The following is a 54503-nucleotide window of genomic DNA, read 5'->3' on the forward strand; positions in this document are numbered from 1 at the left end:
AGTTCTGCCGGGTCGACGGTGACCTCGGCCCCGCCGCGCAACACGGTCGCCTCAGCCGGGACAAGGTCCAGCAGGGCTCGCAGGCCACGACGGGTTTTCGCCAGTGAGTACTCCTCAAGGCCTTCGGAGATCGCGTAGAGGAAGGCCAGCATGGCCGCCTCCTCGAATTCCCCGAGGGCAACGGCACCGACGGCGGCGATCGTCATCAGCGTGCCTACCCCGATCTTGCCCTTAAACAGACGACGGAGAGTGGAAGGAACGAAAGTCCAAGCCGCTACCAGCAGCGCGATGACCTCCAGGGGAAGGGTCAGCCACTGCGGCCCTCCAAGCAGGGACGCGATCCACGCGGCGAGAAGCAGCACACCGGAGACCGCTGCCGCCCGGATCTCGGTGACCTGCCAGAAACCTACGGCTTCCTCCGCTTCTCCGGATTCGCCGGTCTCCGTCCTCTCGTCGCTGCAGCCGCAGGCGTCACTCATCGTTCGTTCTCTTTCGTCAGGGCGGCACCGGTGCTGCCAACACCGTAGTTCGGGCAGAGGCTGACCGCGTTGCCGGTGGCGGCAAGCAGGATCTCGGCCTGGGCGAGCATGTCCATCAGTTCCGGGCGGGACAGTGAGTAGTACACGCTGCGGCCCTGCACCCGGCCTTCCACCAGGCCGCAATCGCGCAGGCAGGCCACGTGGGCAGATACGGTGGACTGGGCCAGGCCCAGCTCTGCAGTGAGGTCACCTACGCGGACCTCGCCGCCGGCCACGCGCTTCACAATGCTTAGCCGAGTCGGATCACTCAGGGAATGAAACAGCGCCGCCGCGGGATCAAGCCGCGCACAACTATCAGCAGAAACCATCGAACCAATCGTCATATAACGATGATAGCGAAAGTTCGGATGATTCGCGTGCCGCAGGGGACCGGCCCTGTATAAGGACTTCCCCTGCCACCCACCGACGGCACGCGGTTGATCGGTTGCTGCCAACCTACTTATCCTCTTTTGCTTGACCTGGTTCCCTTATGGCTCGGATTCGCGGGGTTCCGAGGTCTACGGTTGTTCGGTCTTTTTGGCTTTGCATCTTGAACATTTGCGCCAGCTTTATTTCTGCGCTGCTCAGCGTGACCCGCAGGCCTTCAACGTCTCCGATCCAGCCGTGCTGTTTGGCTTCGGTGATGCGGTCACGAAGGTTGTCGATGATGTCCTGCAGTCGTTCTGTCTGGGCCGGGTCAGGACGCAGCAGGGCGCAGCGCAGACAGGCATGTTCGTGCTGGCAGCCTGTTCCATATGCGCGTCCGCAGCTTCCCAGGCTGAGTTTGCGTTGCACGAAGTGGGCCTCGAATTCGTCCCATTCGGCGGCTGTTGGTTCGCGGTATTCTTCGGTGGGCCGAATGACCCGTCGCTTTTCGATGAAGGTGCGGTGGTGTCGTATGACGTCCCTGGGATAAATCGCTGCGTATCCCTGGGTCGTCGCCAGACTGGCGTGCCCCATCAGCACCTGCACGATGTGTGGAGGCAACCCGCTGGCAAGTGCCTCGGTCGCGAAGATGCGACGGAAATCGTGCGGGGTGAACCGGACCTCGGCACCGCTGACCTTGATATGCGCGCGTGCCGCCAAGTCATTGAGCAGCGTGGAGACGGTGGCCGTCGTCATTACGTTCGGCGGTCCGGCGCCACGGCGGCGGACGAACAGGTGCGGAAGAGGTGAGCTCAGCACTTTCTCAGCTGAGTCCCATCGCTGTGTCAGCGGTGCACCACCAGCGTCCTTGGTGACACGCGACAGCACCCGGTAGAGCACGTGCACGAGTTCGGGGCCTGCCACCATCAGACGCTCAGTGTCGGTCTTGCTCGGAGCGAAGTGCAGCAGCGGTATGGTCTCCCCGGTCCCTGGAACCTTGTATGGCTGGATGCTCATGTGCACCAACTCAAGGACTTCTTCGATCCGTGCACCGGTGTGTCGTAGTGTCTCAACAAGCGCCCAGGTCCAGAAGGCGTTGTCCTCTTCAAAGGACAGGTCCCGGTCCTTTCCATTACGCCGAATCCGGACATGCGCATGTTGACTGCTCTGGAAGACTTCCCAAGCCTCACCGTCCATGTCGATAGTTTGGCCGGCGCCGGCCGTCTTGGCATTCGCCAGGGTTGCTTCTGCTGCGCGGAGGGCCTGTTCGGCAGCCTCCACCAGACGGGGCAACACGGGAGCCAGTTCACGGGTCCGCTGTTGCATCGTTGCGATGGTCGCGCGCCGGTGCTTCACGTAACCACGGGTCTCCGCGAAGGTTACGGGGCTTGGGGCGGCCCATTGCGCCCAGTAGGCATCTTCGAGTGCCCACTGGCTGATGTCGAGATAGAACGCCCGGACGGAGAAAAAGACGCTGTAAACTTCCCGGCGCGGCGAGCCATCGGCCTTAACTTTGACCCTGGCTTTCCAGCCAGCTGCCTGGTCCGGAGTCAGTGCGAAGCTGCGATGGCCTGGGTAGTGCCTGACGATGTCGGCGAAGAAGAGGCCTGCCAGATACCTACCCAAAGCACAGAGCGAGGAGTAGTCAAGGCCAGCCGACCGGACCTGCAGATAGCGAATGAATGGTTCCCGGCAGGGGCCAGTGATGCCATAGTAGTCGACCATCTCATCCACTGTTTTCGGTCCGACGCGGAGCCGTGTAGGCAGGGTCCCGGAATCGTGTCTGATCCATCCCCTCTCGTGCAGCACCGGCCATACGGCAGTCAGCCCGCTGCGGCTGACGTCGATCAGCTTCCCGGGAAGCTGGGCTGTCAGGTCGAGGATGTCTTCGGCTGTGAGCTGGCGGATCGATTTGCCCGTATGGGCCTGAACGCGACCCAGGGTGAGGATCCCGGCAGTGGCCTGGGCCGGTGAAGCCTTCGCGTGGACGAGGGCGTTCTCAAGTTCAGCTGTGTGGGCGGCATCCCGGAACCGGCTGAGTGCTTTCCAGAAGGCAAAGCGCTGACCCGCGAGCCACCGGTGGGACGGGCGCATGACATCCAGGGCCAGCAGCGGTCCGATTGCCGCGTTGAGTCCTTCGACCTCGTTACGATTCTTCGTGTTCTTGCTTGAGCCGCCGGCGATCCTGAGCCTCCACGTCAGAGCGTCATCCCCGACCTGGCCCTCGAACAGCGCCCAGCGGTCCTGCCAGGTTTCACCCGGCAACTGCCTCAAATGTGTGAGGAGGCGCCTAATGCGCGCCCCGTGATCACCCAGATGTGGCCAGTACGGACGGCAGTCCTTGAGGCTGTTGATGATGTCCTCAATGCTGGCGCTGGTCAGCGGTCCGTCAGGGATGGGTTGCAGTGCAGGCGGTTGTTGTTCCTGTGGTGGCGGTGTGTGGTCATTCCAGCTTCGTCGTGCGGTCTGGATCTTATTGCTGGGCGGAGTTGTCACTGGTTCCCCCAAAGCACGCGCAACTCATCTGGGTTATAGGGCTGACCGGCCGGCGAACTGTCAGCAGCAGGGGCATTCCTGCTGCTGAGATGGGCCCGGTAATGCGCGATAACTTCCTCCATATGCGGAACCGCGTAGACCGTGGTCGTAATCAGCGACTGGTGACCCAGTAACTCCTGGACTTCGTGAAGACCCATCCCGCCCTCGAGCGCTCTGATCGCGAACGTGTGCCGCAGATCGTGCAGCGTCCAGTTCGAACCGAGCAGGTCATTACAGCGTCTCAGTACGGCGCGCATGGCTTCGTAGGACAGAGGACGGGGCTCGCCCCGCAGCGTGAGCCAAACCGGCTCATCCGGGCCGGCGACGCTTCCTTCGAGCTGATAGAGCCGAAGCCATACGAAAGCATCAGGCGAAGCGGGCAACCATTGCAGCTGACCACCTTTGCGGTAAACGCCGATTAGCTGGTCACCCACGTTGACCCTGTCACCCGTGATCCCGAGCAGCTCGCTCGCCCGTGCACCACTGCTGACATAAAACGCCACCAACGCCCGGTCCCTGTTGGACCGCAAACGGCGAAACAGATCGTTGAACTTCCCATCCGGGATTGATCTTGGCACCCGGCGCGCCTCGCGCTGACGCAAGGGCTGGCGCCGCACCGGGGCAAACTCCCGCTGAGGATCATGATGCGCATGGGATCGCCCGCGGCGCAGCTCGAAAGGATTCACGATGGGCCCCTCACCCACCCGAAGCTGGAAAGCGTAAAACTCCTTACACACGGTCGTCGTGTGGTTGATCGTCGAGGGTGAGTAACGCACTCCGAGATGCCTCTTTCCCGTGACAAGGTTCCGGCTCCCCCGCCGCTGAGGGACGTTACGATTCCCGACGAACTTCTCGGCCTGGCGCGCCCACAACACGAAGTCGCGCGCTTCAAGGGACGTTGCCTGCTCCCAGTTGACCCCGATAGCCCACAAAAATCGAAGGAACCGAAGCAAGGACAAGGCATAGGTTCGTACCGTTTGAGGCGAACGGTCCGTCGCTGCCAGCTCAAGCAGATACTCCGTGGCGGGAGCGAACTCCTCTCCCATCGCGTCGAGGACCACGAAGCCAGGAACACCGGGGCGAGGAATCACCCGCCCGACGTTCGCGACAGTGAGTCCCTCCGCTCGATGCCGATCCCAACTGCGATCCGAGAGATCCATGACCAAAGCATGACGCTGACGGGCTCGCCTCATGCAGGCGACACGCGCCGTAAACCGTCAACTTAGTCCGGTAAACAGATCATCGGAGAAAGGACGTACTGCCCGGGCTTTCAGTTCCTCCCTGGAGGGCAGCTCCAGCCCGTCGTCACAACACTGTTCCAGCGGGCCATGGACCTGAAGGTGCCACACAACTACTTTACGATCTGGATGGCCACGCCCTCCCGGGCCTTGGCCGGGACCCGTCCCGTCGACCAGCTGGAGAAGGACCCCGCTCCCCTGGTCCGCGCTCTGGAAGCCCACCGCTGGGACTAGGGCCGGCCCTTGACGGGGCCGCCCGCGTGCGTAGCGTTGGCCCATGGGACTCATCTACGACAGCCCGGCCCTGGCGGCCTTGACGCTGACACGGCTCGCGGCAGAAGAATCGGAGGGCCCCGGCGCCCTGGAAGGGCGCATGCGGGGCTATCTGGGCGACCTGAAACAGCGCAACGGCGCTGAATACCTTGAGCTGGTTGCCATCGCCCTCGCCAGGGTCCACTTCAACGCCGTCGACGACCTAGCCCGTGCAACGGGCGCGACGGCGACAGTGCTTCTGGATGCCGCGGAAGTCGAAGCCTTTGAGGGTGCATAGAGGCTGTCCGGGACTAAGGTGGTCAGGTGGAAATCGCCGGCACCATCCAAGCTCCCGACGGCACCTACGACCACCTCAGCGTCCAAGGTGGGAGCTACGAGGAAGCCAAGGAAGCCCTGCACGCAAGGATCCCCGAGGGGTACAAGCTCGTCGTGATCCGCACCGACCAGTAGCCCTCCCCCGTCAATACTGTCAAAGACAGTATTGACGGCATTAGGGCTGGATTCGCCGGCCCGGGGCCAGGTTCTGCGTGCCTCCAGGGAAGTTCTCGCCCTCGTTATAGACCCGCTCGCGTCGGGCCACCTCCATGAGGACTGCGCGCGAGATGAAGTCGGACCAACTCCGGTCCATCTCCTGCCCGCTCGTCGCGGTATACGCCGCTTTGGCCCTCTTCAAATCGTCGGCGGCCATGTAGAACGTGATCTGCTTGGACGCCGAGGCCGGCTGAGCCTTCTGGGCCGGCGCCACCGCTTCAGCGGGTGCCGGATTCCTGTTTGCCTTGACCAAGTTCTGGACGGCGGGCGCAGCAGCGGCCCTGCGCGGAGGCGGGCCTATGGGGTTGCGGGTGGATTCGGTCATGATGCGTTCCTCTTCTCAGCTGCTTCCAGGCGGGCGACGAGTTCATGTGTGACTTGGTAGAGGTCTTCTGCGACGTTAGCGGCGGACCGTGGCTGACTCTGCCCCGCTTCCGCGGTGCCCTTGCGAACTTCCCACCACTTCGGTGCAGCCTTAACCTGTTCCTCGAGCTCGTGAATGAGCACTCCCCTGTCCCGGGCGGCCTGCGCTGGCGCTTCTGCGTGACGAACCATGCCCTTGAACAGCACTGAATCATCGCCGAACGTTTCCGTGATCGATTCCCGGGTTGTCCGGTGGACGTTCGTTGCCGTCGAGGAAGTGGCGGTGATGATGACGCCCAGGAGGTCGAGGTTGGGGTTCACATCCAGGACTGTATCCAAGCGCTTAGCCACTCCGAGAAGCCCTTCTCGGCCGGCCTTGTCCGTTTTTGTAGGCACCACAACGTAGGCCGCTGCGCCGAGGGCGGCGACCTGGAGCGGTTCATTGCCGGGCGGGCAGTCGATGAGGATGATGTCGTAGTCCGCGGCGATGGGGGCAAGAGACCGCGCCAGGGCCAGCTTCGACTTGCGTCCGTCACGGCTGGACTGGGAGATGAGGCCGGCGCCGGCCTCATCGAGTGAGCTTCCTCCGGGCACGACGTCGAGGTTTGGGCGAACGTCTTTCAATGGGGTCAACGGTTGGCCGAAGACGAGGCTTTGTGCGAGGCCCGTTCCGTCATCATCCTGGGACTCGTGCCGGTATCCGAGGTCGAGGCCAAGGTTGCCCTGTGGATCCATATCCACGAGGAGAACCTTCCAGCCAAAGCTCGCCAGCAGCGCACCAATGTTGGCCGTCAGGGTCGTCTTGAGGACGCCGCCCTTGCCGTTGACGAACCCGCAGATTCGCTCCATGCCTGTCCGGTCGAACTCTACTGGAGCTGCCATCTTGCCCGCCCTACTGTCGTTGCTGTCTTTACTGTTATTACTGTCTTTACGTGATTTGACTTTAATACAGTCAAAGCCGTTTTTACAGTCAACACTGTCTTTGCCGTCTTTGCAAGCATTACCCGCATTACTGTTATTAGGTGTATTGACAGTAATGCGGGTGGCTCATGCTGCCTTCCACACATATCCGGGGTAGGCGTCGTCGTCGTCATCCGGTGGCAGCCAGTGGGTTTCGGTTTCCGCGTCGTACAGCTCGGTCTCAGATAGCTCAGAGGAGAGGTGCCTGTCCAGCCATGCGTGCCACCGGGCGCGCTGCAGGCGGTGTCTTGTGATCTGTTCGGCAGCGTCATCGAGGGCGCCCAGACGGCGTGCCAGGTCGTTGAGACCGGTGGCAGCTACCAGGAACCAGCATCCGTCGGTGCGTTGGATCATGTTGTGGGCTGCCATCTCTGCCAGGGCCTTGTCTACGGCTGACCGGCTTAGGGCTGTCGAGCGGACAATGTCTGCCGTAGTGGGGGAGAAGCGGCCGCGTTCGATGGCTTCGTAGGACAAGGCCGCTACATCGCCCAGCACACGAAATACGGGACGGATGCCGTAGATCTTCCCCCGCCGCCAAGAGAGGTCCCGGGCCAGTTGCTCGTAGTGCTGTGGTAGTTGGACCAGGTAGGTGTCAGCGTTGCGGCCCCGGGCGTCGGATACTTTCGTCAAGATGCCGTCTGAGGCGCCTTCCAGGACGCGCAGGAGCCTGGCTACGGTGCCGTGGTGCTTGCCGAGTGCGCTGGCAAAGGTCCTGCAGCCAACATCGAGCAGCTCCGTTTCCATTGTTCGCATGTAGCCCAGGACTGCGCGAAGGAGTAGCCGCAGGCTTAGGCCCTCTCTGCCGTGTTCTTTGAGCCGGTGGTCAAGGGCTGCGTAGAGCACATTTTCAAGATCGTTTACGAGCTGGTGCACGCCAGCTTTGCTGGCTAGTTTGATTGCCCCCCCTGTGGGCTTTGGCTGGCTTGTGTCGTTAATAAGGGAACTAGTCTCTCCAGTTTTGGAGGTCGGCTTTTTCTGGACCCAGCCGCAGGCGTTCGCCCACTCCTTGTCCAGGAGGCGGTCGCGGTGGCTGGTGTCCTTGTAGAGGGCAGCGAGACCGGGGAACTGGCCGGTCATCTCCCGCTGGACCTGGTCCAGGGTCCACCCACACGCGGCGAAGTGGTTCAGGACCGCCATGCGGGCCTCTGAGGGGCTGGGGTAGCGGTTGGCGTCGTACAGGCCCGTGCGGGCGAGGACGCGCAAGGGGGATTGGCTGCCGCCAAAGGAGAGCGAGCTGGTGCCAGGGGCTGAGGCCACTGTGGCAAGTTTGGCCTCGCGGGCCTTCAGGTCACGGCGGCGGCGCAGCTCCGGGGCCAGTGCCCGGAGCAGGGCATTCCATGTGTCGGCCGCATTCCGTCGCCGCAGCGTGTCGTACGCGGTGGCCAGGGGAGTGGTGAGGATCTGGTGGCCGCCGGACTTATGAGCTGATCCCGGGACGCGAATACAGCCGTCCGTGACGTTCTGGTGAGGGCCCGGGTCGAGGCTGGGAGCCAGTAGCGTCATGGCTTCCACGACCTCGCGGGCCTCGGCCGCGCCGACACGTTCCACGAGCGGGACGTACAGGTGCCGGCCGCCGCTGGGGGAGTAGTCCGCAACGTAGCGGATCCCGCAGCTCTCCAGCAGCTCCCCGAGGCGTCTGGCGTCGTCGTCCACAACCTCCTGCAGAGCTTTGGAGGTATCCAGGTCAATACAAAGGGTGGCAACGGACCCGTCCGACCCGTGAACGTGCACAGCTGCCGGCTGTTTGGGGAGTGCGGCCGTGATCTTCGGCGCCACAGCCGGACCTGGGTACTGGAAGCGGCCCTTAATCCATCGGCCCCGCCGGTACGTCGGGGCTCCCGCAATCAGCGGGGCAAGACGCCACGCGAGCTCTGGCGTGACTTGACGCGCCGACAGCGGCACGTCAGTTGTTGACGCCGCGACAGCGGCAGGTACCATAGACAACAGTTACTCCCTTCGGGGTATAGCAAATGGAGCGCCCCTCGCGGGGAGCTTTTGAAAGTTCAGATCGAATCCCGCCAAGAACGAGATCTGAACGCCATACTTTTTGAAGGCCCGCCTAGTGCGGGCCTTCAGTCTTTAACTCGCCTTAGCAATAGGCAGGGCCTCCTGGCCGGTGAGTCGATCGAGGTCAATAGTCTTCAAGTGGGCGTGCACGAGTCGAGCGATGAGGTCGCTCCGGCTCTCCTTCGTCGCATCCACGACGGCGGCCAGCTTTTCTGCGTCGGAAATCGGCAACCGCGCCGTTATGACGTGTCGCTCTCCCTTGCTGCGCTGTGGCATGTTCCCTCCCAGGACCGAAGTTACAAGTCCAAGAACACATGAATCAGATTGCCTTAAGTGGGATTTAGGTCCCGGCGTGTCGGTTGCCGAGACCTCCCCCGGGCCACCTTCGGCCGTGAACCACTATAATCGGACCTTGGACATGTCTAAGGTTACACATGGTGCGGGTGCTCTATCTTGAGCACTGACGTCCGGCCTGGGTTCAGCCTTTTCGCACCTGTGGCCTCTCTTGCTGGAGTTTGATTCGATGCACAAAAGCCGAGCAGAAAGCCTCAAGCGCCAGGGGACGCTCAGCCGCAGCCAGTTTGAAGAGATCTATCGCAGATTCGTCCTCTTCGACCTGGCTGAGGATATGGACCTGGGATTCTTCCTTGCTTACTACCGCAACTTTTCCATCCCTTCGCTGGCCGGGACGCTGGCCGCCACGGGGGAGATCCGTTCACGTCCGCAAAAGCGCTCCTACGACACGGCGATAGTCATCTACGAAATCATCGCTGGCGGCCTAGACAGTGAACGGGGCGCAGCTATGGTCACCCTCCTGCGCAATGTGCACAGGGGAGTGCCCGGCCGCAACGCAGACTTCGTTTATGTCCTTATGACGATGCTCGTCGTTCCGATCCGGTGGGCCGACCGCCATGCTTGGCGGGCATCTCTGGACACCGAGAAGCAGGCCGCTGTTGATTTTTTCTCAGCCCTCGGAGAGCGCATGGGCCTTCACGACATCCCAAGCGACTTCGCTGGTGCCGCCGCGTTCCTCGATGACTACGAGAGAAAGCATGTCGCTGCCAGCCCGGCTGGGCTGGAACTCATGGACTCTACCTTGGGTGTTCTTCGGGCTCGGCTTCCTAAACCCCTCCGGCCGGCCACTGAAACTCTCCTCTCGGCGATGCTGGACGATCCGCGTCAGTCTGAAGCTCTGGGACTGCCTCGCCCCAATACTGTCGTCAAGGCAGTGCTGAGCGGTCTACTGCGGCTGAAGGCAACCATCACGGCGGTTCGTCCGCTGAGGCAGACCCCGCGGTTCCGGCCCGGTCTCTCGGGCTCCTCGCAGTACCCCTCGGGGTACGTGTTGGAGGATCTGGGTCCGGGGAAATCATGACCCCGCTGATGATGCCGAGCTATGTCGCGACGGTTCAGTCGACCATCGCCGAGCTCGGGCTGCCCGAGAAGCTGACGCTGGACGTCCTGAGGGAGGCAGTATCGTCCCGACGAGCGAGAAAGCTTGTGGTCCGTCGAACCGAAGAACTTGCCGGCAGCCCGGTATGCGCCATGACCTACTGCAACGCAGCGGTGGATCTAATCCTTTTCGCCCCCGCAGATGAGCGCCGGCGTGAGGATCACTTCGTGTGCCACGAATTTGGACACCTTCTCTTGGGCCACCACGAACAGGCCCGCGGAAACGTCACCCGCCCAATGCCACTCCTGGGCGCTTCGATGGTCACTAACCAATTGCAGGTCGAAGCTTCGGAGCCGAAGCTACTAGGCCGTCGAAGGTCGGCGAGCTGCGCCACCTTCACAGTGGCGGAGGAGAAGCGGGCGGAGACTTTTGCGGACATAGTGATGGACAGGATGTGGCGCTCTCATCTGCGGCCGCTAGATGAGCCATCCAGGTTTGCAGAGGTATTCGGATGACGAGCATTGTGGTTGCGGTCAGCTTAGGGATTTTGACCCTGCTCAGACTCTCCGGCCTCTGGAACCGGCCGGCCCGGCCAGCCTTTTTGGCGTCGGCTTTCGCCACAGCCGGTTTTACGCTTTACATCGAACCCGTCTACATCTTCGTGGATTCCCTCACAGGCAACCGAAACCTGGCTGGCCTGATTCTCTCCCTATGCGTCCTGGCCGCGTTCGCCCAGCTCTACACGGCAGTAACCAACGCTGCTGGGCCGGCCTCGGGGCTGCAGGATCTGCGCAAGGAACGACGCCATAGGATCGCCTGGATCGCCTCATCGCTCATCGTCGTGGTCGGCTTTTCAAGCAGCGACCTACCGGTCACCAGTCCCTCGCTGATCCGCACGTACGGGTCCCAGCCCGGCATGACCGCGTTCCTGCTGGCCGCTTCGTTCTTCATCGCCTACACAAGCGCTAGTGTCATCCGGTCTGTAATCGGTCACCTGAGCAAAATGTCCTCCGCTTTCCGCCTCGGGTTCTTTCTTGTGTGCGCCGGTTGCTTCGGTGCAATCTCGCTCCTTGCGGTCCGGTCCTTGCTGCAGCTGGTAACGGACCACGCGGGACAGGAATCTTTCTCTCCGTTCTATGGCGCCGGTCAGGCTGTCTCCGTTGTGTGCGTGGCTGCCGGACTTTCTACGTCACGGCTCGTCGGAATTACCGCGGCGACATCAGCAGATCTGTCCGCCCGGTGGCGGCTGTTTCGCCTCATGCCGCTTTGGAGGGCCTCCACCGCCGGCAACCCAAACCTGGTGCTCCACCAGGGCGGGTCGCCGGGCAAAGACATATTGAGCTCCAACCCGCATGCCGCGCTACAGCGGCGCATCACGGAGGTGCGAGACTGCCTCCTGGTGGACCCTGTTGGTTTGGAAGAAGCGTGGAATCAACATGAGTCAGCACTACTTGATGCCGAGAAGTCTCTGAAAACGCCGCAAACACCCTCCAGCCCCGATAGGACTGCCGCATGAACCGCAAAGACAACGCCTCTCAGCGGCGGGAGGAATTGGCTCGCCGCCTGGACCTCCTCATGGACGTCGTGGTTGCGGAAGGGGGCCAGCCGTACAAGTTTGCTGACATCCAAGCTGCCCTGGCCGAGAAGGGCGTGGGCTTGTCACGGGCGCGCTGGTTCTATATGCGCGAAGGAACTGGGGCGACCGTAACCGATCCAAAGCTCCTCTCCGCCCTCGCAGAGTTCTTCGGCGTCCCGCCCGCTTACCTGCTCGACTCAGATCCAACTCTCCCGGCGCGAGTGGAAGCTCAGCTCAAACTCTTGAAAGCCATGAGAATCGCTGAAGTCCGGAGTTTTGCAGCCAGGGCTCTCGGGGACCTTTCTCCTGAAGCCACCTCGGCCATCGCCAAAATCCTCGAAGAAGAGATGAAATCCACGGATTAGATTCCTGAGAGTGCCTTAGACATGTCTAAGGTTGGCTATCCTTGAGTCATGACCTACCACTCGTGCAGGCTAAACCCGGCAGAGCAACGGAGCGTTACTTACCGCACCACCACGAGGCGAGCCATGCGCTGCGCTACTTATCCGCCGCAAGCGCGTACCGCCGGAGGCTGTCTATCAGCGTCTCGATGCGAGGCAGATCTGCCGAGAATGCGTGGTTCAGGCGCCCGGAGCTTGGACCGAGCACGGGCGTTTTCTTCAAAACTCCAGCGGCGGCAAGGACGCCCGCTGCCTTGCTCAGGCTTGCGGGCGAAAAGTCCTTGAGCTCGTCCGCAAGTTCGGACCGGGTTGCCGGGACAGCTCTGGCGGCCAAGTGGTGGAGCAGGGCCAGGTTTATGCCGCTGCTGAAGACCGCCTGAGCGGTCGCTACCGACTCGTTCCAGGCGGCGTCGGCGGGCTTAACCAGTCGAGGCATATCGAACATCCTACTTGTCGCGCAGTGCTAGCAGCTGCGGCCTAGACCGTCGCTAGGGCAATACTTAAAGTATTGCTACAATATTTTAGATAAACCTAGGGGGGATCACTCGTGCAAGCCAAACCGCTCGCCACCGGCGTAGCCGTAGCTGTCCCCGTGGCCCTGCTAGGACTCGTTTCCTCGATGCTTCTGCTCTTGGGGCCTGCGAAGCCCGCGGCCGCCGACTGCGGGCCGGTAATTTCCGTCTCCGTGGATGCCAGTACCAAAGTCGCCGGCTACACCCGGGAACAGCTGAAGAATGCCGCTTTGATCATGGGGGCGGGTAAGGCTTTGAACCTTTCTGTGAATGGTCAGATGATCGCGGTGATGGTTGCCCTGGGGGAGTCGGGCCTGCGTGTTCTGGACAATGGCGATACCGCCGGCCCCGACTCCCGCGGCCTGTTTCAGCAGCGCGGCAACGGCGCGTGGGGATCCTATAAGGACCGCATGAACCCGGCCACGAGCGCCACGAACTTCATGAAGGCGCTGCAGGGTGTGGCGGGTTGGGAACTGCTGGAACCGACAATCGCGGCCAACAAGGTCCAGCGCAACGCCGACCCGTACCACTACCAGAAGTACTGGCCCGAGGCCGTGAAAATCGTCCAGGCCCTCTCGACGTCGAAGTTCTCCCTGCAGGGAAGCGACTGCGGAATCCCCGGCCAGTCCGGCGCCGGGAACGACTACCCGTGGAAGAACTCACCGACCTGGATGCAGGCCGGCGCCAACGCGGCCAGCACTTCACCGCTGGGCATGTACTACCGGGAGTGCGTGGACTTCGCCCTGTGGCGGGTCAACCAGCAGATGGGCTCCCCCAGTGCACCGTTCAGGTTCCTCAACAGCAACTTCCGTCCCGATGGCCAGGGCCTGGGTTCGGCCCTGACGTGGAAGGCCGGCTGGGACGCCAAGGGCTGGCCCACCGGCCGCGCACCCAAGGTCGGTGCCGTGGTTTGGTACGCGCCAGGTGCCGGGGGAGCGGACCCCAACTTCGGCCACGTCGGCGTCGTGAAGGAAGTCAAGGACAACGGCACTTACGTCGAAGAGGGCTACAACGGCAACCCTGCCCCGGATGACCACAACTACTACACCCGGACCGTGTCCAATACGGTCCCCTCAGCCTTCCTGTACCTGCCCATTCAAGAGGAGACGAAGTGAAGAAGCCCCTGACCCTGATCGCGGTGGCGCTGCTGTGCGCGGCCTGCGCCCCTGCCGCGTCCACCGGGGCCGCGCCGGCGTCCTCTTCCAGCGCCAGCCCCACCGCTTCCGCCCCGGTCTCGTTGAGCGCCAACAGCGGCCCCCAGGCACCCGGCGGCACGGTACCGGCCACCATCGGCATCACGTGGGACCAGGCCAGCAAGGAAGACGCTCTGGACGTTGCCGAGAACGCGATGACCGACTTCGCCCGGCCAACTCTGGATGAGAAGCAGTGGGCCAACGATCTGGCCCGCTGGCTGACGCCTCAGGCCACGGCCGACTATTCCTCCGTGGATCCCTCGAATATCCCGGCCTCCCGCGTCACCGGAGCGGCCACCTTGTCCGTCGATGAGGCCAACGGCTACGGCGCTAGCGCTTCGGTCCCTACGAACGCCGGGACCTACACGCTGCACCTGCTCCGCACGGGCAAGGACGCTCCGTGGAAGGTCAACCGTCTCACCCCGCCAGCATCCTGAACGTCACCGCCTTTTCCCTTCTCACACCTAAGGAACAAGCCGATGGGTACAACCCCTACGCAAGTATTGGCCTTCCCCAGCATCAAGGCCATTGTCCGCGACAACGGCACCGCCGAGGTCGTCGTCGCGGGCAACTCCCGCATCGTTCCCGCCGGGGAATCCCTGCAGGACCTCCGCAACAACGCCCTGGCCCTGGTCGTCGGTGAAGCGCAAACGCTCCAGCGCCCCGTCCGGGTCCAGATCGAAGATCCCGAGGGCCACGGCGAACTCATCGTCCACCCGGACAACAAGATCGAATCCATCTCCTACGAACCCCGCACAGCCCGCCGCCGGGCCGAAGCCCCCGCCACCACCCCGGAGACCGCCGCCCCCGCCGTCATCGAAACCACGCCTCTTACGGCACCGGAGCCCGCCGCCAAGCCTGTAGAGACAGCGCCGGTTCACGCTGCCGTAGCCGATGCCCAGCCGTGGCTGCCCGCGGCCTCGGCCGTGACCGAAGCTGTAGTGGAAGAGCCGGCTCCGACGCGGCGCAGCCTGAAGGACACCTCCTTCCTGGTCAGCGCCCCGGTCCTCGAGCCGGCCACCCAGGGCTGGCGCGGTGCGCTCACACGCCTGGGCATCCGCATGAACCCCTCCGATGAAGAACTCTCCGAACGCGAGGACATCCGCACGGTCAGCCAGCACTGGCCCGGCCCGCGCACCATCGCCGTGGTCAACCGCAAGGGAGGGGCCAACAAGACCCCCACCGTCGTCATGCTCTCGGCCATCCTCGCCCGCTACAGCGGCGCGGCCACGGTCGCGTGGGATAACAACGAATCCCAGGGCACGCTGGGCTGGCGAACCGAAAAGGGCTCCCACGACCGCAGCGTCCTGGACCTGATCGATTCCTCGACCGAGCTGCTGTCCCCGTCCACGAACGCGGCCGAAATCGCCAAGTTCGTCCACCACCAGACGGCCGACAAGTTCGATGTCCTCCGCTCCGATGAGAACGAAGAAGGCGACCACGAAGTCACCGCCGAAGAAGTCGACATCGCCCACCAGGTACTCACCCGGTACTACCGGCTAGTTGTCATGGACTCGGGCAACACCGCCCGCGCCGCGAACTGGCGACGCATGATCGACCACACCAACCAGCTCGTCGTCCCCGTCACTGCCATCGAGGACCGCGCCGAAGCCGCCCGGCTGACGCTGCAGACCCTCGTATCCCGCGGCGGCCACGACGCGGAGCTGGCCCGCAACGCGGTCGTGATCGTCTCCGAGTCCACCGACGCGAAACGGTCCATGAGCGGGGATGCCCTGAAGCGGGCCAAGGACGAGGCAGAGCGGATCGCCAAGGGCTTCGAACCCTTCGTCCGCGCCGTCGTCCGCATCCCTTACGACCCGGCACTGGTCAACGGACCCATCCGGTACGAAGCCCTCCAGCCAGCCACCCAGCGGGCCTGGCTCGCCGCGGCCGCCGCCGTCGCCGCCGGCTTCTAACCACCCACTCAACGGACATTCGAAAGGAGGACCCATGCAGCAGACCCTGAACCCCTGGATCAGCCGCCCCGCCGTCGAGACGGAAACGCCGGAACCGGAGGTACACGCCCCGCCGGCGGCGGCCATCACCGTCCCGTTGCGGGGCATGGTCGAACCCGACGCCGCTGACCGGCTGGGCCGCCGGACCGTCGCCGGAACCGCAGCCCTCTGGGTCACCGGCGCGCACGGCGGCTCCGGTGAAAGCCGGCTCGCGGAGATCCTGGACGGCGCACGAGCCTCCGGACACTGCTGGCCTGTCCCGCAGGACGGAAGCGCCCCGAAGCTGCTGCTGGTCTGCCGCGCTGATATGCGCGGACTGACCGCGGCCCGCAGCGCCGTCACCCAGTGGGCCTCCGGCGCTGCCCCGGCCGTTGACCTCCTCGGTCTTGCCGTCCTGGCCGACGCCCCCGGCAAGACGCCCAAAGCCCTTCGCGACTTCGCCGCCATTGTCGGCGGGGGAGCGCCCCGTCTCTGGACCCTGCCCTGGGTCGAGGCGTGGCGGCACGAAGACACCCCCAGTGTCCCCTCGGCCCGCGAATACCAACGCTTCACCACCGACATAGCTGCCCTCGTAGCTGACACCAGCACCACCAAATGAAAGGTCTCACCATGAACTCCCTGGCCCGCTTGGACTCAAGCTTCATCCCCAACCCGACCCCCGTTGTCCCGGCCCAGGCCGGCGGCCTGCTCACCATCCTGAACTGGGCCTCCGGTATCGGCCTGGTCCTCGGCGTGCTCGGCGTGATCATCGTCGGTATCGGCATGGTCATCCAGCTCCAGCGCGGCGAGGGAGCCCAGGCCATCGGCAAGCTCGGCTGGGTACTGCTGGGCTGCATCATCATCACCGGCGCCTCCGGCATCGTTCGCGCGTTCGTCTAAACCACCACCACACGGGAGGTTCACCATGAGCCAGTCCACCGAAAGCACCCCCGAGGCCAACCCCTTCACCAAACCCGGGTTCATCATCGCTGCGGCGCTGGTCGTGGCGCTCCTCGCGGCCACCGTCGTCATCTTCCTGCTCCCCAAGGGCGACGCCACCGCCCAGCAGGCCCCCGTTTCACCCTCCTCCGGCGCCTCTGCAACCCCGTCATCTCCGGTCGATGCGGGAGGCAAGAGCATCTGCGGGCTACCCCCCAGCACTGACACAGCACTGGGAACGGCGCCGAAGTCCAAGTGGGAGCTCGTCGGCAAGACGGCTGCCCCTACCGACCCAAAGACTTTCGGTCCTGGTTTGACTGACGGTGATGGCTTCCGCTCCTGCTTTGCCCATTCACCGACGGGAGCGCTCTACGCCGCCGTCAACATGATCGCCCTTGGTTCTTCAGCGACACAGGATTCGCTGAAGCTCGCCGACAAGCTTGTGGTCCCTGGGCCCGGCCGCGATGCGGCCATGGCCCAAGCCAAGGCACAGACCTCAATTTCGAAAAGCGGTGAGGTCGCTCAAGTCAGCGGCTTCCTGGTCAAGTCCTACAGCCCCGCCGAAGCGGATGTCGATCTTGCGATCAAACTCCCCAACGGCGCTCTGGCGCACTCCGTACTCTCCCTACGTTGGGTAGCTGGAGACTGGAAAGTGAAGGCCTCAGATGATGGGCAAGTATTCAATGGAATCGCCCAACTTACCGATCTGAGCGGCTTCATCCTCTGGTCTGGCGTCTGACATGGCTGAGTGCGGGCTGGGGGACATAACCTGCGTCGCGGGCAACATCGCATCCGGCGCAGTCAACGACGCCATGGGAAATATGGCGAAGGCAATCATGGAGGGTATGAGCCAGATGGTGACGACTCTGTCGACTTTCTGGGTCTCCATGCCGACGGTGAACCTGACGAGCCAGGACGGGACTGCGGCCAGCCCGATTGTTTCCATGGTCAACGGCGAGCTCATGGTTTGGACGGTTGCGCTGGCCGTCCTGGCGGTCATCATCGGCGGTATTCGCATGATCTGGGAGCAGCGGGGAGCGCCTCTAAAGGACCTTCTCCGCTCCCTGGTCACGCTGACGCTGGTGTCCGGGTTGGGTCTGGGTGTCATTTCCATCCTCGTGGTCGCTGCGGATGCGTTCTCGGCCGCGATTATCAACCGCTCGACTGACGGTAAAGGCTTCTCGGACGCAATGAAGCTTCTGGTCATGACCAACCAGACCGGCGTCGGGGTCTTCATCCTCATCATCCTGGGACTGATCGGGTTGCTGGCTTCCCTCGTTCAGGTCGTGCTCATGGTCGTGCGGAGTGGAATGCTGGTAATCCTCGCCGGCATCCTGCCCACGACCGCCGCGTTCACGAACACGGAGATGGGCAAGCAGTGGTTCCAGAAAGCAATCGGCTGGATGATCGCTTTCATCCTCTACAAACCCGCCGCGGCAATCGTGTACTCGGTGGCATTCCTCCTCATGGGAAGCAGTGGGAAGAACGCGCTGATCGGCTCAATCACCGGGTTCACGCTCATGGTCGTGGCCCTGTTCGCCATGCCGGCGCTAATGCGCTTCGTGACCCCCATGGTCGGAGCGGTCGCCTCCGGCGGCGGCGCGGGAGCCGGCGCCGCCGTCGGTGCTATGGCCACCGGTGCCGTGTCCATGGGCCGCAGCGGCAGCGGACGCGGCAATGCCGCCCCCACGCCGGCGAGCTCCAACCAGCCGGGCTCCACCCCGAAGGGCAGCGACGGGACCCCCGGGCCCAAGGGCAGCGGCGGGAAACCAACCCCCGGATCGGCCGGAACCGCAGGCGCGCAGGGAGCTGCAGCCGCAGGAGCAGCTGGAGCTGCAGGTGCCGCCGGAGCGGCAGGGGCAGGCACCGCTGGCGCGGCAGGCACCGCGTCGGGTGCGACGGCAGCAGCCGGCCCGGCTGGTATGGCCGTAGCCGCAGGAACACAAGTAGCGTCCCGGGTTTCCCAGGCCGCCCAACAAACCGCACAGGACTCAACCGGCCAATCAGAATCCATGGAGGGCCCCAGTGGCAGCAATTAACACCGAATACAAAGAACCGTCCTACGGCAACTGGCGCGTGCCCCGCTCGGCCGGGTTGGGCAACCTCGGTGCCATCGGCACCGGCATCGTCATGGTCGGGCTGCTGCTGGGCATCACGAGCTTCGCTATCTGGGGCCTGCTTCCGGGCCTCGCGGTCCTCGCCGTCGCCGGGATCAGTGCCCTCCTGCTGACGGTCAAGGACAAGCATGGCCAGTCCGTCGTTGACCGCACCGCGACCCGGTTGAGCTTCCGGATCTCCAAAGGCTCGGGCACCAACCTTTACCGCTCCGGCCCTCTGGGCGTCACGCAGTGGGGCATGTACCAGCTGCCAGGACTGGCCGCGAAGTCCACGCTGTACGAATTCTCCGACTCCTACAAGCGTCCGTTCGCCCTCCTGCACGTCCCGGCCACGAACCACTTCACCGTCATCTTCTCCACCGAACCCGACGGCGCGTCCCTGGTCGACCCTGAACAGGTCGATGCGTGGGTGGCGAACTGGGGCGGCTGGCTCGCCGGCCTCGCCGACGAAGCCGGCCTGGACGCCGCAGCAGTCACGGTCGAAACCGCGCCCGACTCCGGCTACCGTCTCCGCAACGAGGTCGAGATGAACATCGACCCGAACGCCCCTGCCTTCGCCCAGGCGATCCTGCGCGAGGTCGTGGACACCTACCCGGAAGGCTCCGCCACCGTGCGGGCCTGGGTTTCCCTGACGTTCAACGCCTCCCTCCGGTCGGGTTCAAAGAAGCGCACCCCCGAGGACGTCGCCCGCGACCTTGCCTCCCGCATTCCGGGCCTCTCGGCCCGGCTCCAGTCCACCGGCGCCGGCATCGCCCGGCCCATGTCCGCGCAGGAACTCTGCGAAGTCGTCCGGATCGCCTATGACCCGCCGGCGGCCCTGATCATTGATGAAGCCCACGCCGCCGGTTCCCCTGTCTCCCTGAGCTGGGGCGACGTCGGCCCCACCGCGACACAGGCCAGCTGGGACGACTACCGCCACGACAGCGCCTTCTCCGCATCCTGGACGATGACCGGCGCACCCCGCGGCTCCGTGAACTCCTCGGTGCTTTCCCGTCTCCTGGCCCCGCACGGGGACATCGACCGCAAGCGCATCTCCCTGCTGTACCGTCCGATGGACTCGGCCCGCGCCGCGGCCGTGGTCGAACGGGACCAGAACAACGCCAACGTCCGCATCACCTCCGGGACCCGCCCCTCCGCCCGCGCCCTGGTCGATGCCCGGTCCGCCGTGCAGACCGCCCAAGAAGAAGCCCAGGGCGCCGGCCTGGTGAACTTCGGCATGGTCGTCACCGCCACCGTGACCGATAAGGAACGCCTCGCGGACGCCGTTGCCGCCATCGAGCAGACTTCCGGCACCGCCCGGGTGCTGCTGCGCCGGGCCTACGGATCCCAGGACACCGCGTTCGCCGCGTCCCTGCCTCTGGGACTGGTCCTGCCCAAGCACAGCATGGTGCCCTCCGAGATTAAGGACGCCCTCTAATGGCCCGCATGCGCCTTTTGACTGCAAAGAAGTCAAAGACAGTAAAGGAACCAGTGGTGGGTACGGAGAAGCGTCCCGCCCGGGACGCCGGCCCGGGCGCACGCGGCTGGACCGGACGCGGCGGCGGCATGGCCGCGCTCGTTCCCTCCGTCACCGAATACCGCGGCACCACTGTTCAGGTCTGCGGCCTGTGGCCGTTCTCCTCGGGCGCGTCATCACCCATGATCGGTGTGCCGCTGGGTCGGCACGAGGAAACCCAGGCGACCGTCTGCTGCGACCCGATCAGCTGGTTTCAGCGTGCCCGGCTGATTTCCAATCCGTCCGCGTTCATCCTCGGCAAGCCGGGCTTGGGCAAGTCCACGCTGGTCCGCCGCATGTTCCTTGGCCTCTCCGCTCAGGGTGTCAATGCCCTCGTCTTGGGTGACCTGAAGGGTGAGCACGTCAAAGCGGTGCAGGCCCTTGGTGGGCAGGTCATTAAGCTCGGCCGCGGCGTCGGGTACCTGAATATCCTTGACCCCGGCCAGGCCGTCGAGGTCGCGCAGCGACTCGAAGAGGCCGGCCACCACGAGGCTGCCACCCGCGTCCGTGCCGACGCCCACGGTCGACGCCTGAACATGGTCGTCTCCCTGATCACTATCAGCCGGAACAACCCGCCCACGGACCAGGAACAGACCATTCTCGACCGCGCCCTCCGCGTGCTCGATGACCGGTTCGACGGCGTCCCTGTCCTCAAGGACCTGCTCGACGTCATTGTCTCGGCCCCCGACGAGTTGCGCCAGGTGGCGCTGGACCGCGGCGACATCAACGTCTACCTGAAGGAAACCCGGGCGCTGGAGGCCACCCTGCTCGGCCTGACCGGCGGCGGGAAGCTCGGCGAAATCTTCTCCCGCCAAAGCACCAACCCCATGAGCCGGGACCGCGCCGTGGTGTTCGACGTCTCGACTATTGACGAGACCGAGACAGACCTGCAGGCCGCAGTGCTGCTGGCGTGCTGGTCCTACGGCTTCGGCACGGTCAACGTCGCCAACGCCCTCGCTGACGCCGGGCTGGAACCTCGGCGGAACTACTTCGTCGTCCTGGACGAGCTGTGGCGGGCGCTGCGCTCGGGCAAGGGCATGGTCGACCGGGTCGACGCCCTGACCCGGTTGAACCGTTCCGTGGGTGTCGGGCAGATCATGATCTCCCACACCATGTCCGACCTGCTGGCGCTGCCGGCCGAAGAGGACCGGATGAAGGCCCGCGGGTTCGTGGAACGCTCCGGCATGGTCATCTGCGGCGGTCTCCCGGCCTCCGAGATGCCGCTGCTGACTCAGGCCATCCCGCTCTCGCGGCAGGAACAGCAGAAGCTCATCTCCTGGCAGGACCCGCCCGCCTGGAACTCCCGCGGCGCCGACGTCGAACCCCCGGGCCGGGGAAAGTTCCTCATCAAGGTCGGCGGCCGCCCGGGCATCCCGGTCCAGATCGGTTTGACCTCCATCGAACGGGCCGAGGGCCTGAACGACACCAACACCCGCTGGCACGAACCCGCGGCCCCCTTGATGGACCCCGCGGCCGCGGAGCTGCCCGCGACAGGAGATGCACTGTGAGCGCACCGAACCGTAAAGGCATGGGCCTGGGGGACGCGATTCTGGTCTGGCTGGCCATCGGCTTCATCGTCATCGTCGGCGGCGGCGCGTACGCCGCCGTGCACATCGGATCATGGATGGCCGGCCTGCCGACGCCTCCGGGCCACCCCATCGACTTGATCGCCGGCCTGGTGAAGGGCAAAGTCATCTGGCCGGCCCAGGCGACCGTCGTTGTGGCGGTCATGGCCGGCCTGGTAATCGCCCTGGCCGCAGTCGTCTTCTGGGCTTGGCGGAAGGGTGCCTCCAAGCGTGCCCGGGTCGACAAAGCAGCCCGGTACCTCGGCCGCGGCAAGAACCTCACCGCGTTCTCTCAAAAGGGCGCCCAAGCCACCGCCAACCGGCTGGGCGTCGCCGGCAAACCCGGCATCATTGTCGGCAAGGTCGTCTCCACCGGGCAAACGTTCATCCAGTCCTGGGAAGACCTCAGCCTCGATATCTGGGGCCCCCGTACCGGTAAGTCCACCTCCCGGGTCATGCCGGCGATCCTGGACGCCCCTGGAGCTGTGGTCTCTACCTCGAACAAGCGCGACGTCGTTGACGGCACCCGCGGCGTCCGCGCAGCCACCGCCCCTGTCTGGGTCTTTGACCCGCAGAAAATCGCTCAGGAAGAGCCCGACTGGTGGTGGAACCCCCTCTCTTACGTCACCGACGAAGAGAAGGCCTACAAGCTCACCCAGCACTTCTCAGTCGGCTCCCGCGTCCCGGGCTCCAAGCCGGACGCTTACTTCGACCCCAAGGCCGAAGACATTCTCTCCTCATACTTCCTCGCCGCCGCCCTCGGGGACCTGCCAATCACGCAGGTCTATTTCTGGGTCACGGAGCAGGTCAGCCAGGAACCAATCGAGATCCTGAAAGAGCACGACTACGAGTTGCAGTACCGCGGCTTGGAATCCACGCTCAAGCTCGCGGACAAGCAGCGCGACGGCATCTTCGGCACCGCCGAGAAGATGATCCAGTGCCTCAAGAGCCGCAACACCCTCCGCTGGGTCGCCCCCACCGGAGAGGCCACGGTTGCCCTGGACGCCCGTCGTCAGTTCAACCCTCACGCCTTCGCCGCGTCCCAGGAAACCATCTACATCCTCTCCAAGGAAGGTGCAGGCTCCGCCGCTCCGCTCACCACAGCCCTGACCGTGGCCATCGCGGAAGCCATGGAAGAACGGGCGGAGCGCAGCGGCGGTCGTCTGCCCAAACCGGCGCTCTTCGCCCTGGACGAGCTGGCAAACGTCGTCCGCTGGGCCGGCCTGCCGGACCAGTTCAGCCACTACGGCTCCAAAGGCCTGATTGTTATGGGCATCCTGCAGTCCTGGTCCCAGGGCGTCGAACTATGGGGGGAGGCGAATATGCGGAAAATTTGGTCCGCAGCAAACGTCAAGGTCTACGGCGGGGGAGTGGCCGAAGAAGGATTCCTCCGTGCTCTCTCGGACCTGATCGGGGACTACAGCTACACCAACGTTTCCATCAGCTCCGGCAAATCCGGGTCCAGCCGGTCCCGTCAGGAAGGGAAGGAACGGATCTTCGACGTCTCCAACCTCGCCGAGCTGGACCGCGGCCGCGCCGTCGTCCTCGCCTCCGGCGCTCCCGCCACTCTCGTCCGCACCATGCCCTGGTACACCGGCACGCACAAGGACGCCGTGGAGGCATCCATTAAGCAGTACAGCCCGCGCCCCGAAGAGGAAGCTGTGCCGGCCGGCCCTGCTGCGAAGTCCAATCCCTGGCTCGCGGGTTAGGGGGCTGGCATGACTACCGAAATCGGCCGCTTCGGCTCACTCAAGGCTGAGACACCCGCAGATGCTCCGGCCGACGACCAGAAGACACCGGAACTGGTGTACGGCTCGGCCGAGGAATTTCTTCACGAGCAGCTCCTGCCTACCTACGTCCGCGACATCGACGGCCGCGCCGCAAAATGGTGCATCGAGTGGTACTTCCACCCCGAAGCCGTCAGCCGGATAGAAGCTCTGTGGCGCGCCTGGGAACACCTCCGACTCGACGGAGCGACGGGGATCAGCGTCTGGTTCAGAGACCACGCCGACCATCACATGAGCGTGCTCTTGGACCCCCACGGGCCGTTCTATAAATGCGATATGCAGAAACACCGGGACCCTGAACACCTCGAACCAAAACGGGCACCGGAGGGCTGGTTCCCGGATGCGAGGGCCTAACACCGCACTAATGGTGGCGACGGAAGGATCCAATGGCCCTACCTGGAGCGACGTGGCCTGAGTAACGTCGCGCTTATCAGTCCTCCGTGATGGGCACCTGCTCTGTGGAACGCGCATGGCCGTGGGCCAGCTTCAGACCCTTCCTGAGGCGCGAACGAGCAGGTGCATAGAATGTCGACCATTACTTCGAACCGTGGTGTCCCGGAACCGGAAGAGCATGACAGGGATGCGCAGGGCTCACGCGACCCCGCAGATTCAGTGCGACGCCAGGCTGAAGCGATCATTGAAACTGTTCTGGCCTCCGGCACCCCCGCGGACACCCAGAAGCTTAGCGAACTCGTGGCAGCGTTCCCGGGTCGTCCCGAGGCCGCTCTGGCCCAGTTTCTTCGGGAAGTCAGACCCAGCATCTCCGACTACGACGGCCCGCTGCTCTAGACCCCACCCTCTCGGACGTGCTCGTACAGCAGGGCCCTGAAGCGGGACGGCATGGCCGAAGCCCCCGCTCAATGGTCCTTGAGCGGGGGCTTCGGGGAGAAGTACCTAGGCGGGCTGGCCGGCGAGTCCGTAGGCTTCGTCGTCGGATGCGTGGGGGATTTTCATTTCGAAAGTCTCCGTGATGGAGGCGTAGTCGTGATATCCCATCCTGGCCAGGGGCCGGATTTTAGGGATGTCGAGCCTCCCATCGACGGTGAGGACCTCGTCGTTGATATGAATCCGTTCGACCTGTGCAAAGACGATGTCGATGGTTCCAACGTTCGAGCTACCCGTCATTCGGTGCGTCGAGAGGTACCTGCACTCAAAATGGACCGGGCTTTCGGCCACCATGGGTGTGGGGGAGAGCTCCGCATAGCGCTTTGTGACGCCGGCGTGGTCAAATTCGTTCTCCTCGAATGGCAAGGCCATGGCGCTGATATTGACCGCTTCGCGAAGGTCGTAGGTGGCCATGTTCCATACGAACCAGCCGGTTTGCTCCGCGTTCAGGACGGTGTCTTTCCTCCGCCCGTCCGGGTACTGGTTGGCGGAGAACATCACCATGGGGGGATCGAAAGTCAGGTTCTGCCACTGACTGTAGGGTGCCAGGTTCTCCACACCGTCTGGACTGACGCTCGAGAGCCAGCCGATGGGTCGGGGGACGGTGCAGCTTTTGAAGGGTGAATATGGCAGCGGGCTGCTCTCAAGCGCGGGATCGTATTTCACGGGGTTTCCTTTGAGGTGGTTGCGGCGGCGGGGACAGCAACTTCGTGGCGCTGTTCCGCGATGAAGTCGGGGGCCGAGACGGTTTGGTTGCGAACGTTTCGGGACGCGGCGTAGTAGAGGCCGCCGGCGACGACGAGCCCGATGAGCCAGGCAATCTCTGCGCCTCCGAGCAGGTTGGCGATGGGGCCCACGTATAGCGAGCTATTCATGAAGGGGATCTGGATGAGCACGCCGATGGCGTATGCGAGGAAAGCGCCTTTGTTGAAGCGGCCATATTCGCCGTCGCGGAGGAAGAGTTGGGCAATGTTGTACCGCTCCTTGCGGACCCAGTAGTAGTCCACGAGGTTGATGGCCGACCAGGGTGTCATGAAGTAGAGCAGGAACAGCAGGAAGTTTGTGAAGTTGGTCAGGAAGTTTGCGGTGGCAGCTAGTGCAATCGCCAGGGAGACAGCGGAAATCACCACGACGTAGAGCGAGCGTTGCCGCGGCCCGACCCGGTTCTGTCCGGTGAGGCTTGTGATGATGGTGGCCAGCGACATGTACCCGCCGTAGGAACTGAGAGTGTTGCCAGTGAGCTTGCCCAGGATCACGGCGAGCAGGACCAGCGGCCAGATCGCCCCGCCGAGCCCGGCGAGGTACCCGACCTGATCATGGCCGAAGGCTTTGCCACCAAGGGCCGCCGCCAGCGCGCCGAGGATCATGGCCAAAGAGCCGCCAAGGACACTGCCCAGAAAGGTCCAGCCGATTGTGGCCCGTTTGGGGGTGTCTTCGGGCAAATACCGTGAGTAGTCCGCGATGTAGGGGCCGAAAGTCAACTGCCACGATGCGGAGAGGGAGATGCCAAGGACGAACGCAGCGCCGTCAAAGGCGTTCGTCTCAACGGCCGCGCCGATGTTCCCATCGGTGATGATGCGCACCAGGAGGATCACGAACACAACGGCGCTCAGGACCGCCGCGATGTGCGAGAACTTGTGGATGTAGCGGTATCCGATGATCGCCAAGGTGGTCGACATGAGCGCGAAGATCGTGGCGCCCATCTGCGGGGAGACCCCGAACAGGGTACCGATAGCCTGACCGCCAAGGACCAGGCCTGTGGCGTAAAAGCCAACATAGATCATCAGCGCCAGGACGAGCGGCAGGATGGCACCGAAGTAGCCGAACTGCGCCCGGCTCTGGATCATTTGCGGAACCCCGAGCTTGGGGCCCTGTGCTGAGTGCAGTGCAGTGAAGAAGCCACCCACAGCGTTACCGAGGATGATGGCGGGAATGGACCACAGCGCACTGTTCCCGAGGATCACGAACAAAGCGCCTGTCACGACCGCGGTAATGGATGTGTTGGCGGCGAACCATATGAACAACAGGCTACGGGGCTTGCCGTGCCGTTCTTCGGGTGGGATGAAGTCAATGGAACGCCGCTCAACGGTGACGGTCTTCGCCATTGCTGACCTCGAATCTGTAGAAAGTTGGGAGGCTTCGGAGTAGCCTGCGTCACACCAGTATGCAACCAATATATCGGTTGTGCAATGGGGTCGGTTAGAGTTGTTTCATGATGCAGCAGGGTAAGGCCGCGCAAGCCTACGAAGAGATTGAGCGGCTCATCGTCTTCCAGGAACTGGCACCTGGCTCGCTTGTCTCCGAGGCGGTCCTAATGGAAAAGACGGGCCTGGGACGGACTCCTGTCAGGGAGGCCCTTCAGCAGTTGGCCCGTAACCGGCTCGTTGAGATCCACCCGAACAAGGGTGTCCTCGTGCCGCCTGCATCCGTCGAAGCCCAGCTGCGCATGCTCGAACTCCGCCGCGTACTGGAAGCCCTGGCCGTGAGGCTGGCATGCCAAACTGCAACGAACAACGACAGCGAGGCCATGCAGGAAATGGTGCAACTTCTCGAGGCTGACCGATTCACACTCCGGCAGTACCTCGAAACGGTCAAGGAAACCCACCTGATGATCGTCAACGCAAGCCACAACGAGTACCTGGCCGATGCCATGGCGCCCCTTCAGGGCCTTTCACGCAGGTTTTGGATCACCCACGTTCGTGATGAACAAGCTGAAATTAGTCAGGGCTCAAGCCTCCACGCCCGCATCCTCCACGCAATTCTGGACCGCGACTCGGAGGGCGCCGAGAAGGCGAGCCACGCCCTCAACGACTACCTGGTGGAGTTCGCCTATCGGACGATCCACACCCGGGCCAGCGCTTCGTGACAGGATTTACCCAGGGCCTCTCGCCAGCCGGCGGGGAGCTGAACGGCGGTGCACGAATCCGTCCTTCGTGCCTAGCCGGCACTGCCCTGCCGTGGAGGTCGGTATAAGCCCCGGCGTCGCCGTCCTCTTCGACAAAAAGACAAGCGGTGAAACACTCAGCGTCACCGAGGGGGCTGCGTGGCATGTCATGTCCGGTCTCGGCCACGGCGAAGGACGTCTGATCACCACCTGTGCCTGCGCCGCCGTCGCCACACGGTCCAAGACCCCCTTGAGTATGTCAACAATTTCCATCTGACCCCGGAAGAGTCATTCCCGTTCATCTGGAGCAGGTCTCAGACCAGGACTTACAGGTGCTCGACAGCCAGATCCAACGCCAGTTTGACCACGAGATCGTGGCCGACGGCGAGCCCAATCCGGAAACAGAGTTCCGGCGGTACGAACTTGACGAAGAATTCGAGAGCCGAGATAAACGGTAACGACGGGTCGGGTCATCTTCTTGCGCCCGACTAGAGCGAGATTCAGGCGGCGGGCTGGGCCGTGACTTCGTGCGCCCGGGTGTAGAACCATTCGATGTGTTCGCGCAGGAGCCGGGCCGCGAGTTGGCCGTCGCGTGCCTTGACGGCGTCGAATATGCCGTGGTGCTGGGCCCGGAGCACGCAGACGACGTCGGGCCACGCATCCATGGCGTCCATCGCTCCCTTGACGTAGCCGACGATCGCGCCGCTGAGGGATTCCATCATGGTGGCCACCACGGCGTTTCCGGCCAGGGAGCTGAGCGTCACATGGAAGCGCGCGTCGAGTTCGTGGAAGGTGGGCCGGTCAATGCCGGGATCGTCCATGGCCTGGAGCAGCCGGGCTGCCTCCGCAAGCTCCTCCTCGCCACCGGGCCGGGCCGCCCCCGCGGTGGCCGTCCAGGTTTCGAGCAGGATGCGGGTCTGCACAATGTCCTCGACGGGAAGCCGGCTGCTGGCGACGTGCAGCCGCAGGGCCGACGACAGGCCGGCCGAGGGATTGGAGACGACGATGGCCCCCGAGGCGGGCCCGGATCCCACCGAGCTGCGCAGCACCCCCATGGCGTCAAGAACCCGGATGGCCTCCCGTACTGACGAGCGGGAGATCCCGTAGGTTTCAGCCAGCGTGCGTTCACCGGGAAGCCGGTCCCCGAGTTTGATCTTGCCCGAGCGGAGGTCCGCTTCAATGTCCTGCAGGAGCGCGTCGTGGGTGCGGCGGCGGGGGTTTGCTCCTGCTTCGGCGGCTGTCACGGGCACTTCCTTCGAGTAGCGGGAGTGCGGGCCGGACGCTGGTCCGCACTCCCCGTAGCGGCGCGGCGGACGCTAAGGCAGCATCCAGCCAAGGATCGGGGTGGACTGCAGGTAGGACAGGGTGCAAAGCACCAGCAGCAGAGCCACGCTCCATCCGACTACTTTACGCAGGATCACCGATTCCTGGCCTTCCAGGCTGACCGCGGACGCCGCAATGGCGAGGTTCTGGGGGCTGATCAACTTGCCCACCACGCCGCCGGAGGTGTTGCCGGCCACCAGGAGGTTCGGGTCAATGCCTGCCTTCAGCCCGGCCGTCTGCTGCAGCTTGGCGAACAGCGCATTGGCGGACGTGTCGGAACCGGTGACGGCGGTGCCGATCCAGCCCAGTACCGGGGAGAGGAATGCGAAGAAGGCTCCGGTGCCGGCCAGCCAGGTGCCGATGGAGACAGTCTGCCCGGAGAAGTTCATGACGTACGCGAGTGCCAGGACGGTGATGATGGTCAGCCCTGCCCAGCGCATCCGGTAGGTGGTGCGCCCGATCTCCTTGACGGCGTCCCCCACCGTGATGCTGTAGCGGCCGCCCTCGTTGTACTTCGAATACACAAACGCCACGATCAGGCCGGTGATCAGCAGCAGGGTGCCGGGGGTGGAGAGCCACTGGAACGAGTAGACGGTGGAGGACACGGGCTTCCCAGCGGCGTCGACCAGCGCGTCGTGGAGGATCGGCCACGGGATCTTCACATCGGTGGAGGCGAGGAATGCGGGCACGTTCACGCCCAGTTTCCACAGCTTCGCGATGCCGAAGACGACGATCACGAGGAAGTACGGGAAGAGGGCGAGCCAGGTGCGGGTCGGGGTCAAACGGTCTTCGGCAGCCTCGGCGGTGGTGACTGCCGCCGCCCTGCGTGAGCTGCCCCCTGCGGCGGCGACTGTCTTTTTCGCGTCCGCATTAGTGGCAACGCCGAGACGTTCGCGGGCGGCAACGCTGCCCTTGGGGGTCCAGACGCGGAAGAAGAGGACGGCCGCGCCGAGGCCGACGAGGGAGGCGACGATGTCGGTGAGCTCGTAGGAGAAGTAGTTCGAGCACAGGAACTGCGCGATGGCGAACGAGAGGCCGACCACCAGCGCGGCGGGCCAGCAATCCTTGATGCCCTTGCGGCCGTCGAGGATGAAGAGCAGGATCAGCGGCACGATGGTCGCCAGCAGCGGCGCTTGGCGGCCGACGATGGAGGCGATGTCCGTCGCGTGCAGTCCGGTGAGGCCGGCGGCGGTGGTGACCGGGATGGCCATGGCGCCGAACGCGACTGGTGCGGTGTTGGCAACCAGGACGGCCGCGGCGGCGCGCAGTGGCGGCAGGCCGAGCGCGAGCAGCATCGTGGCGGTGATGGCTACTGGTGCGCCGAACCCTGCCAGAGCCTCAAGCAGCCCGCCGAAGCAGAACGCAATCAGCACGGCCTGCAGGCGCACATCACCCTTGCCGATCACGTCGAACACCCGGCGCAGGTCCTCGAAGCGTCCGCTCAGCACCGTTACCTGATAGAGCCAGACGGCCATGATCACGATCCACAGAACGGGGAAGGCGCCGAAAACCCCGCCCTGGGTTGCGGAGAGAAGCGCCAGGCCGGCCGGCATCTGGAAGGCCACGATGCCCACGACGAGCGCCACCAGGAGGGCGAACGCCCCCGCGACATGGGCCCTGGTCTTGACGACGGCGAGCAGGATAAAGAAGGTCAGGAGCGGCAGCAGGGCCACCAGGGCCGACCACATGACGCTGTTAAGCACCGGGTCGGTGCTGGGAGTGAAAGTGTCCACGCGAGTTCCTCCACGTTGAGAGACGACGGGTCTATGGTCGGACCACTGTGGTCGGACCATCAGAGTGTAGCGCATAGTTTGCCATTGCGTGTGACCGGGTTCACTTTATAAAAGTGTTTGAAGGTGGCGGGCGTCACGTGCTGTACTATGGTCAGACCACATCATCCTAGGCTCCTCGAAAGGGCTGTCATGAGAATCGCCTTATTCGCCACGTGCATTGTGGATGCGATGTATCCGGCCACGGCCCAGGCCACCGTGAAGATTCTGGAGCGGCTGGGACACGAAGTGCTGTTCCCCGCCGGGCAGGCCTGCTGCGGGCAGATGCACGTCAACAGCGGGTACCTCAAAGAAGCGGTTCCGGTGGTGGCCAACCACGTCGCGGCCTTCGACACCGGGGATTACGACGTCGCCGTCGCACCTTCGGGATCCTGCGTCGCCTCCGTCAAGCACCAGCATCCCATGGTGGCCCGCTCCTGCGGCGACAAATCCCTGGAAGCCCGTGCCAACGCCGTCGGCGCCAAGACGTACGAACTCTCCGAACTGCTGGTCGACGTCCTGGGGGTGACCGACGCCGGCGCCCAGCTCGGCTCGTATTTCCCGCACCGCGTCACGTACCACCCCAGCTGCCACGGCATGCGCCTGCTCCGGCTTGGGGACCGGCAGTCCCGGCTGCTGGCCAGCGTGAAGGGAATCGACCTGGCGGAACTGCCGGAAGCTGACCAGTGCTGCGGCTTCGGCGGCACGTTTTCGATGAAGAACGCTGATGTCTCCTCCGCGATGCTTGAGGGCAAGACGGCCAACATCACTGCCACCGGCGCCACACTGTGCGCCGGCGGGGACGCGTCCTGCCTCATGCACATTGGCGGCGGTCTGTCCCGCCAGGGCAGCGCCGTCACTACCCTCCACCTTGCCGAAATCCTCGCCAGCACCGAAGATGCCCCCGCGGCCGTCACCGGCGACGTCCTCGTCTCCACCGGAAAGGCCACACGATGAGCACCTTCCTCGGCATGCCCGCCCTGCCCGCTTACGGCACGGGCAACCTGCACGCGTCCCAGTCCTTCCCGAAGGCGGCACACCGTGAGCTCGGCAACGCCCAGCTTCGCGCCAACCTCGGCCACGCCACCCACACCATCCGTGACAAGCGGCTGAAAATGGTCTCCGAGCTGCCCGACTGGGAACAGCTGCGCGACGCCGGATCCGCCGTCAAGGAATCCGTGATGGCCCGGCTGCCCGAACTCCTGGAACAGTTCGAGGCGAACTTCACGGCACGCGGCGGCGTCGTCCACTGGGCCCGCGACGCGGACGAAGCCAACGCCATCGTCGCCGGACTGATCCGGGACACCGGGGAAACCGACGTCGTCAAGGTCAAGTCCATGGCGACGCAGGAAATCGGCCTCAACGAATACCTCGAAGAGCAGGGAATCGCCGCCTTCGAGACGGACCTCGCGGAGCTGATCGTCCAGCTGGACCACGACAAGCCCAGCCACATCCTGGTCCCGGCCATCCACAAAAACCGCACCGAGGTCCGCGACATCTTCCTGCGCGAAATGGAAGGCGTGGACCCGGACCTCACCAACGAACCGGCCCGCCTCGCCGCAGCCGCCCGGTCACACCTGCGGCGCAAATTCCTCACCGCCAAGGTGGCCGTCTCCGGCGCCAACTTCGCCCTCGCCGACTCCGGCACCCTCGCCGTCGTCGAATCCGAAGGCAACGGCCGAATGTGCCTGACCCTGCCGGAGACCCTCATCACCGTGATGGGTGTGGAGAAGCTACTGCCCACCTGGCAGGACCTCGAAGTGTTCATGCAGCTGCTCCCGCGCTCCTCCACCGGCGAGCGGATGAACCCCTACACCTCGCTCTGGACCGGCGTCACGGAAGGCGACGGGCCGCAGAACATGCACCTGGTCCTGCTGGACAACGGCCGCAGCGCCGCCCTGGCAGACGAAATGGGGCGCTCCGCCCTGCACTGCATCCGGTGCAGCGCGTGCATGAACGTCTGCCCCGTCTACGAGCGCACCGGCGGGCACGCCTACGGCTCCACCTATCCCGGCCCGATCGGCGCCATTCTCTCCCCGCTGATGACCGGCATCCAGGCGGAAGAGAACAACTCGCTGCCCTACGCGTCCTCGCTGTGCGGGGCCTGCTATGACGCCTGCCCGGTGAAAATCAACATCCCCGACATCCTGGTCCACCTGCGCAGCGTCGATGTGGACAGCCAACGCGGGAAGAAGAAGCTCCCCACCCAGATGGACGCGGGCATGAAGGCCGCATCCTGGGCGCTGTCCTCCGGCAAACGGCTCGGACTGCTCGAAAAGGGGCTGCCGCTGGGACGCCTCGCCGCAGGCCCCGACAAGAAGATCAAAAAACTGCCCGGCATCGCCGCCGGGTGGACGCAAAGCAGGGACATCCCGGCGCCGCCCTCCCAGTCGTTCCGCGACTGGTGGGCCAAACAACACCAGAGACCAGACTCCGCCGGCGGCCCCTTCGTGGCCCAGGAGACACCCGCACAGAACAAGGAATCCCAGCCATGAGCGCACGCGAGGACATTCTCGGCCGGATCCGCACAGCCCTGCAGGACAACCCCGATGCACCCCCGGTTCCGCGGCTGTACCGGTCAACGTCCGGGCTGGACCAGGCAGCGCTGATCGAGCTCCTGGAGGACCGCCTTATTGACTACAAAGCGCAGGTGGCGGTGGTTGACGCCGCCGACGTGCCGGCACAAATCGCGGAACTCCTCGCCGATGCCCGGAGCTACGTCGTTCCCGCCGGGTTCGACACCGGCTGGCTGACCCACCTCGAACTTGATCGCGACAGCCGGCGCCGTACCGATTCCGCCGCCACACCGCTGAGCGTCTCTGAACTCGATGGCATTGACGCGGTCGTCACCGGCAGCGCCATCTCCGTCGCCGAAACCGGCACCATCATCCTGGACGGCAGCCCCAACCAGGGCCGCCGCGCGATCAGCCTCATCCCGGACCATCACATCTGCATCGTGAAGGCCACCGACATCGCCGGCATCCTGCCCGAGGCCCTCCGCCGGATCGACGGCACCCGCCCGCTCACCATGATCAGCGGCCCCAGCGCCACCAGCGACATCGAACTCGAACGCGTCGAGGGCGTCCACGGGCCGCGGAAGCTCGACGTCATCATCGCCCGCTGAACCGGCGCGCCGCTAAAAGTTCAAAAACCCAGGAACACAACTGCGTCCTCACCGCTGAACGAAAAGGAACGCCCATGACCCACTACCGCCAGGACGACTGGAAGCACCTCCTGGGGGCATTCGTGGAAATCAGGAAAGACGGCGCACTCGTCCGCAAGGGGCTCGTCGACGCGGTCATGCCAGATTCCTCAGCTCTCTGGATCGCCGCCGAAGGGCTCTCCAGCCGCGGCCTGATCGACGCCGCAGAGGGCTACGAAGTGTGGGTGGAGCCCCGGCAGCTCGAAGGAAGAGCCGCGTATCGGATGACCGCGTCCGCATTGCGCCTCCGCGAAACATCGCAGGCTCCCGGCTGCGCCGCCTAGGCCACCATCAGCGACACCCGCAGCGAACCCGACGGCAACAAGAATGACACAAGTCTCCCTTCGGGGAACCGTCGACAGACGGACCCCTCTTCGGCAGGTTTAGACGGCATTTCAGACCCTTCCGTATGAGTGGTTTAAGCGCCGATAGTGGACCTTATGTAAGTTCGATCCAATCAGGCCCTGTCTTTAGTTTCGTCTCCTCAAGGCAGGCTAAAGAAGGATGTGGGATTAGAAGTCGATAAGTCTTGTCTATAGGCCCCCAAAGTTCGATAGTTAGGTACCGCGTGGAACAATCCGCGCGTCACAATGGGGGAAATATGAAAAAGAGATCCTTTTATGCGGCTCTGATCAGCCTGGTCTTGACGTGCCTAGGTTTGGCCGCGGCCGCTCCCGCACAGGCGGTTGTCGTCGGACTGTGTACCATTACTGCCCAGAACCCTCATGGGTCTACCCATGTTGCAGGTACAGTCAACACGGTGGGGACAGTTTCCTGCTCCATGACGATGACCGAAATTTATATACAGACGACGCTCGAAAAGAGCAATGGACAGTACTGGTCCGGCAACGTCAGAGACTACTTCAATAGCAGCTACGAGATGAGTAATGCGGCTACTTCCTGCAGCCAGGGGCCAGACTCATTTCGTACGCGGGTTTCCTACGTCATCCAGGCCCCTCCTGGCGTTAATCCACGCTACACAGCGAACACAATTTACTCTCCATAGATCGGTGTCGCATGCGGAGTAACTCTCGCCGCTAACCCACCCAGCGAAACCATCGAGCGCGTCCAGATACCGGTCAAATAGTGCTGTCGGGAGAAGCCGCAGGAGGTATCGCCTGCGGCTTCTCCTCGTAAAAGTAAACGGTCTCGGTGGTAGAATCCTCGTCACCCGGAGCGCCGAATACTCGCGTCATTCTAGGCACGACGTCGACCCCCCCGCTGCGATTAATCTTCTGCTCGGACCATTTCAGGAAGACTTCAACCGGCCGACCCGCCGCTTCGCGCTGCGCCCATCCAACGGCTTCCAAAACATCCTCAGCGTCGCGGGCATCCCATTCGTCCACCAACCACGAGAATTTAGCCATCGAAGGCGCGGTCCACACGCGAATACGATATTCGGCGGGACGCTCCTCTTCGCCGATTGACTCATTTGATCCAGCCGGCGTGATGTCCATAGGAAGACTCTAGTCTGGATCGCAAACGATCAAAAGGGATCACTTCTCGCAACTTATGTCTGCTTGAGCTGGGGAATCGTAATCAAGAGGCCCTAACCGGCGCGTGCCGATAACCGACGTTCCGTAAAGCTGGGGAGCTCCAGGGAGTAGTGGCCAGCGCGAGTTCGACGCTGCTTCTTTACCCCGGCGCCGTGGGCTTGAGGCCCCCGCACTGCGGCGGGGACCTCAAGCTCTATCCAGGCGTATTGCGTGGGTCATTGCCAGGAGCAATGGTGTCCTTTGCCCTGATCTTCTTGTCCTTGCCGTGGATGTTTAGTTCTCCACCTCCGGAACGGGACAGGTAACCACGAGCCGCATCAATTGCCGCAGACTGGGTATCGTGAACAGAGGAGGCACGGGATGAGCCCTCGCGCTCAGCCTTCCATCCGTCTTAACCCGGAACGACGTGGTAGGAATTTCGTTCAGCCATGTAAATCACCCCCAGACTTTTGCTGATGGAGGCAACGTACCAAAGGTGCCCGACATTTTGGTGGGCGGAGTCCCGGGTTTGGTCATTCGCCGGGCGCCAAGGATGGAAAGGTAACTTTCCGAACGGGCTTCCGAGGCGCAGCTAGCGGATCCCTGTAGGCGATTTGCTACCGAGTATCCCCAGGAAAGTCATGCACAGCTTCTCGAGCCAAGGCAGCGGGACCTGATGCCGGTCCCGTGTCGCCCTCGAGCTTGGCAAGGCGGTCCGCGATCCGGCTCCCGCTGCGGCGGGATTTGCGGCATTTGGCCAGCCAGCGCTTCAGCACCGCGATCTCCTCGTCCCGCTGGCGGAGCTTGCGGTGGACGATGGCGGCTTGCTCTGTGTACCAGGGCGCCGGCTCCCGACTGCCGGCATCGCCTTCGGCGGCCTCGATCGCTTTGTAGCAAAGGGCAAGGGCTTCCTCCAACCGGTCCTCGCGTTTCAGCTGCTTGATCGGCTCGACGAGCTCAAGGTAGTGGACGCCGTCCACTATTCCCCGCTTGAACTGGGCGGCCCGCGCCCCGCCGCCTTCCAGGGCCTCCCGCACCATCTCCGACCGGCCGAGGTGGGCATTGTTGATTCGTTCCCTGGACGTCAATGCTGGGGGATTCCATTCCGTGTGCGGCCATTCCGGCTCACCGTCACCTAGCCAAACATATGCCTTGGCCAGCAGTTTCTGCTCCCGCAGTACGTGGAGCTGGTAGCGAACCGGCACGCTGGCGCCGATCGGCAACGAGAGGTCCTTCGTTGCATAGGAGGGCAGGCAACCGACCTTCTCCCCGTCAACGATCACAGCCACGGCCTGTGGGTCCACGTGGTTTTCCGGTTCCCGCTGGAGCTGAGCCTCGCCCTCGAAGTAGCCACGCCCCTTGAAGCCCTTCCGGTCGGCAAGGGCAGCGACGGATTCCTTGGCGAAGGTCGTCGTGCCGGCCACCTCGACGCAAGGACTGTAGGTGATAGAAAGAGTCAGCTTCAGCGGGGTCCCGCGGTCTTCAGAATTCTTTTGAGGTGTTCGAGCCCGTTCCGGTGCCGTGCTCCTGCTTATTGCCTGTCGCAGCAATCGACCTATCCCCACTGGCGTCTCCCTCGAATGTCCATAGCGGATCGTGCCGCCGGCCTGACTGTAGCAACGACGGCGAAGGTTCGGGCTCCGACGGGGGTCCTCATACGCCCGGACCGTACGAGGTGGGTCGTCCCGGACGCGTTGGTCAGATGGAGCTTGCGGGAAGCGACTCGCTCAGCTGACCGCAAGCATCAGCCCGGTGGGCTTCTGCCGGCAAATGCGCCACAGCCTGTGGCACATTTGCCGGCGGATAGGGTTGAGGCATGGTGTCTCCGGAAATCGATCTGCCCGCGAACTATGTGGACTTGCTGGAGGCTCTGAAAGCCCGCATTGCCGGGGCAAGGGTTCAGGCGCAGCGGACCGTGAACGCTCTGGTCATCGAGCTTTATTGGTCACTGGGCAGGGACATCATCGCCCGGCAGGAAGCCCAGGGATGGGGAAGCGGAGTCGTTCGGCGGCTTGCCGATGATCTCGCTGCGGCGTTCCCTGATATGAAGGGCCTCTCGTATCGGAACCTGCAGTACATGACCGCGATGGTCCGGGCTTGGGGGAGCACCGAAGATGTGCCACAGCCTGTGGCACATTTGCCCTGGGGTCATATCCGCACGATTTTGGACAAGGCAGCCACCAGCGAGGAACGCGACTGGTATGCAGCCGCAGCCGTTGAGTACGGCTGGTCTAGGAACGTGCTGCTCAACATGATGATGAACCGTTCGATGGAACGCTCCGGCTCGGCGCCATCGAACTTCGACCGGCAGCTCGCCGCTCCTGACTCGGAGCTTGCCCAGCAGATGGCGAAGGATCCCTACAACTTCGAGTTCCTTGGCCTCTCCGGCCAGGTCGCCGAGCGCGGTCTCGAGAATGCGCTGACAAGTCGAATCACCGAAACGCTCCGCGAGCTGGGCCCTGGCTTCTCATTTGTAGGTCGCCAGATACCCTTCGACGTCGACGGTGACGAGTTTTACGTCGATCTGCTCTTCTTCCACATCGAGCAGCTCCGCTACGTCGTGGTTGAGCTGAAGACGGGCAAATTCAAGCCCGAGTACGCCGGAAAGATCAACTTCTACGTTGCCCTGGTGGACGACATGCTCCGTCGAGACCATCACAACGAAACGGTCGGCATTTTGATCTGCGGGACAAAGAACGACCGCAGCGTTCGCTACAGCCTCGGCCGGGCGACCTCGCCCATGGCCGTGGCCGCCTACACCTACGACAAGCTCCCGGCAGCGGAACAACAGGCGCTGCCCAACGAAGGACACCTCGTCGCAGCCCTCGAATGGGCCGAACCCGACACCGCAGAAGCATAGTCGGGAAACCCTTCTAAAGCTTCTCCCCCAAGCATTTTCATGCGCCGATAATGAAGATTATGTCAACTGGTCTCATTCCGTAATGCAGTCTAAACGTTTATTGAAAATGTTGTGGCGTGGGCTGTAATGACGCCCCGTTGGGTGTACTTTGACCCCATGCTGACAGGATTCAAGAATTTCATTATGAAGGGCAACGTCGTTGACCTTGCCGTCGCTGTTGTGATTGGTGCCGCCTTCGGCGGTGTGGTCACCGCTCTAGTCCAAAGCGTTCTCATGCCGTTCATCGCGGCTCTGGTCGGATCTCCGAACTTTGATAGCTTCGCCGTCGTGACCCTCAACGGAAACGACATCAAGTTCGGTGTCCTGCTCACCGCGATCGTTAACTTCGTGCTTGTGGCCGCAGCCATTTACTTCGTTATCGTCGCGCCCATGAACCACATGATCGAGCGCCGCAACCGGCGTCTCGGTATCAACCCGGACGTTAAGGAGGAAGCTGCCGAGGACCCCCAAATTGCCCTGCTCACGGAAATCCGCGATTCCCTACGGCAAGACCGCAGGTCCTAAGCAAAACGGGACCAAAACCCCGCTGTCGGACCCACACGGGGATCAAAGGTTCTGCAGGCTCACGATCTACTGCCCGACACTGCGATAGCGTTCTCTCAGCGCCCTAAGAATGAGTCTTGGCGCGCCTACGGTCGCACGTTGGCTGTGCTTGTTTTCCGTCATCGATGAAAGGACATTGAAGTGGCTGTTTCGATTGAATTGGGCAAGGCATTGGACAAGGCCTACGAGAACTCCACTCTGGAAGAGGTCTTGTCGGCTCCGCCCTCGGCACTTGCCGGCCTGACCGAAAAGCACGACGAACTGCTTGCCGGTATGGGCATCAAAACCATCCGCGATCTGGGAAGCAACAAATACTTCGCTACAGCCGGTGTACTGGTCGCGCTCTCCGGCAAGGTCGGCTGACCCGTCAGGAAGACCGCCCCAGCAAAGAGCGGAATTTGCCTGCTACCCGTTGACCCACTCTCCGGCGGGACGTAATTTGAAGGGGATCGCCCGGCTCAACCACTGGGCATCACCTCCTGAGCCGCCCCGCGCATGACGCCAGCCCCCTGGCTAGCGCGGGGCGGTTCCTCGTGTCGGCTGAGTTCTCACAGCCCGCGCACAGGACAGCTGAGGCGGTCGCCTATCTGGTGATACCGCCTCTGGTTCTTTCTGCACCGAGGCCTGCCCCGTTTCGGGTCTTTCGGGCCTTGATGGCCCCCTTGCCCGTCACCGCTGCGCTTGGGTGCGTGCCCCCGCTGCGGGCTGCCACTAGCCGGCCTCGTATCTGGGTTTCGCTCGCCCCAGTGCTCTCCAGGGAGTCCGCGAACTTTCCCAAGTGCTGAGCTGATCCGTATCCGACGGCCGACGCGCTTTCTGCCTTCAGCCCCTGGAACTGGTCGACGTCTGGGCCGTTAATTCCGTCTCTCCCGATGAGGTAGAGACGTTCCTTCACAGTGGCGTCTGCGGCTTCTACCGCTGCGGGGGTTTTGGCTGCGTGGGCGGTCTGCAGGGCGGCCGAGAGTTCGGGGGTGGCAAGGTATTCGACGGGGACCTGGTGGCGTTCCATTTCCGGGGCGAGCACAGCGGCTTGGGCGCGGAGGTCTTCGATACTGGCTGCGGCGAGGAGGCTCATGGCCTTCTCGTGCTCGGCGGCGGCAGCCCGGGCTTCTTCCTGGCTGCGCGCAAGAGCGTCCTGCCGCGTGCTGTCGGTAGCGGCGCTCTGAAGCCCGACCTCGAGGGAAGCGGCGTTCATTGCGACGTCGCTGGTGTCAATGCCGTACCGGTTGAGAACTTCCTCCCGGATCTTCTCCGCGGCCGCCAAGGCCGCGGGGTCGTGGTTCTTCCACGCCTCGGCCGTTGTGTAAGCCGTGGCGATGTCCCGTGGCTGGGCTTTGTCCCACCATTGGTCTTTTTTGACCGGGGCAAGGGCTGCGCGTGCTGCGCTGCGCTCGGCTGTGAGCCGGGCGTTCGCCTCATAGGCCGCCTGCGTGGCGGCGTGTTCTTCCCGACGCTGGGATTCCTGCCGGCGGCGGGCCAGCGTTTCGGCAATGCGGGAGCCGATCATCAGCGACTGACGCAGGCCGCCGTCCACAAGGTCATCCATTCCGTCCGAGTCACTCATCGGCTTCCCCTTTGCACTAGTGGTGTTCGTCCCTATCGGTCCTGGCCCGGCCCGGTGTCGCGTCGGCTGGGCTGGAAAGTCTTCGCCGGCGTCGCCGGCGTCGGTGTCTGAGGCACTGCCGATCCTGGGCGGATCGGCGCCACTCCGCGCCGGGCAATGTCAACGGCCCTGGCCGGCGCGGCAGCACCGGTCACGGCTTGCTGCTCGGCGCCTACCAGGACCGGTTTCGGCATGGTGGCGGTGAACGGTGCCAGCTGCTGTTCCACTACTGCCCGGATGCGCTGGGCCTCACGGATTCGGCCGGACTGCTGATGCATTTCGTAAACCGCAAACGCGGTGTTGATCAGCTGGACCATAAGGGCTGTCTGCGCCGCAGACTTGTTCTTGCTGGACGCTGCCATGAACAACATGGCAGTGCCCGCAATGGAGGGCAGAGCGACCGGCTTGCCGTGCTGGCGCGGCGACCGGAGCTGGGCCGTGCGGGACAGTTCCGCGGCGGTGGCGGCGAGCGGTCCGGGCGTTGTTTCGAGCCGGTGGGACCATGCTGCGAAGGCACCGGAGACGTCCCGTGCTGCTTTCGCCCAGGTCGCGTGATCGTCGCGGGGAATGGACCGCAACTGGTCTGCCAGGGCGGTCGCGTTCCGGGTGTATTCGACCCACAACTGTTCCGGCGGGGTTCCGTTTTCGGGACCGGTTTTGGAGACGGTGCGGCGGTTGCGGGCCGCGGCGTTCCACTCTGCTGCAGCAGCGGTAGCGAGCTGAGGTGAGTCCATCCAGTTCTCACGCAGGGCGCCGAGCTTGAGGTCCGAGGCGAGGGTGCCGCCGCCGAACCAGATGGGCCGTTGTCCGGGCTTGGGTCGTTCGGCCACGGAGTAGCCGACGATGACGTCTGTGGTGTTCTTTGCGTAGCGCGGGCGCACGAGCAGCCCGGTGTCGCGGGCCCGGCGGACAAACTCATCTTCGGTCGCTGAGGCGCTTGCACTGGCGCGTACCTTTCGTGCCAGGGAGGCACGGTGCATCTCGCGTTCGTCGCGGACAGCGGTGGCCTTCTCGGCGCGGTCGTAGCCGCGGGTGGCGTGAACGCTGGAGAGCTGTTCGAGCCCGTACTTGACCTCCAGCTCACGGCAGGTCTGCTGTGCCTTCTTGTAGTCGCCGTGGGTCGATGCTTTGGTGCCGTCTTCGCGGATCAGGGACACGGCCAGGTGGATGTGGTGGTTGCCGTTCTCGCTTGTGCCGTGGTTGATCGCCGCCCACCGGCACTGTGCCTTGCCGCTGGCTTCGGTGAAGCCCATGGCGTCCACGAAGTCGTTGGCAATGTCACCCCACTGCTGGTCGGTCAGCGAGCCTTCTTCGGCGCGCAAGCTCAGGGAGCAGTGCCACACGCTGGCGTCCTTGTAGCCGACGTGAATGCGTTCCTTCTTGGACGCATCCCACTGCATGTCTTTGATCTGGACGGACACTCCGTACGCCTTGCGGGGCTGGTCCAGGTGCTTCGCAATGGCCAGGGCGTCGTCGCGGTCCAGGACGCCGTCGTCGTACCACGCCATGATCGCGGCGTCGCCGGCGACCAGGTGCGGATCGGTGTGTGCGTTCTTCGTCTTGTTCTCATCGGTCGACGCGAGGTAGACCATGAGGCCGCTCATCCGGGAGCCGCGGGTGATGTTCGGGATCATCCCTGCATCAGCCCTTCAATGGTCCGGTCGATACGCATCGCTACGGACCGGATGTGCTTCAGCGCTTCCCGCGCTTCGGCCGGGAATTCGCTGGTGGCGTTGGCCTGGCGGGCGAGCTGGTTGATGTTGTTCGACGAACGAGCCAAGAGATTGTGCAGGGACATCAGTTCGGCAATGGCGGCTCGCCGCTCCACCGTCGTTTCCTGCGCGTCAGAAAGCGCGGAACTGATCAGCAGATTCGGGACAGTCACCTTGTCCCGAGCGGCGCGGGCAACCAGAGCCGCTTCCTCTTCGGCAGTGACCCACAGGTCACGGCGCTTCTTCGTCCCAGCGGGCGAATTCTCGCGGCGGCGGCGCGACAGATTGAAACGGCGGGGAGCTTGCTCATCCGACATTCAATCCATCCCTTTCCTGACCCAGCGCAGCGACCCAGAAACCGGGGACCACACTGACAAGTGTGCCGCACTCGACCGCCAGTGTCGAGCGCGTCAAGCCACTTACACCCGTGTAAGTGTATAGCTTGCTCCGCAGGACTGGCTTTTCGCTCTTCGGTTACCGCTAGCGGTGGTGACCATCGCACCGTCGCTGTTCCGGGTGCAGTAACTCCGGCCTAGTGTCGGGCCCACGCGTTAGGCTGGGTGCATGGCAACCATCGACATTGAACAGACACGCAACCAGGCCAAAGCACTTCTTGACTCCCGTATCGAGTCCGTCACGGACCTGGTCAAGACGCGGCAACGGATCGCTGACCTCCGCGAGCAACTTGCCGAGGCAGAACGCGAAGACAAGCGGGCCTACGTACGTGCCACGAAGGACGGCTGGAGCCCGGAGGAACTGAAGAAGCTGGGCCTGGAATCCGCCGCTGCCGGTCGCCGACGCAAGAACGCCACACGCACCACAGCGGCGGCCTCCGATGCCGCCTCCGGCGGCGAAGCCAGCGACGAACAGTAGCGTTCCCCTCGCCCACCTGGGCACGGCAAAAGCCCAACCGCTCCGCTGCTTTTCCCGCACACAGGGGGACGACGGGACCCACCTGAGCGGCTGCACACAACCGCCGGGGAACCACATCCCGTCGGCGCGCCACAGGGACCGGCGGCCGTGCACAGCCTTGACCGCTTGTGCTCGCCTCCGGCAGAGTTTCCCATGGTCCAAGAGGGGCGCTACCGTCCGGCGGCCGTGCGCCCTGCTGGGTCTTTTCCAGCCTTAGACGCAGCGGTCAAAAAGGGCCTCAACGCAGTGAAGGCCGGCACCTTGAGGGTGCCGGCCTTCGTCTGTTTTGAGTGCCTTGGTCAGTCGTCTTCGGTGACGTGATCTTGGGGAATCTGTCCAGCGGCGATGCGCTCCGCGGTCTTTGCGAATGCGCCTTCGATGTAGGCGGCAAGATCACTTTCCCGGACCCTCCAAATCCCGCGTCCACCAAATTGGCCTGCAGGAAGTTGCCCGCTGCGGACCAGGGCGTAGACCAGGCTGCTCTTGACGTTCAGGATCTCCTGGACTTGTTCCAGGGTTAGCATTTTTGACAGGCCAGGCTCGACCTGGGGCGCGGGCATGTTGTTCACGTCATCAGTCCATTGACCCATGGTTACTCGTCCTCGTTCCTGTGCCGTAGCTCGTCCCTTGTGCGCTGCCCTCTGCGCAGCGATCCCGGCGGAACGGGGTCCCATTTCATGCCCTGGTGGTGTTTGCGCTGAAGGCGTTTCACTTCCCGCATCGTGGCCCTCACGATGAAGTCGGACACGCTCGCATCGCCCTCGGCCCCTCCGGCGGCTAGGAACGCAGCACGGACCTGGCCCGCCTCGTCCTCGCTGAAGTACGGGGTGAACGCAGCGGTCTTCCTAGACGGCACGAAGGCTCCGCGGCCACGCGTGCAGGGTGTCCAGATAGCCGGGGTGCAGGGTCGGGATGCCATCCTCGCTGAACCGAATATCGGAGTGCTGGTGGCTGCCGCCGGCGTGAGCGAACGCGGCCAGCACGAGGTCCAGCTGCTTCCGGTCCAGCCCCGGCAGGGTATCGCCAAGGACCACAGGAATGTCGGCGCCGAGGGACGCTGCGAGCTGCAGGAACCGGCTCTCCCCGCCCGAGTACGCTCCGGACTTGGCATCCTCGCCGAGAGCTTCGAAGTCGATCCAGGCGTTCTCTTTGCAGCCTTCAGGAGACGTGCCGGCGGCGTGCACCCACGGGTAGCCGATGGCAGCGAAGCGGCCCTCGAATGCACGCAGCAGAAGCTCCGTTGCGGCCTCGAGAGTGTGGGAGCCTTTGGCCCAGGCGCGGAGGTCATCTTCGTGCGTCATGATCTTCCTTCGGTTGGATGTCATTGTGGCGGTTTGGTGCAGCGTACCTGCAGGCTCGGACCGCGGTTCGTTAGTCGGCATGGAGGCCGGCAGCGGAAGGTGCGATGCGCCCCTCCGGGTTGGCGGTCAGCCCGAACCAAAGCTCGTCGTCGGCATAGGCCCGGCTGCTCAGGACGAAGTGGTCGGCCGGGTGGATGTCCTCGTGCTGGCGGTCATCTTCAGCGGCGTCAGTGTCGGCCTTCGGAGACCGCTGCACGGTCGCTGTCGCGTAGCGCAGCGAAGCACCGATTTCCTCGACGTCGAACTCGATCACTCTCCGCTCCTCCCCCGCCTTGGTGGTGTAGCTGCGCGGCTTCAGTACCCCGGTGGCGATGACTCGTGTTCCTTTGGCCAGGGACGCTGCGGCATTCTCTGCCGCGCCTCTCCAGATGCTTGCCCGCAGGTACAGGGTTTCCCCGTCCACCCAGGCGCCGCGGGTCTGGTCGAACGTCCTGGGTGTGGAAGCGATGGTGAAGTTGGCAACGGCCGTGCCGGCGTCGGTGAACCGCAGCTCGGGATCCGCGGTGAGGTTTCCGGTGACGGTGGCGCCGGTTTCTCCTGACATAAGAGCCCTTCCCTGCCTTCCCGGTTCAGGCTTCGGTGCCGTGGGATTCGATGGCGATGATCTGTTCGATGCCGCCCGGGTTCAACCCTGACCAGTGGTTCTCCGTGCCGTCCTTGTCGTAGACGACGACGGGAACCTGGGAGTAGCCGAGCTCTTCGGTGATGTACTCGAAAGCGGCCTGGTTGGTCGTGACGTCGACCTCCCGGAAGGGTACGCCGGCCTCGGTGAATTTCTGCTTGGTCTTGGTGCAGCCAAAGCATCCGGCGGGCTTGGTGTAGATGGTCAGGGTCATTGTTCAGTCCTCGGTTTCGTATCACTTCAGTTAGGTTCGTCTGCTTCTCCAGCTACCTCCATTCTACCGCGCATTCATGTGAATGAAAACGGCTTTTCCCTTTGTTCTAGGGGTTTTCTACCAGCAAGGGTGAGGGCGGCAACTGTGGAGTGCTTGCCCTGGTTGCATTCTCGTCCCTGCCGACGACAACTCCCCCACCGGAATGGGCCGGACCCGGGCGCTGAAGTCTTGGACCATGGGAAAGGTATCCGGCGCGCCGGGCGGCGCATGGGCTTGAAAACTAAGCATGCTTGTTACTAGGTTGGTGTCAGCTTCTCCGACCATCCCCCATTGAGACGGGGAAGCCATGGAAACGCCCCGCGGTCCCCCAGTGCTGCGGGGCTTTTCGCTATCCAAAGTCAGGGAGCAGGACCGAACGGCAAAGGAGTGTGCAATGGCTCAGGGAGACATTGAGACGTACTACGAGGGTGACCAGTGGAAGAACAAGCGCGAGGGTACTGATCGGGCTTTCGGGGCCGGCTACAGCACCAAAGAGGATGCGGTAGCGGTTGGCCGGGACGCGGCCCGGGTCGACAAGGTAGAGCACATCATCAAAAACCAGGACGGCGTGATCTCCGAGAAGAACAGCTACGGCAACGATCCAAGGAACGTTCCGGGCTAAGCCAAGGAGTTGCCCCCAGGGCAGCGACGGACAGGAGGGAGGGGCCGATGGATGGCCCCTCCCTTTACCGTTCGAAGCCGCTGTTGCGGGTGTGGTCATGGGTAAATCTGGAGGGACCGGACGAGGCCGGGTGTGCTTGTGGCGGCCTTCCGCCGCCTGGTGACGCCGGGAATCTGGCCGCTTGAAGACGGCGCATCCGTGCGACGTCCGGGGCTACCTCCTGCTCCGCAGCCTGGGCACCTTGTTCCGGAGCTGGCTTGGAACGCTGCTGTGGCGGTACGGTTGACGCGCCCCCCCGCTCCCAAGCAGCTAGCCCGCCGCCCCTACTCCCGGCACGTTCTGCTCCAGAACCTCTTTGAGAGCGCTCAGCTGAGCCACCTCGCTGCGCATGGTCCGGGCGATCATTGGTCCGGCCAGTTTCATCAGGCCTTTAGGCTGGAGCTCAAGGCTGAAACTCACCTCCGTTGCCGCGGCCACCGGGGTGAGGCGGTATTCACCGGATGGCCGCGCGGGACCAGCGACTACTTGAAAGCACAACCGGTTATATGGTTCTGCGACGGTGATTTCATAGTCACCGTCGACGGGCTGGCCACCCGGACCCGCGAGTTTCTGGGCATACACCGCCCCGAAAGCACCGGCAACGCCGCTCTTCAGGCTGATCTCCTTTACGCCGGAGCGCCAGAGGGGGTTGTTGAGGCCGTCGGCAAGGAAGGCGTAGACCTCTTCCGGGGAGCGGTCGATGATGATTTGATTCGCTGCGTGAACCATAAACTTCCTTCCTAGAGGCATAAGCCCACATCAGGCGCGGCGGGCCGTCGCCTCGACCTTACGTTGAAGGAAGAGACTTTTCGAGGATTCGCTTGAGTGCCGCCAGATCCTTGCGCATGGCGCGCCGCATCAGGGGTGCCATGAAGACACCGCCGAGTGCCGAGAAACCTGTCGGCACTCCGGTGTTCTGCAACCACATTCGCGTCGACCCGTTTTCCTCCGACCATGAATAGGTCGTCCGCATGGGAAACGGTCCGTTGCTGGACTGCATGACAAGCGTCCTGTCCGGATCGAATTGAACGACCTCGTAGACGTAGTCGAGGTTTCGTCCCAAAAATCGGGCAGTGAAAGCGACACGGGAGCCCACGGCGAGCGGTTTGGGCGTATGCCACGTGGCCCGGTGGATGTTTGCATACCAGGCGGGAGCGTTATCCGGATCTGCCGCGAATGCGGCGACGTCTCTCCGCGGAGCGTGAATGAGGATGCTCGTACTGACGTTAACCATGATGAATACTCCGTCGCGTGGTGTCAGCGGATGCCGCGGAGCGGACCGGTGAACGCTATCAGATGACCCGCGGAGATGCGGGCCCATCAACCAACGTTAGCCACTGGTTAGAGGTAGCTGCATATCTGCTTGGCGTCGCAGCTTTCCGGGCCGGCTTCTGCGGCCTTGAGCTGGTCGGCGAGGGTCGTTCGGAGAGCCCGGAGCTCCGAGATTTGGGCGTTGACGGCCTCGAGCTGGTCCGCGAGCCGGTCGCGGACTTGGGAGCAGGGCCGTGTCCCGGCATCGTGCACGGCCAAGAGGGCTCCGGCCTGGTCCAGGCTCAGGCCAGCGGCCCGGGAGCGGCGGATGAACGTCGCCCGTTGGACTGCCCATTCGGGGTAGTCGCGGTATCCGGCCGAGGTTCTCCCGATGGCGGGGAGGAGGCCTGCGTCCTCATAGAAGCGTAGGGTCTTGGCGGTCGTGCCGGCTGCGGCCGCGGCCTCTGATATGCGCATCGTGTGCTCCCGTCCTTCCCGAGATGGGTCCTGAGTGGTCTAACCGGCGGCGGCCCTCCGGTATGCCCGTACTTGACCTTCCAGTGGCTGGAAGGCGCAGAATCGGTGTCGAAACAGCGGTGACACAACGGGAGGGGTCGAGGGTGCACGTCGAGGAGTATGACCTGGTTGTCGTCGGGTCGGGGAGCGCGGGTTTCGCTGCGGCGATCCGGGCCACGGGCCTGGGACTGCGGGTCGCGATGGTCGAAGCAGGGACGATTGGCGGAACCTGTGTAAACACTGGATGCGTGCCGTCCAAGGCCCTTCTGGCTGCGGCGGCCGCGCGGCACTCTGGCGCGGACGCGGGACGTTTCCCGGGGCTGGTTCCCGCAAATGTGGATCTCGACGTGGCCGGCCTCATGGCCGGCAAGGATGCTCTGGTCGGCTGGATGCGCCAGCAGAAGTACCTGGACCTGGCCGATGACTACGGCTGGGACATCCACCGCGGGACCGCGGTGTTCGCCGGAACGGCCGACGAACCGGTGCTCGAGGTGACCGGCAACACCGGGGGAAGTGTGGTGCTCCGGGGACGGCATTACCTGGTCGCGACCGGTTCAGCGCCGTGGGTGCCGACCCTGCCCGGGCTCGAAGAGGCGGGCTACCTGACGTCCCAGACCGCAATGGAGCTCAAGGAGGTACCCGAGTCGCTGCTGGTCATCGGCGGAGGGTACGTCGCCGTGGAGCAGGCCCAGCTGTTCGCCCGTCTCGGTTCCCGGGTCACGGTGCTGGCACGCTCGCGGCTGCTCTCCGGCGAGGAACCCGAGGTCTCCGGTGCCCTGTCCGCTGTTTTCCAAGAGGAAGGCATTTCCGTCGTCCAGGGTGTTGTTCCCACCGGTGTGCGTACCGAGAGGGGCAGCTTCATTCTCACGGTCCGTGCCGGCACTGCGAATCAGGAGTACCGGGCCGAACGCGTCCTGATGGCCACCGGCCGCCGCCCGAGAACGTCCGGGCTGGGCCTGGCCGGGGTCGGTGTGGCTACCGGACCAGGCGGCGAAGTCCTGGTCGATTCCCGGTTGCGGAGCGCGAACCCGCGCATCTGGGCGGCCGGCGACGTCACAGGCCAGCGGGCGTTCGTCAATGTCGCCGCAGCCCACGGGGCCCTTGTGGTGGATAACGCTTTCACCCCTGCCCGTCGGGAAGCCGATGACTCCCAAGTGCCCCGGGTAGCGTTCACCAGTCCCGCGGTCGGGGCGGTGGGGCTTACAGAACGAGAAGCCGCGGACGCGGGACACAGGTGCCAGTGCCGGGTGTTGCCGCTGGAGTTCGTACCGAGGGCGCTGGTGAACCGGGACACCCGTGGATTCATCAAGATCGTCGCCGAAACAGGCACCGGGCGGATCCTGGGCATCACAGCGGTCGCCCAGGACGCCGGCGAACTCGCCGCCGCGGGGGTCCACCTCATCGCCGCGCCCACCACAATCCATGAGGTCGCCTCCCGATGGGCACCGTACCTCACGATGGCCGAAGGGCTGAAGATCGCCGCCCAGTCCTTCACCGCCGACGTCTCCCGGCTCTCCTGCTGCGCGGTATGAATCCGGCCCGACGCGGGTACCCGCCCGCCGGATGTTTAAGTGCGCACGCCCTAACAACACGTTACGTCGGAAGGTCGATCTGAGGATCGCCCGAGAGCCCACGTGAACAGAAACGCCGCAGCACGGCGCCGCAGGAACCTCGTTGAATGCATGCAAGGAAATGAAAAGGAGACACCTATGCCCCGTATCCCAGTCCACACCCTCGAGACCGTCCCCGAAGCCTCCCGCGAACACGCCGAACGCCTCACGACGAAAATGGGCCGGTTCATGAACATCCACGCCGGAATGGCCCACTCACCTGTAGTCATCGCCACCTACCAGGGCATGCAGAAAGCGTTGGCCGACAATGGCACCTTCGACGCACGCACCCGCGAGGCGATCGCCCTGGCCGTGGGCAACCAGAACGGCTGCGACTACTGCCAGGGCGCCCACACTGTATCGGCCCGCAGGGCCGGGTTCGACGACGTCCAGATACTCGCGCTCCGGGCAGGAGAAGTCGACTTCGATGACCGTCTCGCAGCCCTGACAGAGGTCACCCGGGCCGCCGCAGCCGACACCGGCAACGTTCCCGACCCCCTGTGGCAAGCCGCCCTGAACGCCGGCTGGACCGACACCGAGCTTGCCGAGGCTTTCGCCCACATCGCAGTGAACCTGTTTACAAACTACTTCAACCACTACGCCCACACCGAGCTCGACGTCCCCCCAGCCGAACCACTCACAGCCCGACTCCACCAGACGCACAGCACATAGGAGGCCCAAACATGGCCAAAATGCCGGAAGTGATCGTCTTCGACGTCAACGAAACCCTCTCCGACATGTCCCCGATGGGCAGCCGGTTCGCCGACGCGGGCGCCCCGGAAGCATTGGCGAAGCAGTGGTTCGCTACGCTGCTGCGCGAGGGCTTCGCCCTGGCCGCGGCTGGCGATGCAGCCCCGTTCGGTCAGATCGGCGCCGAAGTCCTCGCGGGGCTCCTGGAGGACGCAGGCGTGCCCGACCCGGCGGGCACTGCCCGGCACCTCGCCGGATCCGTCGCCGAGCTTCCCCTGCACCCGGACGTCTCCGACGGGGTGCGGGCTCTCCGAGCGGCAGGACGCCGGCTTGTAACCCTCACCAACGGCTCGGCGCAGGTCGCAACGAGGCTTCTGAACGCTGCCGGGATCCGCGGCGCGTTCGAGGCGGTGCTCTCCGTCGAGGACGCACCTGCCTGGAAGCCGAACCCCTCGTCCTATCGGCATGCCGCCCAGCACTGCGAGGCGAAGGAAGAGGACATGATGCTGGTAGCCGTCCACCCCTGGGACATCCACGGCGCCACCCGAGCCGGCTTACGGACTGCCTGGGTCAACCGCAGCGGTGTCATCTACCCTTCCTACTATGAGCCCCCGGAACTGACGGTCACGTCCCTGACCCACCTTGCCGCCGAACTATCAGCCGGGCGTGACCGGTAAGCCAACTAACAGCCGAGCGCGGAAGCGAGGCATATGTGCCCCGCCGCAATGCATCCTGCGCAGTTGCGGACGCACCGAAATTACACAAGACTTTCGTTTCGTAATTTCATTTAGGGGAGCCTAAGCTAATATCATCTATCGGTGATCACACAGCTTGACTTCGAGACGGTTCCTTTCGCCGCTGCCCTGGCCATCCACGGGGAGCGGTCCGCCATTTTTACAGACACCGTGGTGATCAGCTACCGGGAGCTTGCTGAACGCGTTGGCGACCTGGCCTCCCGGCTCGGGACCGAGCGGCGCCTTGTGGCGCTGACTGCGGCCAACGATGTCGACTCGCTTGTCGCCTACCTGGCATCGATGGCGGCGGGTCACCCCCTGATCCTCCTGCCCGGTGACAAGCCCTCCGCCATGGCATCCATCATCGAGTCCTACGACCCGGACGTCCTACTCCGCAGCGGTGACGGACGCGTGGTCATGGAGGAGCGCCGGCCCGGCACGAGTCATGAACTGCACCCGGAGCTCGCTCTCCTGCTCAGCACCTCCGGCTCCACGGGCTCCCCCAAACTGGTCCGCCTCTCGCACGCCAATTTGCAGTCGAACGCGGAGTCGATTGCGGAATATCTGGGAATTTCGCCGGATGACCGTGCCGCGACGACCCTGCCGATGTCCTACTGCTACGGCTTGTCGGTGATCAACAGTCACCTGCTTCGCGGTGCCGGACTGGTCCTCACAGACCTCTCCGTGGTTGATCCGTGCTTTTGGGAGCTCTTTCGAAATCGCGGGGGGACGGCGTTCGCGGCCGTGCCGTACACCTTCGAGCTGTTGGAACGCGTGGGATTCGCGGAGATGGAACTGCCCGCACTCCGCTACGTCACCCAGGCCGGCGGCCGGTTAGCCCCGGACTCGGTCCGGCGCTTCGCTGAGATCGGACGCCGGAAGGGCTGGGATTTGTTTGTCATGTATGGCCAGACAGAGGCCACAGCCCGCATGGCGTACCTACCGCCGGATCTCGCTGCCACCGTCCCAGGCGCGGTTGGCGTTGCCGTGCCGGGCGGCTCGTTTCGAATCGACCCCGTGGCCGGCCTGGAGCACGGCGAACTGGTCTACACCGGACCCAACGTCATGCTCGGCTACGCCGAGAGCCCGGCAGACCTCGCCGCGGGCCGAACCATTACCGAACTCCGAACCGGGGATCTTGCCCGGAAGCATCCCGTAGGGGTCTACGAAGTGGTGGGACGGCTCAGCAGGTTCGTCAAGATCGTCGGCCTGCGCGTGGATTTAGGGCAGGTGGAACGCAGCCTGGCTCGAATCGGCGTACCAGCGGCCGCTGCAGGAACGGACGACGGAATCGTGGTGGCCGTCGAGGGCGACCACGACACCCGATTGTTGGGCAAGGTCCTCGCCGAGGACATGGGCCTGCCACGCGGATCGCTAAAGCTCCACACCGTTCAGCAGCTCCCGCGCCTGGGCACGGGCAAACTGGATTACCATTCGGTACTGGCACTGTCCGCGCCCGAGGGCGGCCCGGCGGAGCCGGCGCCAGCCCCTGGACTGGCTACCGCCGGCGGCGGCAGTGTGCGGGAGATTTTCCAGGACGCTCTCGAGTTGGATGACATTGCCGACGGCGACACCTTCGTCTCCCTCGGCGGGGACTCCTTGTCCTACGTCGCCGCATCCGTCCGGCTCGAGCAGGCTCTGGGCCACCTTCCGAAGGACTGGCACGTCACACCGGTCCGTGCCCTGGAAGGGTGCGCTACGAAGCCGCCGGCGTCGAAACAGCGGCGCGTCTTCGTGCCGCTTGAAACGGGTATCGTGCTGCGGGCTGTGGGCATCGTCATGATCGTCGGCACCCACATCGGCCTTTTCAAGTGGCAGGGCGCCGCCCACGTGCTCCTGGCCGTGGCCGGATACAACTTCGCCCGCTTCCAACTCTCCGGGGAACGGATGCCGCGGCTTCGCCGGCAGCTGGGCAGCGCGGCGAGAATCGTCGTGCCCAGCGTCGCGTTCATCTTCTTCGCGTATCTGGTGACCGAAAACTACAGCACCGCCAACATCCTGCTGCTGAACGCGATCATCGGACCCGAGGACGTGACCACTCAGTGGCATTTCTGGTTCGTCGAAGTCCTTGTCTACTTGCTCCTGGCCATGACCGCCCTTCTGGCCATTCCGTGGGCCGACCGGGCAGAGCGACGTTTCCCCCTGTTATTCCCTTTGGCCTTAACCGGCGTAGGCCTCCTCACCCGCTACGAGATAATTCACCCGGGCGTTCCACACACTGCCCCCGCCCTCTGGCTTTTCGCCCTCGGCTGGGCCATCGCACGGTCCCGGACGGTGGCGCACCGCTGCGTCGTGTCGGCCATCGCTTTACTGACCGTCCCGGGGTTCTTTGACGACGCGTTCCGGGAAGGAACACTCATCGGCGGCATCCTTCTGCTCATCTGGCTGCCCACCCTTTCGGTACCGAAGGTCCTACGCCGGGCCGCGGTGGTGCTGGCCGGCGCCTCGCTTTTTATCTATCTGGTTCACTGGCTGGTTTATCCGCCACTGGCTTCGATAAACCCTGTCCTCGCGGTCGTCGCCTCACTCGCCGCAGGGATTGCTTATTGGGCGCTGTGGACACGAATATCGAGTGCTCTCCGGCGGTGTGGGTCCGCCGCGTCAGCGATCATACGTTCCGCACGTAACGAGAGGATCGATGGCTCCGGGTCTTCAATCCTCCCGGTTCTTGGCAGAAAACCGGGCCGCCCGGATTGAGATGGCAACGCTGTCAGGCCAAAGGATTGCCGATCCGGCAGCGAAGGCTCTGGGTTATGTATGACGTGCGCTGCGGCAAATCACCGAGTTGGAGCATTTTCGGTGGGGTTAGCTGCGATGGCGTTACAGCCTGCTGTGTCATCGCGGAGTGTCCGCGGATGCCGTTTGGTGGCGACCGCGGACACTCATAGGGATCAGTTTTGGCGCGCTTTTACATTCCGGGGATCTGCTGGGCCTCGTGGACTTCGATCTCGCAGCCGCCCGGCATGTTCACGTGGGGGTGGACCTTGGCCAGTTCCACGGCGGCATCGAGGTTGTCGGCCTCGATGATGCTGTATCCGGCGACGTCCCGCCGGCTCGGCGTTGTGGCACCTCCCGCGGAGACCCGGACACCGTTAGCCAGGGGTGTTCCGAAGTCGATCAGGCCGTTGCCGACCTTCCCGGCCCAGGCGTTCCACTGTTCCATGACCGCTGCCATATCTTCGGGCGTGGGCGGGGCGGCCTCGGCGGGGGTCATCGGGGCGTGGTAGATGAAGACGAACTTGGACATTGTGTTCCTGCTTTCTTGGCGTGTTGTGACTGGTTGTGGGTGGAGTGCATCAGATGGCGACCGTGCGGCCGGTGAATGCGATCAGTCTGTCCAGGCTGCTGGCGGCCTCGGCGACCGGCTGGACGGCTGCGAAGCTGCCGTTGGCGCGGACTTGGTCGGATATGGTCAGCAGGGCCAAGGCCTCGACGTGGTGGGCGACCACGTCCGAGACGACGAGCACCTGGCCTGTGGCTTTCGCGAAGTCCCATGCGTGGACCAGCAGCTCGAGATTGAGGATGCCGGCGACGGCGGCGGCCGGCAGTTCCGCGAAGCCCATGTCGATGGTCCCCTCGAACCCGCGTCGGCTGAACGCTTCAAGAACAGGCTGAGCGAGTCCAGCGATTCGTGCTTCCGGTTCGGCCCCGGCATCATCGCTCACGTCGGATCCCAGTGCGCGGCCAATCTGCTGCAGTGAACCGGCCAAGTGCTCCAGCAACTCGTGCGCCGTGAAGTCTTCGCACGGAGTGGCTCTCTCACGGTCTTCCGGCGTGAGCTTGCGCAGCACCCCCAGGAGCACAGCCAGAGATGCCTCGGCCGAGCTGAGGTGATCGATGGCCTCCGGGGCGGCGGACCATTCGTCCGGGCCGG

At 64.0% G+C, this 54503-nt stretch carries 61 protein-coding genes and 2 pseudogenes (1 of these 63 running past the window's edge); 34 read left to right on the forward strand and 29 right to left on the reverse strand.

Annotated elements, in window-relative coordinates; genetic code table 11:
• The 4 genes and pseudogenes from AB0305_RS06635 to AB0305_RS06650 form a co-directional block, all read right to left on the reverse strand.
• Window positions 1–479 (reverse strand): annotated as a pseudogene (locus tag AB0305_RS06635) (cation-transporting P-type ATPase); the annotation flags it as partial.
• Window positions 476–862, reverse strand: a complete 387-nt coding sequence (locus AB0305_RS06640) for a metalloregulator ArsR/SmtB family transcription factor (protein WP_364138884.1) — start codon at window positions 860–862, stop codon at window positions 476–478. The gene AB0305_RS06640 and the pseudogene AB0305_RS06635, both read right to left, overlap by 4 nt.
• A 112-nt stretch (window positions 863–974) precedes the next feature.
• Entirely contained in the window at window positions 975–3380 is a 2406-nt protein-coding gene (locus tag AB0305_RS06645) for a tyrosine-type recombinase/integrase (protein WP_364138885.1), read from the reverse strand.
• Complete coding sequence (locus tag AB0305_RS06650) at window positions 3377–4579, reverse strand: tyrosine-type recombinase/integrase (protein ID WP_364138886.1); 1203 nt, start codon at window positions 4577–4579, stop codon at window positions 3377–3379. The genes AB0305_RS06645 and AB0305_RS06650 overlap by 4 nt, the downstream gene beginning before the upstream one ends.
• Before the next feature lie 168 nt (window positions 4580–4747).
• Here AB0305_RS06650 and AB0305_RS06655 point away from each other — a divergent pair, with 168 nt between their 5' ends.
• The 3 genes from AB0305_RS06655 to AB0305_RS06665 are packed head-to-tail and all read left to right on the forward strand — an operon-like array spanning window position 4748 to window position 5380.
• Window positions 4748–4891: a hypothetical protein gene (locus AB0305_RS06655; protein ID WP_366172227.1), complete on the forward strand. Its 144-nt coding sequence runs from the start codon at window positions 4748–4750 to the stop codon at window positions 4889–4891.
• 43 nt (window positions 4892–4934) lie between these two features.
• Entirely contained in the window at window positions 4935–5207 is a 273-nt protein-coding gene (locus AB0305_RS06660) for a hypothetical protein (RefSeq protein ID WP_364138889.1), read from the forward strand.
• Window positions 5208–5233: 26 nt separating this feature from the next.
• A complete protein-coding gene (locus tag AB0305_RS06665) occupies window positions 5234–5380 on the forward strand; it encodes a hypothetical protein (RefSeq protein ID WP_364138891.1) in 147 nt (48 codons plus the stop codon).
• Between the two features lie 40 nt (window positions 5381–5420).
• On the opposite strand, the gene AB0305_RS06670 is transcribed toward AB0305_RS06665, so the two are convergent.
• The 4 genes from AB0305_RS06670 to AB0305_RS06685 all read right to left on the reverse strand — a co-directional run bounded on the left by AB0305_RS06670 (window position 5421) and on the right by AB0305_RS06685 (window position 9067).
• Window positions 5421–5786, reverse strand: a complete 366-nt coding sequence (locus AB0305_RS06670; RefSeq protein ID WP_364138893.1) for a hypothetical protein — start codon at window positions 5784–5786, stop codon at window positions 5421–5423.
• On the reverse strand, window positions 5783–6706 hold the full coding sequence (locus AB0305_RS06675) for a ParA family protein (protein ID WP_364138894.1): 924 nt from the start codon (window positions 6704–6706) through the stop codon (window positions 5783–5785). Before AB0305_RS06675 ends, AB0305_RS06670 begins: the two co-directional genes overlap by 4 nt.
• A 165-nt stretch (window positions 6707–6871) precedes the next feature.
• Window positions 6872–8437: a hypothetical protein gene (locus tag AB0305_RS06680; RefSeq protein ID WP_364138896.1), complete on the reverse strand. Its 1566-nt coding sequence runs from the start codon at window positions 8435–8437 to the stop codon at window positions 6872–6874.
• Window positions 8438–8863: 426 nt separating this feature from the next.
• Window positions 8864–9067 (reverse strand): hypothetical protein, encoded by a 204-nt coding sequence (locus AB0305_RS06685; protein WP_366172230.1) that lies wholly within the window; start codon window positions 9065–9067, stop codon window positions 8864–8866.
• Between the two features lie 229 nt (window positions 9068–9296).
• Here AB0305_RS06685 and AB0305_RS06690 point away from each other — a divergent pair, with 229 nt between their 5' ends.
• From AB0305_RS06690 to AB0305_RS06705, 4 genes are read left to right on the forward strand one after another with little or no spacing between them, the layout of a single operon-like run.
• The gene (locus AB0305_RS06690) at window positions 9297–10166 is read left to right on the forward strand and encodes an oxygenase MpaB family protein (protein WP_364138898.1); all 870 of its coding nucleotides are present in this window, start codon (window positions 9297–9299) and stop codon (window positions 10164–10166) included.
• The gene (locus AB0305_RS06695; RefSeq protein ID WP_364138899.1) at window positions 10163–10699 is read left to right on the forward strand and encodes a hypothetical protein; all 537 of its coding nucleotides are present in this window, start codon (window positions 10163–10165) and stop codon (window positions 10697–10699) included. Before AB0305_RS06690 ends, AB0305_RS06695 begins: the two co-directional genes overlap by 4 nt.
• Window positions 10696–11700 (forward strand): MAB_1171c family putative transporter, encoded by a 1005-nt coding sequence (locus AB0305_RS06700; RefSeq protein WP_364138900.1) that lies wholly within the window; start codon window positions 10696–10698, stop codon window positions 11698–11700. The genes AB0305_RS06695 and AB0305_RS06700 overlap by 4 nt, the downstream gene beginning before the upstream one ends.
• On the forward strand, window positions 11697–12125 hold the full coding sequence (locus AB0305_RS06705; RefSeq protein ID WP_364138901.1) for a hypothetical protein: 429 nt from the start codon (window positions 11697–11699) through the stop codon (window positions 12123–12125). The genes AB0305_RS06700 and AB0305_RS06705 overlap by 4 nt, the downstream gene beginning before the upstream one ends.
• A gap of 133 nt (window positions 12126–12258) precedes the next feature.
• Here AB0305_RS06705 and AB0305_RS06710 read toward each other — a convergent pair whose 3' ends face one another.
• Window positions 12259–12597: a hypothetical protein gene (locus AB0305_RS06710; protein WP_364138902.1), complete on the reverse strand. Its 339-nt coding sequence runs from the start codon at window positions 12595–12597 to the stop codon at window positions 12259–12261.
• 183 nt (window positions 12598–12780) lie between these two features.
• On the opposite strand from AB0305_RS06710, the gene AB0305_RS06715 reads away from it, so the two are divergent.
• The 12 genes from AB0305_RS06715 (at window position 12781) to AB0305_RS06770 (ending at window position 24492) form a co-directional block, all read left to right on the forward strand.
• Entirely contained in the window at window positions 12781–13788 is a 1008-nt protein-coding gene (locus AB0305_RS06715; RefSeq protein ID WP_364138904.1) for a CHAP domain-containing protein, read from the forward strand.
• Window positions 13785–14303 carry a hypothetical protein gene (locus AB0305_RS06720; RefSeq protein WP_364138906.1) on the forward strand — a complete coding sequence of 173 codons (519 nt, stop codon included), beginning with the start codon at window positions 13785–13787 and terminating at the stop codon, window positions 14301–14303. The genes AB0305_RS06715 and AB0305_RS06720 overlap by 4 nt, the downstream gene beginning before the upstream one ends.
• Window positions 14304–14345: 42 nt before the next feature.
• Window positions 14346–15782, forward strand: a complete 1437-nt coding sequence (locus tag AB0305_RS06725) for a chromosome partitioning protein ParA (RefSeq protein ID WP_364138907.1) — start codon at window positions 14346–14348, stop codon at window positions 15780–15782.
• A 34-nt stretch (window positions 15783–15816) separates the two neighbouring features.
• Complete coding sequence (locus AB0305_RS06730) at window positions 15817–16419, forward strand: DUF6668 family protein (RefSeq protein WP_364138908.1); 603 nt, start codon at window positions 15817–15819, stop codon at window positions 16417–16419.
• 11 nt (window positions 16420–16430) lie between these two features.
• A complete protein-coding gene (locus tag AB0305_RS06735) occupies window positions 16431–16700 on the forward strand; it encodes a hypothetical protein (RefSeq protein ID WP_188572794.1) in 270 nt (89 codons plus the stop codon).
• Between the two features lie 25 nt (window positions 16701–16725).
• A complete protein-coding gene (locus tag AB0305_RS06740; RefSeq protein WP_364138909.1) occupies window positions 16726–17478 on the forward strand; it encodes a hypothetical protein in 753 nt (250 codons plus the stop codon).
• A 1-nt stretch (window position 17479) separates the two neighbouring features.
• Entirely contained in the window at window positions 17480–18778 is a 1299-nt protein-coding gene (locus AB0305_RS06745) for a hypothetical protein (RefSeq protein WP_364138910.1), read from the forward strand.
• Entirely contained in the window at window positions 18765–20273 is a 1509-nt protein-coding gene (locus AB0305_RS06750; RefSeq protein WP_364138911.1) for an SCO6880 family protein, read from the forward strand. Before AB0305_RS06745 ends, AB0305_RS06750 begins: the two co-directional genes overlap by 14 nt.
• Window positions 20273–21859 (forward strand): DUF87 domain-containing protein, encoded by a 1587-nt coding sequence (locus AB0305_RS06755; RefSeq protein ID WP_364138913.1) that lies wholly within the window; start codon window positions 20273–20275, stop codon window positions 21857–21859. Before AB0305_RS06750 ends, AB0305_RS06755 begins: the two co-directional genes overlap by 1 nt.
• Complete coding sequence (locus AB0305_RS06760) at window positions 21856–23625, forward strand: TraM recognition domain-containing protein (protein ID WP_364138914.1); 1770 nt, start codon at window positions 21856–21858, stop codon at window positions 23623–23625. The genes AB0305_RS06755 and AB0305_RS06760 overlap by 4 nt, the downstream gene beginning before the upstream one ends.
• Window positions 23626–23634: 9 nt before the next feature.
• The gene (locus AB0305_RS06765; protein ID WP_364138915.1) at window positions 23635–24057 is read left to right on the forward strand and encodes a DUF4913 domain-containing protein; all 423 of its coding nucleotides are present in this window, start codon (window positions 23635–23637) and stop codon (window positions 24055–24057) included.
• 171 nt (window positions 24058–24228) lie between these two features.
• The gene (locus AB0305_RS06770; RefSeq protein ID WP_364138917.1) at window positions 24229–24492 is read left to right on the forward strand and encodes a hypothetical protein; all 264 of its coding nucleotides are present in this window, start codon (window positions 24229–24231) and stop codon (window positions 24490–24492) included.
• A gap of 105 nt (window positions 24493–24597) precedes the next feature.
• Here AB0305_RS06770 and AB0305_RS06775 read toward each other — a convergent pair whose 3' ends face one another.
• Entirely contained in the window at window positions 24598–25254 is a 657-nt protein-coding gene (locus tag AB0305_RS06775; protein ID WP_364138918.1) for a flavin reductase family protein, read from the reverse strand.
• A complete protein-coding gene (locus AB0305_RS06780) occupies window positions 25251–26693 on the reverse strand; it encodes a cytosine permease (RefSeq protein WP_364138920.1) in 1443 nt (480 codons plus the stop codon). The genes AB0305_RS06775 and AB0305_RS06780 overlap by 4 nt, the downstream gene beginning before the upstream one ends.
• Before the next feature lie 107 nt (window positions 26694–26800).
• Here AB0305_RS06780 and AB0305_RS06785 point away from each other — a divergent pair, with 107 nt between their 5' ends.
• Window positions 26801–27454: a GntR family transcriptional regulator gene (locus tag AB0305_RS06785; protein WP_364138922.1), complete on the forward strand. Its 654-nt coding sequence runs from the start codon at window positions 26801–26803 to the stop codon at window positions 27452–27454.
• Window positions 27455–27804: 350 nt separating this feature from the next.
• Window positions 27805–27930 (forward strand): hypothetical protein, encoded by a 126-nt coding sequence (locus AB0305_RS06790; protein ID WP_364138924.1) that lies wholly within the window; start codon window positions 27805–27807, stop codon window positions 27928–27930.
• 42 nt (window positions 27931–27972) lie between these two features.
• On the opposite strand, the gene AB0305_RS06795 is transcribed toward AB0305_RS06790, so the two are convergent.
• A complete protein-coding gene (locus tag AB0305_RS06795; RefSeq protein WP_364138925.1) occupies window positions 27973–28716 on the reverse strand; it encodes an FCD domain-containing protein in 744 nt (247 codons plus the stop codon).
• 72 nt (window positions 28717–28788) lie between these two features.
• Window positions 28789–30528, reverse strand: coding sequence for an L-lactate permease (locus AB0305_RS06800; protein WP_364138926.1), 1740 nt, complete (start codon window positions 30526–30528; stop codon window positions 28789–28791).
• A 189-nt stretch (window positions 30529–30717) separates the two neighbouring features.
• Here AB0305_RS06800 and AB0305_RS06805 point away from each other — a divergent pair, with 189 nt between their 5' ends.
• The 4 genes from AB0305_RS06805 to AB0305_RS06820 all read left to right on the forward strand — a co-directional run bounded on the left by AB0305_RS06805 (window position 30718) and on the right by AB0305_RS06820 (window position 34050).
• Window positions 30718–31521 carry a (Fe-S)-binding protein gene (locus AB0305_RS06805; protein ID WP_364138928.1) on the forward strand — a complete coding sequence of 268 codons (804 nt, stop codon included), beginning with the start codon at window positions 30718–30720 and terminating at the stop codon, window positions 31519–31521.
• On the forward strand, window positions 31518–33059 hold the full coding sequence (locus AB0305_RS06810) for a LutB/LldF family L-lactate oxidation iron-sulfur protein (RefSeq protein ID WP_364138929.1): 1542 nt from the start codon (window positions 31518–31520) through the stop codon (window positions 33057–33059). The genes AB0305_RS06805 and AB0305_RS06810 overlap by 4 nt, the downstream gene beginning before the upstream one ends.
• Entirely contained in the window at window positions 33056–33688 is a 633-nt protein-coding gene (locus AB0305_RS06815; protein WP_364138931.1) for a lactate utilization protein C, read from the forward strand. Before AB0305_RS06810 ends, AB0305_RS06815 begins: the two co-directional genes overlap by 4 nt.
• Before the next feature lie 74 nt (window positions 33689–33762).
• Window positions 33763–34050, forward strand: a complete 288-nt coding sequence (locus AB0305_RS06820; RefSeq protein ID WP_364138933.1) for a hypothetical protein — start codon at window positions 33763–33765, stop codon at window positions 34048–34050.
• 795 nt (window positions 34051–34845) lie between these two features.
• Here the strand turns inward: AB0305_RS06820 and AB0305_RS06825 are convergent.
• The 3 genes and pseudogenes from AB0305_RS06825 to AB0305_RS06835 form a co-directional block, all read right to left on the reverse strand.
• Window positions 34846–35223, reverse strand: coding sequence for a hypothetical protein (locus AB0305_RS06825; protein ID WP_364138935.1), 378 nt, complete (start codon window positions 35221–35223; stop codon window positions 34846–34848).
• A gap of 232 nt (window positions 35224–35455) precedes the next feature.
• A pseudogene (locus AB0305_RS06830) lies at window positions 35456–35641 on the reverse strand (DUF2188 domain-containing protein); the annotation flags it as partial.
• Window positions 35642–35858: 217 nt separating this feature from the next.
• A complete protein-coding gene (locus AB0305_RS06835; protein ID WP_364138936.1) occupies window positions 35859–36665 on the reverse strand; it encodes a hypothetical protein in 807 nt (268 codons plus the stop codon).
• A 392-nt stretch (window positions 36666–37057) separates the two neighbouring features.
• Here AB0305_RS06835 and AB0305_RS06840 point away from each other — a divergent pair, with 392 nt between their 5' ends.
• The 3 genes from AB0305_RS06840 (at window position 37058) to AB0305_RS06850 (ending at window position 39067) form a co-directional block, all read left to right on the forward strand.
• Window positions 37058–38101: a PDDEXK nuclease domain-containing protein gene (locus AB0305_RS06840; RefSeq protein ID WP_364138937.1), complete on the forward strand. Its 1044-nt coding sequence runs from the start codon at window positions 37058–37060 to the stop codon at window positions 38099–38101.
• Window positions 38102–38257: 156 nt separating this feature from the next.
• On the forward strand, window positions 38258–38665 hold the full coding sequence (gene mscL, locus AB0305_RS06845; RefSeq protein WP_364138939.1) for a large conductance mechanosensitive channel protein MscL: 408 nt from the start codon (window positions 38258–38260) through the stop codon (window positions 38663–38665).
• A gap of 180 nt (window positions 38666–38845) precedes the next feature.
• Window positions 38846–39067: a hypothetical protein gene (locus AB0305_RS06850; protein WP_364138940.1), complete on the forward strand. Its 222-nt coding sequence runs from the start codon at window positions 38846–38848 to the stop codon at window positions 39065–39067.
• A gap of 220 nt (window positions 39068–39287) precedes the next feature.
• Here AB0305_RS06850 and AB0305_RS06855 read toward each other — a convergent pair whose 3' ends face one another.
• From AB0305_RS06855 to mobC, 3 genes are read right to left on the reverse strand one after another with little or no spacing between them, the layout of a single operon-like run.
• A complete protein-coding gene (locus AB0305_RS06855; RefSeq protein WP_364138942.1) occupies window positions 39288–40268 on the reverse strand; it encodes a hypothetical protein in 981 nt (326 codons plus the stop codon).
• Between the two features lie 32 nt (window positions 40269–40300).
• Window positions 40301–41941 (reverse strand): relaxase/mobilization nuclease domain-containing protein, encoded by a 1641-nt coding sequence (locus AB0305_RS06860; protein ID WP_364138944.1) that lies wholly within the window; start codon window positions 41939–41941, stop codon window positions 40301–40303.
• Window positions 41938–42336, reverse strand: a complete 399-nt coding sequence (gene mobC, locus AB0305_RS06865) for a plasmid mobilization relaxosome protein MobC (protein WP_011689583.1) — start codon at window positions 42334–42336, stop codon at window positions 41938–41940. The genes AB0305_RS06860 and mobC overlap by 4 nt, the downstream gene beginning before the upstream one ends.
• A 247-nt stretch (window positions 42337–42583) precedes the next feature.
• Here mobC and AB0305_RS06870 point away from each other — a divergent pair, with 247 nt between their 5' ends.
• Window positions 42584–42892 carry a hypothetical protein gene (locus AB0305_RS06870; protein WP_364138945.1) on the forward strand — a complete coding sequence of 103 codons (309 nt, stop codon included), beginning with the start codon at window positions 42584–42586 and terminating at the stop codon, window positions 42890–42892.
• Window positions 42893–43230: 338 nt separating this feature from the next.
• Here the strand turns inward: AB0305_RS06870 and AB0305_RS06875 are convergent, their stop codons facing one another.
• The 5 genes from AB0305_RS06875 to AB0305_RS06895 all read right to left on the reverse strand — a co-directional run bounded on the left by AB0305_RS06875 (window position 43231) and on the right by AB0305_RS06895 (window position 45128).
• Window positions 43231–43491: a helix-turn-helix domain-containing protein gene (locus AB0305_RS06875; protein WP_364139000.1), complete on the reverse strand. Its 261-nt coding sequence runs from the start codon at window positions 43489–43491 to the stop codon at window positions 43231–43233.
• 32 nt (window positions 43492–43523) lie between these two features.
• The gene (locus tag AB0305_RS06880) at window positions 43524–43787 is read right to left on the reverse strand and encodes a hypothetical protein (protein ID WP_364138946.1); all 264 of its coding nucleotides are present in this window, start codon (window positions 43785–43787) and stop codon (window positions 43524–43526) included.
• Entirely contained in the window at window positions 43777–44232 is a 456-nt protein-coding gene (locus AB0305_RS06885; RefSeq protein ID WP_364138948.1) for a hypothetical protein, read from the reverse strand. The genes AB0305_RS06880 and AB0305_RS06885 overlap by 11 nt, the downstream gene beginning before the upstream one ends.
• Before the next feature lie 70 nt (window positions 44233–44302).
• Window positions 44303–44836 (reverse strand): single-stranded DNA-binding protein, encoded by a 534-nt coding sequence (gene ssb / locus AB0305_RS06890; RefSeq protein WP_364138949.1) that lies wholly within the window; start codon window positions 44834–44836, stop codon window positions 44303–44305.
• Window positions 44837–44861: 25 nt separating this feature from the next.
• A complete protein-coding gene (locus AB0305_RS06895; protein ID WP_011689577.1) occupies window positions 44862–45128 on the reverse strand; it encodes a glutaredoxin family protein in 267 nt (88 codons plus the stop codon).
• A 433-nt stretch (window positions 45129–45561) separates the two neighbouring features.
• On the opposite strand from AB0305_RS06895, the gene AB0305_RS06900 reads away from it, so the two are divergent.
• Window positions 45562–45789: a DUF2188 domain-containing protein gene (locus AB0305_RS06900; protein ID WP_364138951.1), complete on the forward strand. Its 228-nt coding sequence runs from the start codon at window positions 45562–45564 to the stop codon at window positions 45787–45789.
• A gap of 309 nt (window positions 45790–46098) precedes the next feature.
• Here the strand turns inward: AB0305_RS06900 and AB0305_RS06905 are convergent, their stop codons facing one another.
• The 3 genes from AB0305_RS06905 to AB0305_RS06915 all read right to left on the reverse strand — a co-directional run bounded on the left by AB0305_RS06905 (window position 46099) and on the right by AB0305_RS06915 (window position 47556).
• Window positions 46099–46557, reverse strand: a complete 459-nt coding sequence (locus AB0305_RS06905) for an SRPBCC family protein (RefSeq protein WP_364138953.1) — start codon at window positions 46555–46557, stop codon at window positions 46099–46101.
• A 58-nt stretch (window positions 46558–46615) separates the two neighbouring features.
• Window positions 46616–47062: an SRPBCC family protein gene (locus AB0305_RS06910; protein WP_364138955.1), complete on the reverse strand. Its 447-nt coding sequence runs from the start codon at window positions 47060–47062 to the stop codon at window positions 46616–46618.
• A gap of 107 nt (window positions 47063–47169) precedes the next feature.
• Window positions 47170–47556: a MerR family DNA-binding protein gene (locus AB0305_RS06915; protein ID WP_364138956.1), complete on the reverse strand. Its 387-nt coding sequence runs from the start codon at window positions 47554–47556 to the stop codon at window positions 47170–47172.
• A 143-nt stretch (window positions 47557–47699) separates the two neighbouring features.
• Between AB0305_RS06915 and merA the strand changes: the two genes are divergently transcribed.
• From merA to AB0305_RS06935, 4 genes are all read left to right on the forward strand, one after another.
• Complete coding sequence (gene merA / locus AB0305_RS06920; protein ID WP_364138957.1) at window positions 47700–49127, forward strand: mercury(II) reductase; 1428 nt, start codon at window positions 47700–47702, stop codon at window positions 49125–49127.
• Between the two features lie 177 nt (window positions 49128–49304).
• Window positions 49305–49877: a carboxymuconolactone decarboxylase family protein gene (locus AB0305_RS06925; RefSeq protein WP_364138959.1), complete on the forward strand. Its 573-nt coding sequence runs from the start codon at window positions 49305–49307 to the stop codon at window positions 49875–49877.
• A gap of 11 nt (window positions 49878–49888) precedes the next feature.
• A complete protein-coding gene (locus AB0305_RS06930) occupies window positions 49889–50572 on the forward strand; it encodes a haloacid dehalogenase type II (RefSeq protein WP_364138961.1) in 684 nt (227 codons plus the stop codon).
• A gap of 141 nt (window positions 50573–50713) precedes the next feature.
• Window positions 50714–53326 carry an AMP-binding protein gene (locus AB0305_RS06935; RefSeq protein ID WP_364138963.1) on the forward strand — a complete coding sequence of 871 codons (2613 nt, stop codon included), beginning with the start codon at window positions 50714–50716 and terminating at the stop codon, window positions 53324–53326.
• A gap of 211 nt (window positions 53327–53537) precedes the next feature.
• On the opposite strand, the gene AB0305_RS06940 is transcribed toward AB0305_RS06935, so the two are convergent.
• Window positions 53538–53876 (reverse strand): hypothetical protein, encoded by a 339-nt coding sequence (locus AB0305_RS06940; RefSeq protein ID WP_364138965.1) that lies wholly within the window; start codon window positions 53874–53876, stop codon window positions 53538–53540.
• Between the two features lie 49 nt (window positions 53877–53925).
• On the reverse strand, window positions 53926–54503 hold the 3' portion of the coding sequence (locus tag AB0305_RS06945; RefSeq protein WP_364138967.1) for a TIGR03086 family metal-binding protein. It continues 403 nt past the right edge of the window; 578 of the gene's 981 nt are visible here — the last part of the coding sequence; its start codon lies beyond the right edge, outside the window — the gene reads right to left on this strand; it ends in the stop codon at window positions 53926–53928.

It is taken from the genome of Arthrobacter sp. NPDC080086, from assembly GCF_040702285.1.

What these genes read in the sequence shown, in the direction of transcription:
- AB0305_RS06780 (WP_364138920.1), bottom strand. Translation starts at nt 26,693, where the DNA reads ATGGCGAAGACCGTCACCGTTGAGCGGCGTTCCATTGACTTCATCCCA.
- AB0305_RS06825 (WP_364138935.1), bottom strand. Translation starts at nt 35,223, where the DNA reads ATGGACATCACGCCGGCTGGATCAAATGAGTCAATCGGCGAAGAGGAG.
- AB0305_RS06900 (WP_364138951.1), top strand. Translation starts at nt 45,562, where the DNA reads ATGGCTCAGGGAGACATTGAGACGTACTACGAGGGTGACCAGTGGAAG.
- AB0305_RS06860 (WP_364138944.1), bottom strand. Translation starts at nt 41,941, where the DNA reads ATGATCCCGAACATCACCCGCGGCTCCCGGATGAGCGGCCTCATGGTC.
- AB0305_RS06715 (WP_364138904.1), top strand. Translation starts at nt 12,781, where the DNA reads ATGCTTCTGCTCTTGGGGCCTGCGAAGCCCGCGGCCGCCGACTGCGGG.
- AB0305_RS06650 (WP_364138886.1), bottom strand. Translation starts at nt 4,579, where the DNA reads ATGGATCTCTCGGATCGCAGTTGGGATCGGCATCGAGCGGAGGGACTC.
- AB0305_RS06735 (WP_188572794.1), top strand. Translation starts at nt 16,431, where the DNA reads ATGAACTCCCTGGCCCGCTTGGACTCAAGCTTCATCCCCAACCCGACC.
- AB0305_RS06805 (WP_364138928.1), top strand. Translation starts at nt 30,718, where the DNA reads ATGAGAATCGCCTTATTCGCCACGTGCATTGTGGATGCGATGTATCCG.
- AB0305_RS06685 (WP_366172230.1), bottom strand. Translation starts at nt 9,067, where the DNA reads ATGCCACAGCGCAGCAAGGGAGAGCGACACGTCATAACGGCGCGGTTG.
- AB0305_RS06700 (WP_364138900.1), top strand. Translation starts at nt 10,696, where the DNA reads ATGACGAGCATTGTGGTTGCGGTCAGCTTAGGGATTTTGACCCTGCTC.
- AB0305_RS06705 (WP_364138901.1), top strand. Translation starts at nt 11,697, where the DNA reads ATGAACCGCAAAGACAACGCCTCTCAGCGGCGGGAGGAATTGGCTCGC.
- AB0305_RS06655 (WP_366172227.1), top strand. Translation starts at nt 4,748, where the DNA reads ATGGACCTGAAGGTGCCACACAACTACTTTACGATCTGGATGGCCACG.
- AB0305_RS06755 (WP_364138913.1), top strand. Translation starts at nt 20,273, where the DNA reads ATGGCCCGCATGCGCCTTTTGACTGCAAAGAAGTCAAAGACAGTAAAG.
- AB0305_RS06725 (WP_364138907.1), top strand. Translation starts at nt 14,346, where the DNA reads ATGGGTACAACCCCTACGCAAGTATTGGCCTTCCCCAGCATCAAGGCC.
- AB0305_RS06930 (WP_364138961.1), top strand. Translation starts at nt 49,889, where the DNA reads ATGGCCAAAATGCCGGAAGTGATCGTCTTCGACGTCAACGAAACCCTC.
- AB0305_RS06710 (WP_364138902.1), bottom strand. Translation starts at nt 12,597, where the DNA reads ATGCCTCGACTGGTTAAGCCCGCCGACGCCGCCTGGAACGAGTCGGTA.
- AB0305_RS06940 (WP_364138965.1), bottom strand. Translation starts at nt 53,876, where the DNA reads ATGTCCAAGTTCGTCTTCATCTACCACGCCCCGATGACCCCCGCCGAG.
- AB0305_RS06915 (WP_364138956.1), bottom strand. Translation starts at nt 47,556, where the DNA reads ATGCGCATATCAGAGGCCGCGGCCGCAGCCGGCACGACCGCCAAGACC.
- AB0305_RS06885 (WP_364138948.1), bottom strand. Translation starts at nt 44,232, where the DNA reads ATGACGCACGAAGATGACCTCCGCGCCTGGGCCAAAGGCTCCCACACT.
- AB0305_RS06815 (WP_364138931.1), top strand. Translation starts at nt 33,056, where the DNA reads ATGAGCGCACGCGAGGACATTCTCGGCCGGATCCGCACAGCCCTGCAG.
- AB0305_RS06675 (WP_364138894.1), bottom strand. Translation starts at nt 6,706, where the DNA reads ATGGCAGCTCCAGTAGAGTTCGACCGGACAGGCATGGAGCGAATCTGC.
- mobC (WP_011689583.1), bottom strand. Translation starts at nt 42,336, where the DNA reads ATGTCGGATGAGCAAGCTCCCCGCCGTTTCAATCTGTCGCGCCGCCGC.
- AB0305_RS06870 (WP_364138945.1), top strand. Translation starts at nt 42,584, where the DNA reads ATGGCAACCATCGACATTGAACAGACACGCAACCAGGCCAAAGCACTT.
- AB0305_RS06925 (WP_364138959.1), top strand. Translation starts at nt 49,305, where the DNA reads ATGCCCCGTATCCCAGTCCACACCCTCGAGACCGTCCCCGAAGCCTCC.
- AB0305_RS06670 (WP_364138893.1), bottom strand. Translation starts at nt 5,786, where the DNA reads ATGACCGAATCCACCCGCAACCCCATAGGCCCGCCTCCGCGCAGGGCC.
- AB0305_RS06810 (WP_364138929.1), top strand. Translation starts at nt 31,518, where the DNA reads ATGAGCACCTTCCTCGGCATGCCCGCCCTGCCCGCTTACGGCACGGGC.
- AB0305_RS06695 (WP_364138899.1), top strand. Translation starts at nt 10,163, where the DNA reads ATGACCCCGCTGATGATGCCGAGCTATGTCGCGACGGTTCAGTCGACC.
- AB0305_RS06745 (WP_364138910.1), top strand. Translation starts at nt 17,480, where the DNA reads ATGGCTGAGTGCGGGCTGGGGGACATAACCTGCGTCGCGGGCAACATC.
- AB0305_RS06905 (WP_364138953.1), bottom strand. Translation starts at nt 46,557, where the DNA reads ATGGTTCACGCAGCGAATCAAATCATCATCGACCGCTCCCCGGAAGAG.
- AB0305_RS06640 (WP_364138884.1), bottom strand. Translation starts at nt 862, where the DNA reads ATGACGATTGGTTCGATGGTTTCTGCTGATAGTTGTGCGCGGCTTGAT.
- AB0305_RS06740 (WP_364138909.1), top strand. Translation starts at nt 16,726, where the DNA reads ATGAGCCAGTCCACCGAAAGCACCCCCGAGGCCAACCCCTTCACCAAA.
- AB0305_RS06730 (WP_364138908.1), top strand. Translation starts at nt 15,817, where the DNA reads ATGCAGCAGACCCTGAACCCCTGGATCAGCCGCCCCGCCGTCGAGACG.
- AB0305_RS06840 (WP_364138937.1), top strand. Translation starts at nt 37,058, where the DNA reads ATGGTGTCTCCGGAAATCGATCTGCCCGCGAACTATGTGGACTTGCTG.
- AB0305_RS06855 (WP_364138942.1), bottom strand. Translation starts at nt 40,268, where the DNA reads ATGAGTGACTCGGACGGAATGGATGACCTTGTGGACGGCGGCCTGCGT.
- AB0305_RS06820 (WP_364138933.1), top strand. Translation starts at nt 33,763, where the DNA reads ATGACCCACTACCGCCAGGACGACTGGAAGCACCTCCTGGGGGCATTC.
- ssb (WP_364138949.1), bottom strand. Translation starts at nt 44,836, where the DNA reads ATGTCAGGAGAAACCGGCGCCACCGTCACCGGAAACCTCACCGCGGAT.
- AB0305_RS06770 (WP_364138917.1), top strand. Translation starts at nt 24,229, where the DNA reads ATGTCGACCATTACTTCGAACCGTGGTGTCCCGGAACCGGAAGAGCAT.
- AB0305_RS06895 (WP_011689577.1), bottom strand. Translation starts at nt 45,128, where the DNA reads ATGACCCTGACCATCTACACCAAGCCCGCCGGATGCTTTGGCTGCACC.
- AB0305_RS06910 (WP_364138955.1), bottom strand. Translation starts at nt 47,062, where the DNA reads ATGGTTAACGTCAGTACGAGCATCCTCATTCACGCTCCGCGGAGAGAC.
- AB0305_RS06660 (WP_364138889.1), top strand. Translation starts at nt 4,935, where the DNA reads ATGGGACTCATCTACGACAGCCCGGCCCTGGCGGCCTTGACGCTGACA.
- AB0305_RS06785 (WP_364138922.1), top strand. Translation starts at nt 26,801, where the DNA reads ATGATGCAGCAGGGTAAGGCCGCGCAAGCCTACGAAGAGATTGAGCGG.
- AB0305_RS06875 (WP_364139000.1), bottom strand. Translation starts at nt 43,491, where the DNA reads ATGCCCGCGCCCCAGGTCGAGCCTGGCCTGTCAAAAATGCTAACCCTG.
- AB0305_RS06765 (WP_364138915.1), top strand. Translation starts at nt 23,635, where the DNA reads ATGACTACCGAAATCGGCCGCTTCGGCTCACTCAAGGCTGAGACACCC.
- mscL (WP_364138939.1), top strand. Translation starts at nt 38,258, where the DNA reads ATGCTGACAGGATTCAAGAATTTCATTATGAAGGGCAACGTCGTTGAC.